Source organism: Spirilliplanes yamanashiensis (assembly GCF_016863475.1).
GTDB classification, from domain to species: Bacteria; Actinomycetota; Actinomycetes; order Mycobacteriales; family Micromonosporaceae; genus Spirilliplanes; species Spirilliplanes yamanashiensis.
In genome coordinates this window covers 56903-112464 of record NZ_BOOY01000014.1, presented here as the reverse complement: position 1 = coordinate 112464, position 55562 = coordinate 56903, and the positions used below count along the sequence as shown (strand labels likewise).

53 protein-coding genes and 1 tRNA gene (2 of these 54 running past the window's edge) are annotated in these 55562 nt (G+C 74.6%); 30 read left to right on the top strand and 24 right to left on the bottom strand.

The annotated features are described in order from the left end of the window. Together clpB and Sya03_RS10455 are read right to left on the bottom strand one after the other, a co-directional pair. A protein-coding gene (clpB, locus tag Sya03_RS10460; protein WP_203938028.1) for an ATP-dependent chaperone ClpB crosses the window boundary here: on the bottom strand, positions 1 to 576 show its beginning. Its footprint begins 2010 nt before the window's first position; only the first 576 of its 2586 coding nucleotides appear in the window; its start codon is at positions 574 to 576; its stop codon lies off the left edge, out of view. 82 nt (positions 577 to 658) lie between these two features. Then, positions 659 to 1819, bottom strand: coding sequence for a beta propeller repeat protein (locus Sya03_RS10455; protein WP_203938027.1), 1161 nt, complete (start codon positions 1817 to 1819; stop codon positions 659 to 661). Between the two features lie 70 nt (positions 1820 to 1889). Here Sya03_RS10455 and Sya03_RS10450 point away from each other — a divergent pair, with 70 nt between their 5' ends. The 5 genes from Sya03_RS10450 (at position 1890) to Sya03_RS10430 (ending at position 5291) form a co-directional block, all read left to right on the top strand. After that, positions 1890 to 2354 carry a hypothetical protein gene (locus Sya03_RS10450; RefSeq protein WP_203938026.1) on the top strand — a complete coding sequence of 155 codons (465 nt, stop codon included), beginning with the start codon at positions 1890 to 1892 and terminating at the stop codon, positions 2352 to 2354. Positions 2355 to 2382: 28 nt separating this feature from the next. Further along, on the top strand, positions 2383 to 2880 hold the full coding sequence (locus Sya03_RS10445; protein ID WP_203938025.1) for a cation:proton antiporter regulatory subunit: 498 nt from the start codon (positions 2383 to 2385) through the stop codon (positions 2878 to 2880). 64 nt (positions 2881 to 2944) lie between these two features. Further along, a complete protein-coding gene (locus Sya03_RS10440) occupies positions 2945 to 4102 on the top strand; it encodes a cation:proton antiporter (protein ID WP_370872137.1) in 1158 nt (385 codons plus the stop codon). 121 nt (positions 4103 to 4223) lie between these two features. Further along, positions 4224 to 4679, top strand: a complete 456-nt coding sequence (locus Sya03_RS10435) for a hypothetical protein (protein ID WP_203938023.1) — start codon at positions 4224 to 4226, stop codon at positions 4677 to 4679. 75 nt (positions 4680 to 4754) lie between these two features. After that, positions 4755 to 5291 (top strand): snapalysin family zinc-dependent metalloprotease, encoded by a 537-nt coding sequence (locus Sya03_RS10430; RefSeq protein ID WP_203938022.1) that lies wholly within the window; start codon positions 4755 to 4757, stop codon positions 5289 to 5291. Positions 5292 to 5305: 14 nt separating this feature from the next. Here the strand turns inward: Sya03_RS10430 and Sya03_RS10425 are convergent, their stop codons facing one another. The 4 genes from Sya03_RS10425 to dnaK form a co-directional block, all read right to left on the bottom strand. Next, positions 5306 to 5746, bottom strand: coding sequence for a heat shock protein transcriptional repressor HspR (locus Sya03_RS10425; RefSeq protein WP_203938021.1), 441 nt, complete (start codon positions 5744 to 5746; stop codon positions 5306 to 5308). 21 nt (positions 5747 to 5767) lie between these two features. Continuing rightward, complete coding sequence (gene dnaJ / locus Sya03_RS10420; RefSeq protein WP_203938020.1) at positions 5768 to 6967, bottom strand: molecular chaperone DnaJ; 1200 nt, start codon at positions 6965 to 6967, stop codon at positions 5768 to 5770. A 67-nt stretch (positions 6968 to 7034) separates the two neighbouring features. Beyond that, positions 7035 to 7661, bottom strand: coding sequence for a nucleotide exchange factor GrpE (grpE, locus tag Sya03_RS10415; protein ID WP_203938019.1), 627 nt, complete (start codon positions 7659 to 7661; stop codon positions 7035 to 7037). A gap of 42 nt (positions 7662 to 7703) precedes the next feature. Next, entirely contained in the window at positions 7704 to 9581 is a 1878-nt protein-coding gene (dnaK, locus tag Sya03_RS10410; RefSeq protein ID WP_203938018.1) for a molecular chaperone DnaK, read from the bottom strand. Between the two features lie 913 nt (positions 9582 to 10494). Between dnaK and Sya03_RS10405 the strand changes: the two genes are divergently transcribed. The 3 genes from Sya03_RS10405 to Sya03_RS10395 all read left to right on the top strand — a co-directional run bounded on the left by Sya03_RS10405 (position 10495) and on the right by Sya03_RS10395 (position 15047). Next, positions 10495 to 12126, top strand: coding sequence for a GTPase family protein (locus Sya03_RS10405; protein WP_239107316.1), 1632 nt, complete (start codon positions 10495 to 10497; stop codon positions 12124 to 12126). Further along, positions 12123 to 13775 (top strand): GTPase family protein, encoded by a 1653-nt coding sequence (locus Sya03_RS10400; RefSeq protein ID WP_203938017.1) that lies wholly within the window; start codon positions 12123 to 12125, stop codon positions 13773 to 13775. The genes Sya03_RS10405 and Sya03_RS10400 overlap by 4 nt, the downstream gene beginning before the upstream one ends. Positions 13776 to 13838: 63 nt before the next feature. Further along, positions 13839 to 15047 (top strand): hypothetical protein, encoded by a 1209-nt coding sequence (locus Sya03_RS10395; protein ID WP_203938016.1) that lies wholly within the window; start codon positions 13839 to 13841, stop codon positions 15045 to 15047. Here Sya03_RS10395 and Sya03_RS10390 read toward each other — a convergent pair. Together Sya03_RS10390 and Sya03_RS10385 are read right to left on the bottom strand one after the other, a co-directional pair. Further along, positions 15034 to 16437, bottom strand: coding sequence for a M20/M25/M40 family metallo-hydrolase (locus Sya03_RS10390; protein ID WP_203938015.1), 1404 nt, complete (start codon positions 16435 to 16437; stop codon positions 15034 to 15036). The two genes, Sya03_RS10395 and Sya03_RS10390, sit on opposite strands and share 14 nt — an antisense overlap. Before the next feature lie 67 nt (positions 16438 to 16504). Then, positions 16505 to 16924 carry a hypothetical protein gene (locus Sya03_RS10385; protein WP_203938014.1) on the bottom strand — a complete coding sequence of 140 codons (420 nt, stop codon included), beginning with the start codon at positions 16922 to 16924 and terminating at the stop codon, positions 16505 to 16507. A 1996-nt stretch (positions 16925 to 18920) separates the two neighbouring features. Here Sya03_RS10385 and pdhA point away from each other — a divergent pair. From pdhA to Sya03_RS10355, 6 genes are all read left to right on the top strand, one after another. Continuing rightward, entirely contained in the window at positions 18921 to 20063 is a 1143-nt protein-coding gene (gene pdhA, locus Sya03_RS10380) for a pyruvate dehydrogenase (acetyl-transferring) E1 component subunit alpha (RefSeq protein WP_203938013.1), read from the top strand. Continuing rightward, entirely contained in the window at positions 20063 to 21034 is a 972-nt protein-coding gene (locus tag Sya03_RS10375) for an alpha-ketoacid dehydrogenase subunit beta (RefSeq protein WP_370871929.1), read from the top strand. The genes pdhA and Sya03_RS10375 overlap by 1 nt, the downstream gene beginning before the upstream one ends. A 5-nt stretch (positions 21035 to 21039) precedes the next feature. Continuing rightward, the gene (locus tag Sya03_RS10370) at positions 21040 to 22467 is read left to right on the top strand and encodes a dihydrolipoamide acetyltransferase family protein (protein WP_203938012.1); all 1428 of its coding nucleotides are present in this window, start codon (positions 21040 to 21042) and stop codon (positions 22465 to 22467) included. 159 nt (positions 22468 to 22626) lie between these two features. Continuing rightward, positions 22627 to 22764 carry a hypothetical protein gene (locus Sya03_RS10365; RefSeq protein WP_203938011.1) on the top strand — a complete coding sequence of 46 codons (138 nt, stop codon included), beginning with the start codon at positions 22627 to 22629 and terminating at the stop codon, positions 22762 to 22764. 244 nt (positions 22765 to 23008) lie between these two features. Next, positions 23009 to 26827, top strand: a complete 3819-nt coding sequence (locus Sya03_RS10360) for an LppU/SCO3897 family protein (protein WP_203938010.1) — start codon at positions 23009 to 23011, stop codon at positions 26825 to 26827. A gap of 73 nt (positions 26828 to 26900) precedes the next feature. Further along, positions 26901 to 28715 (top strand): NHL domain-containing thioredoxin family protein, encoded by a 1815-nt coding sequence (locus Sya03_RS10355; protein WP_203938009.1) that lies wholly within the window; start codon positions 26901 to 26903, stop codon positions 28713 to 28715. Between the two features lie 35 nt (positions 28716 to 28750). Here Sya03_RS10355 and Sya03_RS10350 read toward each other — a convergent pair whose 3' ends face one another. The 3 genes from Sya03_RS10350 to Sya03_RS10340 are packed head-to-tail and all read right to left on the bottom strand — an operon-like array spanning position 28751 to position 30901. Further along, entirely contained in the window at positions 28751 to 29500 is a 750-nt protein-coding gene (locus Sya03_RS10350; protein ID WP_203938008.1) for a LamB/YcsF family protein, read from the bottom strand. Then, positions 29484 to 30308 carry a 5-oxoprolinase subunit C family protein gene (locus Sya03_RS10345; RefSeq protein ID WP_203938007.1) on the bottom strand — a complete coding sequence of 275 codons (825 nt, stop codon included), beginning with the start codon at positions 30306 to 30308 and terminating at the stop codon, positions 29484 to 29486. Before Sya03_RS10345 ends, Sya03_RS10350 begins: the two co-directional genes overlap by 17 nt. Next, positions 30305 to 30901 (bottom strand): 5-oxoprolinase subunit B family protein, encoded by a 597-nt coding sequence (locus Sya03_RS10340; RefSeq protein WP_203938006.1) that lies wholly within the window; start codon positions 30899 to 30901, stop codon positions 30305 to 30307. Before Sya03_RS10340 ends, Sya03_RS10345 begins: the two co-directional genes overlap by 4 nt. 133 nt (positions 30902 to 31034) lie before the next feature. Between Sya03_RS10340 and trhA the strand changes: the two genes are divergently transcribed. Then, a complete protein-coding gene (gene trhA, locus Sya03_RS10335; RefSeq protein WP_370872136.1) occupies positions 31035 to 31658 on the top strand; it encodes a PAQR family membrane homeostasis protein TrhA in 624 nt (207 codons plus the stop codon). 64 nt (positions 31659 to 31722) lie between these two features. On the opposite strand, the gene Sya03_RS10330 is transcribed toward trhA, so the two are convergent. Beyond that, positions 31723 to 31968: a DUF6458 family protein gene (locus Sya03_RS10330; protein WP_203938004.1), complete on the bottom strand. Its 246-nt coding sequence runs from the start codon at positions 31966 to 31968 to the stop codon at positions 31723 to 31725. A 77-nt stretch (positions 31969 to 32045) separates the two neighbouring features. Between Sya03_RS10330 and Sya03_RS10325 the strand changes: the two genes are divergently transcribed. Beyond that, positions 32046 to 32558, top strand: coding sequence for a SixA phosphatase family protein (locus Sya03_RS10325; protein ID WP_203938003.1), 513 nt, complete (start codon positions 32046 to 32048; stop codon positions 32556 to 32558). Positions 32559 to 32620: 62 nt separating this feature from the next. Here Sya03_RS10325 and Sya03_RS10320 read toward each other — a convergent pair whose 3' ends face one another. Next, positions 32621 to 34474 carry an acyl-CoA dehydrogenase gene (locus Sya03_RS10320; protein WP_203938002.1) on the bottom strand — a complete coding sequence of 618 codons (1854 nt, stop codon included), beginning with the start codon at positions 34472 to 34474 and terminating at the stop codon, positions 32621 to 32623. A gap of 277 nt (positions 34475 to 34751) precedes the next feature. Here Sya03_RS10320 and Sya03_RS10315 point away from each other — a divergent pair, with 277 nt between their 5' ends. Then, complete coding sequence (locus Sya03_RS10315; RefSeq protein WP_203938001.1) at positions 34752 to 34922, top strand: hypothetical protein; 171 nt, start codon at positions 34752 to 34754, stop codon at positions 34920 to 34922. Here the strand turns inward: Sya03_RS10315 and Sya03_RS10310 are convergent. Beyond that, positions 34919 to 36046, bottom strand: a complete 1128-nt coding sequence (locus Sya03_RS10310) for a PP2C family protein-serine/threonine phosphatase (protein ID WP_203938000.1) — start codon at positions 36044 to 36046, stop codon at positions 34919 to 34921. The two genes, Sya03_RS10315 and Sya03_RS10310, sit on opposite strands and share 4 nt — an antisense overlap. A gap of 134 nt (positions 36047 to 36180) precedes the next feature. Between Sya03_RS10310 and Sya03_RS10305 the strand changes: the two genes are divergently transcribed. Together Sya03_RS10305 and Sya03_RS10300 are read left to right on the top strand one after the other, a co-directional pair. Beyond that, positions 36181 to 36717: a phosphoribosyltransferase family protein gene (locus Sya03_RS10305; protein ID WP_203937999.1), complete on the top strand. Its 537-nt coding sequence runs from the start codon at positions 36181 to 36183 to the stop codon at positions 36715 to 36717. 44 nt (positions 36718 to 36761) lie between these two features. Then, positions 36762 to 37094, top strand: coding sequence for an SCO4225 family membrane protein (locus Sya03_RS10300; protein WP_203937998.1), 333 nt, complete (start codon positions 36762 to 36764; stop codon positions 37092 to 37094). Positions 37095 to 37103: 9 nt separating this feature from the next. On the opposite strand, the gene Sya03_RS10295 is transcribed toward Sya03_RS10300, so the two are convergent. Next, the gene (locus Sya03_RS10295) at positions 37104 to 38675 is read right to left on the bottom strand and encodes an alpha/beta hydrolase fold domain-containing protein (RefSeq protein ID WP_203937997.1); all 1572 of its coding nucleotides are present in this window, start codon (positions 38673 to 38675) and stop codon (positions 37104 to 37106) included. A gap of 87 nt (positions 38676 to 38762) precedes the next feature. Between Sya03_RS10295 and Sya03_RS10290 the strand changes: the two genes are divergently transcribed. From Sya03_RS10290 to Sya03_RS10275, 4 genes are all read left to right on the top strand, one after another. Beyond that, entirely contained in the window at positions 38763 to 39101 is a 339-nt protein-coding gene (locus tag Sya03_RS10290) for a VOC family protein (protein WP_203937996.1), read from the top strand. 19 nt (positions 39102 to 39120) lie between these two features. Continuing rightward, on the top strand, positions 39121 to 40353 hold the full coding sequence (locus Sya03_RS10285) for a saccharopine dehydrogenase family protein (RefSeq protein ID WP_203937995.1): 1233 nt from the start codon (positions 39121 to 39123) through the stop codon (positions 40351 to 40353). A gap of 90 nt (positions 40354 to 40443) precedes the next feature. Further along, positions 40444 to 42135 (top strand): FG-GAP repeat protein, encoded by a 1692-nt coding sequence (locus Sya03_RS10280; RefSeq protein WP_203937994.1) that lies wholly within the window; start codon positions 40444 to 40446, stop codon positions 42133 to 42135. A gap of 16 nt (positions 42136 to 42151) precedes the next feature. Beyond that, on the top strand, positions 42152 to 43636 hold the full coding sequence (locus Sya03_RS10275; protein WP_203937993.1) for a calcium-binding protein: 1485 nt from the start codon (positions 42152 to 42154) through the stop codon (positions 43634 to 43636). Positions 43637 to 43726: 90 nt separating this feature from the next. Here Sya03_RS10275 and Sya03_RS10270 read toward each other — a convergent pair whose 3' ends face one another. Continuing rightward, a complete protein-coding gene (locus tag Sya03_RS10270) occupies positions 43727 to 44020 on the bottom strand; it encodes a hypothetical protein (protein ID WP_203937992.1) in 294 nt (97 codons plus the stop codon). A 353-nt stretch (positions 44021 to 44373) separates the two neighbouring features. Then, positions 44374 to 45069 (bottom strand): hypothetical protein, encoded by a 696-nt coding sequence (locus Sya03_RS10265; protein ID WP_203937991.1) that lies wholly within the window; start codon positions 45067 to 45069, stop codon positions 44374 to 44376. A gap of 235 nt (positions 45070 to 45304) precedes the next feature. Here Sya03_RS10265 and Sya03_RS10260 point away from each other — a divergent pair, with 235 nt between their 5' ends. Next, positions 45305 to 45700, top strand: coding sequence for a hypothetical protein (locus Sya03_RS10260; RefSeq protein WP_203937990.1), 396 nt, complete (start codon positions 45305 to 45307; stop codon positions 45698 to 45700). On the opposite strand, the gene Sya03_RS30935 is transcribed toward Sya03_RS10260, so the two are convergent. Next, complete coding sequence (locus Sya03_RS30935) at positions 45693 to 46313, bottom strand: hypothetical protein (protein WP_239107303.1); 621 nt, start codon at positions 46311 to 46313, stop codon at positions 45693 to 45695. The two genes, Sya03_RS10260 and Sya03_RS30935, sit on opposite strands and share 8 nt — an antisense overlap. 108 nt (positions 46314 to 46421) lie before the next feature. On the opposite strand from Sya03_RS30935, the gene Sya03_RS30930 reads away from it, so the two are divergent. The 3 genes from Sya03_RS30930 to Sya03_RS30920 are packed head-to-tail and all read left to right on the top strand — an operon-like array spanning position 46422 to position 47667. After that, the gene (locus Sya03_RS30930) at positions 46422 to 47012 is read left to right on the top strand and encodes a GNAT family N-acetyltransferase (protein WP_239107301.1); all 591 of its coding nucleotides are present in this window, start codon (positions 46422 to 46424) and stop codon (positions 47010 to 47012) included. Then, positions 47009 to 47389, top strand: coding sequence for a VOC family protein (locus Sya03_RS30925; RefSeq protein ID WP_239107300.1), 381 nt, complete (start codon positions 47009 to 47011; stop codon positions 47387 to 47389). Before Sya03_RS30930 ends, Sya03_RS30925 begins: the two co-directional genes overlap by 4 nt. Next, on the top strand, positions 47386 to 47667 hold the full coding sequence (locus tag Sya03_RS30920; protein WP_239107298.1) for a VOC family protein: 282 nt from the start codon (positions 47386 to 47388) through the stop codon (positions 47665 to 47667). Before Sya03_RS30925 ends, Sya03_RS30920 begins: the two co-directional genes overlap by 4 nt. A 28-nt stretch (positions 47668 to 47695) precedes the next feature. Here Sya03_RS30920 and Sya03_RS10245 read toward each other — a convergent pair whose 3' ends face one another. Further along, positions 47696 to 48958 carry a TolB family protein gene (locus Sya03_RS10245; RefSeq protein WP_203937988.1) on the bottom strand — a complete coding sequence of 421 codons (1263 nt, stop codon included), beginning with the start codon at positions 48956 to 48958 and terminating at the stop codon, positions 47696 to 47698. A gap of 210 nt (positions 48959 to 49168) precedes the next feature. Between Sya03_RS10245 and Sya03_RS10240 the strand changes: the two genes are divergently transcribed. The 3 genes from Sya03_RS10240 to Sya03_RS10230 all read left to right on the top strand — a co-directional run bounded on the left by Sya03_RS10240 (position 49169) and on the right by Sya03_RS10230 (position 51827). Then, positions 49169 to 50143, top strand: coding sequence for a hypothetical protein (locus Sya03_RS10240; RefSeq protein ID WP_203937987.1), 975 nt, complete (start codon positions 49169 to 49171; stop codon positions 50141 to 50143). 336 nt (positions 50144 to 50479) lie between these two features. Then, the gene (locus Sya03_RS10235) at positions 50480 to 51028 is read left to right on the top strand and encodes a hypothetical protein (protein WP_203937986.1); all 549 of its coding nucleotides are present in this window, start codon (positions 50480 to 50482) and stop codon (positions 51026 to 51028) included. 271 nt (positions 51029 to 51299) lie between these two features. Next, complete coding sequence (locus tag Sya03_RS10230) at positions 51300 to 51827, top strand: hypothetical protein (protein WP_203937985.1); 528 nt, start codon at positions 51300 to 51302, stop codon at positions 51825 to 51827. 448 nt (positions 51828 to 52275) lie between these two features. Here Sya03_RS10230 and Sya03_RS10225 read toward each other — a convergent pair. The 5 genes from Sya03_RS10225 to Sya03_RS10205 form a co-directional block, all read right to left on the bottom strand. Further along, a tRNA-Gly gene (locus Sya03_RS10225) sits at positions 52276 to 52349 on the bottom strand. 82 nt (positions 52350 to 52431) lie between these two features. Next, positions 52432 to 52935, bottom strand: a complete 504-nt coding sequence (locus Sya03_RS10220; protein WP_203937984.1) for a pyridoxamine 5'-phosphate oxidase family protein — start codon at positions 52933 to 52935, stop codon at positions 52432 to 52434. 59 nt (positions 52936 to 52994) lie between these two features. Continuing rightward, positions 52995 to 53810: a LamG domain-containing protein gene (locus Sya03_RS10215; RefSeq protein ID WP_239107296.1), complete on the bottom strand. Its 816-nt coding sequence runs from the start codon at positions 53808 to 53810 to the stop codon at positions 52995 to 52997. 102 nt (positions 53811 to 53912) lie between these two features. Continuing rightward, complete coding sequence (locus Sya03_RS10210) at positions 53913 to 54923, bottom strand: hemolysin family protein (RefSeq protein WP_203937982.1); 1011 nt, start codon at positions 54921 to 54923, stop codon at positions 53913 to 53915. Continuing rightward, positions 54920 to 55562, bottom strand: partial view of a hemolysin family protein gene (locus tag Sya03_RS10205; protein WP_203937981.1) — the end only. 653 nt of this gene lie beyond the right edge of the window; 643 of the gene's 1296 nt are visible here — the last part of the coding sequence; the start codon falls outside the window, past its right edge; its stop codon occupies positions 54920 to 54922. The genes Sya03_RS10210 and Sya03_RS10205 overlap by 4 nt, the downstream gene beginning before the upstream one ends.

Sequence of the window (55562 nt, the reverse complement as noted above, 5' to 3'; positions counted from 1 at the left end):
GACGCGGCGGATCTCGCTGTCCCGGCCGATGACCGGGTCGATCTTGCCGTCGCGGGCGCTGTCGGTGAGGTCGATGCCGTACTTGGCGAGCGCCTGGTAGGTCTGCTCCGGGTCCTGGCTGGTGACGCGGCGCTCGCCGCCGCGCACGGCGGGGAACGCGGCGACCAGGCCGTCCTCGGTCGCGCCGAGTTCGGAGAGGGTACGCGCGACGGCGCCGCCGCCCCGGGCGAGCCCGGCGAGGAGGTGCTCGGTGGAGACGAACTCGTCGCCGAGCGGGCGGGCGATCTGCTCGGCCTCGCCGATGGCGTTGACGAACTCGCGGCTCAGGCTGGGCTCGGCCACGCTGACCCCGCGCGCGGACGGGAGGGACTCCACCGCCCGCACGGCGGTGCGCCGCACGTCGGCCGGGTTGGCGCCGACGGCGCGCAGCAGCGGCGCGGCGGTGGAGCCGCCGGTGTCGAGGAGGGCGAGCAGCAGGTGCCACGGCTCGACGGTGGCGTGCCCGCGGGTGCCCGCGTCGGCGGCGGCGGCGGTGATGACTTCGCGGCTCTTGGTGGTGAGGCGTTCGGCGTTCAAGGGGCCACCCGTTCCTTCAGACTTGAGCGTGCTGCACTCAACTCTAACGCGCGGACGCTCGTGCGGCTTCCCCTTCGGGCGGTCACCGGAGCACCAGTTGCGCCCAGCGCCGGTCGACGCCGTCCCCGGCGCCCAGCCAGACACTGCCGTCCCGCGAGTCCGCCACCTCCAGCGTGCCGTCCGGCAGCAGGCGGATCCACCCGTTCGCCGGCCAGTCCGTCGGCGTCCAGCGCTCGCCCGCCAGGCCCCCGCCGCCCGGGCCGGTGACCGCGAGCAGGCCGTCGCCGATCGCCACCGCCGACAGGTAGCCGTCCGGGTGGCCGTTCGCCAGCAGCTGCCGCCAGCCCGCCCCCTCCCACCGCCACACCGTCGGGAAGCGGGTGCGGTCCTCGCGCTCGCCCAGCAGCCACACGTCGGCGCCGTTCGCCGAGACGAGCAGCCGCAGCCGGACCAGGCCGCCCGCCGCCCCCGGCAGCGCCGTGCCGGTCCAGGTGCGGCCCTGGTCGCGGGACACCGCCGCGCCGGGCGAGCCGGCGTCCAGCGCGGCCGCCCACAGCTCGGCGGCGCCGGGCCGCGCGGCCACCGCGCCGACCCGGCCCGGCAGCGGCGGGGCGGCGGGGACCGGCTGCGCGCCGCCGCCGCCCGGGTACCGCACGATCCGCGGGCGCTCGTCGCCGTCGCAGCACACCTGGTACTCGCCGAGCAGCCGCCGGTACTCCACGGGCGGCCCGGCCGGGTCGTACGGGATCCGCCGGAACGTGCGGCCCGCGTCGCCCGACAGGAACCACGCCACCGGCTCGGCCAGCAGCAGCACCGCGCCGCCCGCGCCCACGTGCAGCTGCTGGTTGTCCGCCTGCGGCAGCGGGTGGTCCCGTTCCTGCCAGGTGCGGCCGCCGTCGGCGGTGACCAGCAGCCGGGCCGCGCACCCGGCCGGGCGGCACCGGGTGAACAGGGCGGCCCCGCGCGCCGCGTCGGCGAACTCGACGGTCTGCTGCGCGAAGTCGGCGGGGACCCGCACCCCGCCGCGGCGCACGTCCACCGAGCCGGGCCGGCGCTCGACCACCCAGGCGTTGGACGTGGAGCCGGGCGTCGCGCCCTCCGCGGCGGGCCGGGGCGTCGGCGGGGCCGGCTCGCGGCGCACGTCGCCGAGCACGGAACACCCGGTGAGCAGCGCCGTGACCGCCGCGCACGCGGCCGTGCGGCCCGCCGCGCGAGCGGGCCTGACCGGGCCGGACACGGTCATGGCGTACCTCCGCGGCCAGTATGCGCCGCCGGGCGGAACCGCGGGCCCGTCTCGAGGCGTCCGAACCGGCGTGCGCAGAATCCTCGCCGCGGGCCTCATCGCCGTCCTCGCCGGCTGCACCCCGCCGACCGCCCAGTCGATCATCGATTACCCGTACTACGCCGACACCGCCGCGCTGGAGAAGGCGGCCCCGCTGATCGTCCGGGCGCGGGTCGACGAGACCGGCGAGCAGGACCGCCACGGACTGCGCACCACCCTCGGCACGGCGACGGTGACCGCGGTGGCCAAGGGCGACGTCGCGCCGGGCGACACGGTCGACATCGCCTTCTACGGGCCCGCGGCCGACGCCACCCCGTCGACCGACCTGGCCGGCGCCGAGTGGGTGCTGCTGCTGGAGACGTTCCCCGCCGACCCCGCCGTGCTGATCAGCGGCACCCAGGGCGCGTACGCGGTCCGCGACGGCCGGGCCGTCCGCGGCGGCGACAATCCCGTCGAGTTGAGCCCCGCCACCCTGCGGGCACTCGGCCTGCGGTGACGATCCGGCGCAGGCTACCGTTGGCCGGGTGCGAGTACGGGTAGAACAGACCGCCCTGCCGGGCATCGGCGTCCGCCACGACCTGGTCACCTCGGCCGGTCGCACCGTCGGCGTGGTGTCGCACCGCAATGGGCGGCGCGACCTCGTCGTCTACGACGTGGACGACCCGGACTCGTGCGTGGCGGCGATCCCGCTGACCGACGACGAGGCCGAGGCGCTCGCCGACGTGCTCGGCGCGTCGCTGATGCTGGGCCAGCTGTCGGGGCTGCGCGAGCAGGCCGCCGGCCTCTACACCGAGCAGGTCTCCATCCCGGCCGGTTCCCCGTACGTGGGCCGCCAGCTCGGCGACACCCGCACCCGCACCCTGACCGGCGCGTCCATCGTCGCGGTGCTGCGCGACCGCCAGGTCATCGCCTCGCCCGGGCCGTCGTTCGTGTTCCAGTCCGGCGACGTCGTGGTCGTCGTCGGCACCCGCGCGGGCATCGACGGCGTGACCTCCATCCTCGCCAACGGCGAACCGGCCTGACCGCCGCGTGAACCACACCACTGTGCTCCTGACGGAGCTCGGCGCGCTGTTGTTCGCCCTCGGCATGCTCGGCCGCCTCGGCCGCCGCTTCGGGCTCTCCCCCATCCCGCTCTACCTGCTGGCCGGGCTCGCGTTCGGGCACGGCGGGCTGATCCCGCTGTCGGCCAGCGAGGAGTTCATCGAGGTCGGCTCCGAGATCGGCGTCATCCTGCTGCTGGTCATGCTGGGCCTGGAGTACTCGGCGAGCGAGCTGGTGGGCAACCTGCGGGCGGCGGCGCCCGCGGGCGTGCTGGACGCGGTGCTCAACGCGCTGCCCGGGGCGGCGTTCGCGCTGATGCTCGGCTGGGACTGGGTGGCGGCGCTGGTGCTGGCCGGCATCACCTGGGTGTCGTCGTCGGGCGTCATCGCCAAGGTGCTCGCCGACCTGGGCCGGCTCGGTAACCGCGAGACACCCGTCATCCTGTCGGTGCTGGTCATCGAAGACCTGGCGATGGCCTTCTACCTGCCGCTCATCACGGCGGTGCTGGCCGGCGCGGGCCTGCTCGGCGGCGCCAAGGCGCTCGCGGTGGCCGTGCTGACCGTGCTGGCCGTGCTCGTGGTGGCGATCCGGTTCGGCCGGCAGATCAGCAACTTCATGTCGGTGAAGGACCCGGAGGCGCTGCTGCTCAGCGTCCTGGGCCTGACCCTGTTCGTCGCGGGCGTGGCGGCGGGCCTGCAGGTGTCGGCGGCGGTCGGCGCGTTCCTGGTCGGCATCGCGCTGTCCGGGCCGGTCGCCCACCACGCCACCGAGATGCTGTCGCCACTGCGCGACCTGTTCTCGGCCATCTTCTTCGTGTTCTTCGGCCTGGCCACCGACCCGCGGGACATGCCGCCGGTGCTGCTGCCCGCGCTGGGCCTGGCGGTCGTGACGATGGCGACGAAGGTGCTGACCGGCTACTTCGCGGCGAAGCGGATCGGCATCGCGCTGCCCGGCCGGTGGCGCGCCGGCCTGGGGTTGATGCCGCGCGGCGAGTTCTCCATCGTCATCGCCGGCCTCGCGCTGGCTGCGGGCGTCGAGCCGGAGCTGGCGCCGCTGGCGACCGCGTACGTGCTCATCACGGTCGTCACCGGGCCCATGCTGGCGCGCCTGCCCGATTACCAGTGGTTCAAGAACTATGTCCGTCGTAGAACCGCTCCCAAGGCCGCGCCACATTTCGAGTTACCAACGAGTACCGGAAAGTGATGGTCAGCGGCTTCCGCAACGGCCTTTCAGCGCGCTACGGTTTCGCCGCGACGCACTGAGTGATGAAGAAAGTTCGCCGGCTCGCTTCCACCGGGCCGCGGACCGGTGAAGGGCCACAGGGATGACGTTGCAGGAAGCCAGTTTCCGGGGTTTTGCCAACCCCGTGGACCCCACGGCGGACGAGCTGCGCGCGTGGGCCTACCACCCGAACGCCGTGCCGCTCGAGCAGATGCCGCCCGACTGGGACCTGCTGCTGTCCACCGACGACCTGGTCGGCACGCTGTTCGACCTCGCCATGGACCGCTCCTGCCCGGCCCGCCGGTTCGCCCAGCACTGCCTCTACATCTACGCCGCCGACGGCGTCCGGCAGAACGCCACCGGCCACCGCAAGCGCAAGCTGCGCAAGCTGGTCGAGCGCGCCGACCAGTGGGGCGACGAGACGATGCACATCTGGGCGCACAACTGCCGGGTCCTCATGTCGCGGCCCGAGCTGCTGGACTACGAGGAGTGGTGCGAGGGCGGCCTGGTCCGGCACCCGCGCCGCATCGGCCTGTTCCAGCCCCGCCGCCACGACTGACGCCGCCATCCCGGACGGGTCATAGCGCCGCGCATTCCATTGATGCGCCTCTATGCCCGGTGCCATGCTCGACGCATGTCGAAGCTACGTCTCGTCGTCGCCGCCCTGGTCGCCGCCACCGCGGCCCTCCTCGCGCCGACCGCCCCCGCGTCCGCCGCCGCCGCGCCCCGCGTCCTCTACTACGACACGAGCCGCGCCGCCGAGTTCGTCGCCGCCGTCCACCAGGGCGCCGCGAACTGGAACAGCAGCGTCACCAGCGTCCGCCTCGAACCCGTCACCGCCGGCCGCCGCGCCGACATCACCGTCAGCGCCGGCAACGGCTGGCCGTACGCGTCCGTCCGCTCCCTCGGCCGCGGCTCCATCGTCATGGGCCGCCAGGCCGTAACCATCGGCCACCACCCGCCGCGCATCGCCGCCCACGAGTTCGGCCACATCCTCGGCCTGCCCGACCTGCGCACCGGCCTGTGCACCGACCTCATGTCGGGCAGCAGCGCACCGGCGTCCTGCCGCAACGCCTTCCCGACCAGCACCGAGGCCGCCCGCGTGCAGGCGAACTTCGCCACGTCCCGGCAGATCCCGGCCGCCGTCTACGCCGAGTCCGCCCCGCGCTAGGGGCGCGGCGGCGGCTACCGGTCGCGGCGGGGGCGCCACACCACGAGCGCCGTCGAGTTGCGATTCGCCGGGATCAGGTCGCGGCTCGGGTACGGGCTCACCGACTCCAGCTCGGCGATGCGCCGGTACGCCGCCGTCAGCTCCGCCTCCAGCTCGCCCAGGCGCTGCTGCAGGTCGCCGACGAGCTGCTCCAGGCCGATGATGCGCTTGATGCCGGCCAGGTTGACGCCGTCCTCCTGGCTGAGCCGCTGCACCTCGCGCAGCAGCGCCACGTCGCGCTCGCTGTACCGGCGGCCGCCGCCGCCCGCCCGGCCGGCCTGGACCAGGCCGAGGCGGTCGTACTGGCGCAGGGTCTGCGGGTGCATGCCGGCGAGGCGGGCCGCCACGGAGATGATCAGCACCTTCGCGTCGGACGCGGCTTCCACCGAGACCGCGATCGAGATGTCGTCGTCCATTCCGGTCACCTCCGTGCGGATCTACCCGAACCTACGCACGCGCGCGTCCAGATGTTCCCGGGGAGCCGCCGGCGTGCGGGTGGCGAACTCCTTCAGGGCCTGCCGGGCCTCCTCCGACAGTTGCGCCGGCACCACGACGTCCAGCGTCACGATCAGGTCGCCCGCCTCGCCGTCCTTGCGGGTCACGCCCTTGCCGCGGGCGCGCAGCTTGCGCCCGCTCGGGGTGCCCGGCGGCACCCGCAGCGTGACGGCGCCGTCGAGGGTCGGCACCCGCAGGTCGGTGCCGAGCACCGCCTCCGGGTACGTGATCGGCACCGTCAGCGTCAGGTCGTCGCCGTCGCGGCCGAACAGGTCGTCCGACCGGACCTTGACCAGCACGTACAGGTCGCCGGGGGCGCCGCCGCGCTCGCCGGGCTCGCCGCGGCCCGCCAGGCGGATGCGCTTGCCGTCGGCGATGCCGGGCGGGAACCGGACCGTGATGGTGCGGTTCTTTGTGACGCCGCCGGTGCCGCGGCACTCCGGGCACTTGTCGACGACGATCGTGCCGACGCCCTGGCACTCGCGGCACGGCTCGCTGAAGCTGAACGAGCCCTGGTTGCGGGTGGTCAGCCCCGAGCCGCGGCAGACCGGGCAGGTCTTCGGCTGGGTGCCCGGCCGGGCGCCGGAACCGTGGCAGTTGTCGCAGACGCCCGGCGAGCGCAGCGTCAGCGGCAGCGTGGTGCCCTGCACGGCGTGCCGGAAGTCCAGCGTCACCTCGGCCTCGACGTCGCGGCCGCGCTGCGGGCCCCGGCGCGCGCCCGCGCCGCCGCCCGAGAAGATCGAGCTGAAGATGTCGGAGAACCCGGCGCCGCCGAACCGGCGGTCACCCGGGTCACCGGCGCCGCGCGGCGGGGTGGGCGCACCGCCGAAGCCGCCGCCGAACAGGTCGGTCGGGTCGAACCCGGCCGGCCCACCGGTGCGGGCGCCGCGGCGGAACGCGCCGGAGCCGAACAGGGAGCGCATCTCGTCGTACTCTTTGCGCTTCCGGTCGTCCGACAGCACGTCGTACGCCTCGGACGCGGCCTTGAACCGGTCCTCGGCGTCCTTGTTGCCCGGGTTGCGGTCGGGGTGGTTCTCCCGCGCCAGCTTGCGGTACGCCTTCTTGATGTCGTCGGCGGCGGCGGACTTGGTCACCCCGAGTACGGCGTAGAAGTCCTTCTCCAGCCAGTCCTTCGAACTCATCCGTCCACCTCCTCCTTGGCGGACCGGGCCGCCCTGCCCGCGGGCAGGACGGCCGGGAACGTACCGCTCACTCCGGGTCGGCCACCGCGACCATGGCCGGGCGCAGCAGGCGCTCGCCCAGCAGGTAGCCGCGCCGCATCACGTCGATGCAGGTGGGCTCCTTCACGTCGGCCGACGTCAGGTGCGCGACGGCCTCGTGGCGGGTCGGGTCGAACGGGTCGCCCTTCTCGCCGAACCCGGTCAGCCCGAACTTGGCCGTGGCCGCCGCCAGCTGCTCGGCGACCGTGGCGAACGGGCCGACCAGGTCGCCGTGCTCGCGCGCCCGGTCGAGGTCGTCGAGCACCGGCAGCAGCGCGGACAGCACCGCGCCGGTGGTCTGCTCGGCGGCCACGCCGCGGTCGCGGTCGACGCGCTTGCGGTAGTTGGCGTACTCGGCGGTGACGCGCTGCAGGTCGCGGGTGCGCTCCTCCAGCTCGGTCCGCAGTGCCGCCAGCTCCGCCCCGAGGGCGGGCGCCGTGGACGCCCCGGTCTCGGAGTCGGCGGCCCGGTGGGCGCCTGCCTTGCCGTTCGCGTCCACGTCACCTTCCTCGGGTTCCGGTGCGCGACGCTTGCCGCCGCCCCCGGTCGGGTCGATCTTGCGCCGATCGCGGATCACGACACGCTCCGCGTCGCCCTCCTTGGGCTTGTCCGTCATGCGATCACCTCACCGCTGACGTACGGGCGGATTCGGACCGGATCACTTCTTGTCGTCCTCGACGATCTCGGCGTCGACCACGTCGTCCGGGCCGCCGGCCTTCGGCGCCTCGGAGGCCGGGCCGTCGCCCGCCGCACCGGCCGCGCCGCCCGGGGCGTCACCCGGGGCGCCGCCCTCGGGGGCCTGCTGCTGCGCGTACAGCAGCGAACCGGCCTGCTGGGACACCTGGGCGAGCTTCTCGTGCGCCGACTTGATCTTCTCGATGTCGGTGCCACCGAGCGCGCCGCGCAGGTCGCCGAGCGCCTCGTTGATCTGGTTCCGGTTGTCCTCGGGCAGCTTGTCGCCGCTCTCGGCCAGGAACTTCTCCGTCTGCCACTGCAGCTGCTCGGCGAGGTTGCGGGCCTCCGCGTCCTCCTTGCGCTTCTTGTCCTCGTCGGCGTGGTCCTGGGCGTCGCGCATCATGCGCTCGATGTCGTCCTTCGGCAGCGCGGAGCCGCCGGTGATCGTCATCTTCTGCTCCTTGCCGGTGCCGAGGTCCTTCGCGCCGACGTGCACGATGCCGTTCGCGTCGATGTCGAAGGTGACCTCGACCTGCGGGACGCCGCGGGGCGCCGGCGGCAGGCCGGTCAGCTCGAAGGTGCCGAGCTTCTTGTTGTACGCGGCGATCTCGCGCTCGCCCTGGAAGACCTGGATCAGCACGGACGGCTGGTTGTCGTCGGCCGTCGTGAAGACCTCGGAGCGCTTCGTCGGGATCGTGGTGTTGCGCTCGATCAGCTTGGTGAAGATGCCGCCCTTGGTCTCGATGCCCAGGCTCAGCGGGGTCACGTCGAGCAGCAGGACGTCCTTGACCTCGCCCTTGAGCACGCCGGCCTGCAGGGCGGCGCCGACGGCGACGACCTCGTCCGGGTTGACGCCCTTGTTCGGGTCGCGGCCGATGAGCTGCTGCACCAGGTCGCTCACGGCGGGCATACGGGTCGAGCCGCCGACCAGGATGACGTGGTCGACGTCGGCGACCTTGATGCCGGCGTCCTTGATGGCCTGCTCGAACGGCGCCTTGCAGCGGTCCAGCAGGTCCTGCGTCATGCGCTGGAACTCGGCCCGGGTCAGGGTCATGTCCAGGTGGAGCGGGCCCGCCGGGCCGGCCGTGATGTACGGCAGGTTGATGCTGGTGGTCGTGGCGGCCGACAGCTCGATCTTCGCCTTCTCGGCGGCCTCGCGCAGACGCTGCAGGGCCATCTTGTCCTGCGACAGGTCGATGCCGTTCTCGCCGCGGAACGTCTTCACCAGGTGGTCGATGATGCGCTGGTCCCAGTCGTCGCCGCCGAGGTGGTTGTCACCGGAGGTCGACTTGACCTCGATGACGCCCTCGCCCAGCTCCAGCAGGGACACGTCGAACGTGCCACCACCGAGGTCGAAGACCAGGACGGTCTGCTCCTTGGAGCCCTTGTCCAGGCCGTACGCCAGCGCGGCCGCGGTGGGCTCGTTGACGATGCGCAGCACGTTGAAGCCCGCGATCTCGCCGGCCTCCTTGGTGGCCTGGCGCTGCGCGTCGTTGAAGTAGGCCGGGACGGTGATGACCGCGTCCGTGACCTGCTCGCCCAGGTAGGCCTCCGAGTCGCGCTTGAGCTTCATCAGCACGCGCGCGGAGATCTCCTGCGGGGTGTACTTCTTGCCGTCGATGTCGACGGACCAGTTCGTGCCGACCTCCCGCTTGACCGACCGGATGGTCCGGTCCGGGTTGGTCACCGCCTGACGCTTCGCCACCTCGCCGACGAGGACCTCGCCGTTGCGCGCGAACGCGACGATCGAGGGGGTGGTGCGCGACCCCTCCGCGTTCGCGATCACGGTGGGCTCGCCGCCCTCCAGAACGCTGACGCAGGAGTTCGTCGTACCGAGGTCGATGCCGACCGCACGTGCCATGTTCGATTCCTCGCTTCGTGCAAGTTGAGTGGACCGGACTCAATAGTGCCACGGCCTGGCAAATCGTCAAACCGAAAGTTGAGTGTGGCAGGCGCAACTTTGCGCGCCACGCGCGAGACGCACGTGGTCCCTGTTGTCTGCGATGCGGAGATCAGGCAGGCTTTACCCCGTGACTTCGCCCGGTGACCGCACGCCCGCCTCGGTGGCGGAGAAGCTCGCGGGCACCCCCGGGTCCGCCGAACCCCGTAACCCCGGAAAACCCTCCTCCGATACGCCCGCCGGCGTCCCGGAGACGGCCGCGCCGGGCGAGGCCACAGCGCCGCCCCCGGCCCCCGCCGACGCATCCGCCCCCGCGACGGATGGTCCACCCGACGACAGCGCCCCGGCCGGGCGCGACATTCCCCCGGCCGCGGGCTCGCCGGCCGGCGACGGGACGACGGCCGGGGCGACCGCAGCGGGGTCCGCCGTGGACGAACCCGCCACCGGCACTGCCGCCGCCACCGCGGACGAGGAAGCTGCGGGCCGCACCGCGGGCGAGGACTCCGCGACCGAGGCCGAAGCCGCCGCCGTGCCCGCGGTGGAGGAGCCGGTCACCGAGTCCACCTCCCCGGCCACCGAGGCCGCGGCCAGCGAGCCGGTCACCGAGCCCGTCACCCCGGCCACCGAGCCCACCGACTCAGAACCGGCCACCGAGCCCGCCACCGAGCCGCTCACCCCCGAGCCCGACACCATGGCCGTCGTCGACGAGCCCGGCGACGAGCCTGACGAGCCCGTCGGTGCGGTCGACGGTCGGGAGGACGGGCCGTTGCTGCGCGAGGTCCCCGAGCTGCCCGCCGAGGGCACCACCCGGACCCTCGTCACGGCGCTGACCCGGCTGCGGTCCGAGATCGGCGCGACCCCGTACCCCCTGGTCATGCCGACCGCCGAGGAGGCGCGGCGGGTCGGCGGGGCGCTCGTGGCGCAGCTCGACGACTACCTGCTGCCGCGGCTGGCGCGGCTCGACGCGCCGCTGCTCGTCGTGGTGGGCGGGTCGACCGGTGCGGGCAAGTCGACGCTGGTCAACAGCCTGGTGCGGGCGCCCGTCAGCGCGTCCGGGGTGCTGCGGCCCACGACGCGGTCGCCGGTGCTGGTGTGCCACCCCAACGACATGTCGTGGTTCCGGTCCGGGGAGCTGCTGCCGGGGCTGACCCGTACCCCCGAGGTGAGCGCGGACCCGAACAGCCTGCACCTGGTCGCGGCGCCCGCCCTCGGCGAGGGTCTGGCGTTCCTCGACGCACCCGACATCGACTCGGTGGTGGACCGGAACCGGGAGCTGGCGGCGCAGCTGCTGGCGGCGGCCGACCTGTGGCTGTTCGTGACGACCGCGGCGCGGTACGCGGACGCGGTGCCGTGGGAGCTGCTGCACACGGCGCGGCAGCGCGGCACGGTGACGGCGCTGGTGCTGGACCGGGTGCCGCCGGAGGCGGCGGGCGAGGTGGCGGCGCACCTGAGCGAGATGCTCGCGGCGAACGACCTGGCGGCGGCGCCGCTGTTCGTGCTGCCGGAGTCCGACCTGGACGGTTCGGGGCTGCTGCCGGAGGAGGTGTCGGGGCCGCTGCGGGACTGGTTCGCGCACCTGGCCGGCGACGCGTCGGCGCGGGCGGCCGTGGTCCGGCAGACGCTCGACGGGGCGCTGGCGGCGCTGCGCCCGTCGGTGACGGGGCTGGCCGCGGCGGCCGACGACCAGGCCGTGGCGGCGGCGGGGCTGACCGAGCGGGTGGACGCGGCGTACCGGAACGCGCGGCGCACGGTGGAGCAGGGCCTGCAGGACGGGCGGCTGCTGCGCGGCGAGGTGCTGGCGCGCTGGCAGGAGTTCGTGGGCACGGGCGAGTTCCTGCGCAGCCTGGAGTCGCGGATCGGCCGGCTGCGCGACCGGATCACCGCCGCCGTGACCGGCCGGCCGGCGCCCGGGCGCAACCTGCAGGTGGCGCTGGAGTCGCAGCTGGCGACCCTGTTCCGCGGGGTGGCGGCGGACGCGGCGGAGCAGGCGTACACGGGCTGGCAGGCGCACCCGGCGGGCGCGGCGCTGCTGACGCCGGCGCTGGGCCGCCCCTCGGCGGACCTGCCGGAGCGCGCGGAGGCGCTGATCCGCGACTGGCAGCGCTCGGTGCTGGACCTGGTCCGCGAGGAGGCGGGCGACAAGCGGTTCGTGGCCCGCAGCGCCTCGTACGCGGTCAACGCGACCGGCCTGGCGGTGATGATCGCGGTGTTCACGTCGACGGCGTTCATCCCGACGGGGGCCGAGGTGGCGGTGGGCGCGGGCACGACGGTGGCGGCGCAGAAGGTGCTGGAGGCCGTGTTCGGCGACCAGGCGATCCGGGCGCTGGCCGCGCGGGCGCGCGCGGACCTGCTGCGCCGGGTGGACGAGCTGCTGGCCGGGGAGGCGGTCCGGTTCACCGGCCTGCTCGCCCCGGCGCTGGAGACCTCGGGCGACGGGCTGCGCGCGGCCGGCGCCGAGGTGGAACGGGCCCGCGCCGACCTGCAACTGATCGGACCGCTGCGGTGAGCGTCGTCGACCGGGTGAAGGACAAGCTGACCGGCGGGCGCCGCATCGACGCGGACGCGCTGCTGCACCGGCTGGACGCGCTGTCGCGGTTCCTGCGCGCCGTCGACGGCCGGTTGCCGGAGGCCGACCTGGTCGGCGCGCGCACGGTGGTGGAGCGGGCGGGCGCCCGGCTGGCGCTGTCGCGCGACCACACCGTCGTCGCCCTGGCCGGCAGCACCGGCAGCGGCAAGTCGTCGCTGTTCAACGCGCTCGCCCGGCTCACCCTGTCGCAGGTGGGGGTGCGCCGGCCCACCACCGGCGTCGCGCACGCCTGCGTGTGGGGGCCGCTGGAGGACGCCAACAAGCTGCTCGACTGGGTCGGGGTGCTGCCCCGGCACCGGTACATCCGGGAGAGCGCCCTCGACGGCGACGACGAGGCGGCCCTGCGCGGGCTCGTCCTGCTGGACCTGCCCGACTTCGACTCCGTCGAGCAGGCGCACCGGCTGGAGGTCGACCGGCTGCTGGGCCTGGTCGACCTGATCGTCTGGGTGGTGGACCCGCAGAAGTACGCCGACCGGTCGCTGCACGCCGGTTACCTGCGCCAGTTCGGCCGGCACCGCGACGTCACCGTGGTCGTGCTCAACCAGGCGGACCGGCTGCGGCCCGCCGACGCCGAGAAGGTCGTCGCCGACCTGCGCCGGCTGCTCGTCGAGGACGGGCTGGAGGGCGTGCCGTCGTTCGCCACGTCCGCCCGCGAACCGGCGCTGCAGGTCGAGCTGCGGGAGCTGCTGGAGAAGACGATCGCCAAGCGGGAGGCCGCGCTGCGCCGCCTCGCGGGCGACGTCGACACGGTCGCCGGGCGGCTCACCGAGCTCGTCGGCCGGCCCGCCGACTCCGACCGGGTCGACCGGGCCACCGTGCGGCAGCTCACCGACGCCCTCGCCGCGTCCGCCGGGGTGCCGGCCGTGGCCGCGGCGACCGGCCAGGCGTACCGGCACCGCGCCGCCGCGTACACCGGGTGGCCGCTGTCGCGCGGGCTGCGGCGGCTGCGTCCCGACCCGCTGCGCCGCCTGCACCTGGACGCCCCGTCGCCGGTCGCGATCACCTCGCTGCCGCCCGCCGACGCCGCCCAGAAGTCGGCCGTCGGCATGAGCGTGCGCGCCGTCGCCGACCGCGCCGCCGAGAGCCTGCCCGCCGCCTGGCACCCGGCGCTGACCACGGCCGCCCGGTCGCGCCTCGACGGCCTGCCCGACGCCCTCGACCGGGCGGTCGCCACCACCGACCTGGGGGTCACGAAGCCGGCGCTGTGGTGGCGGGCCGTCGGCGTGCTCCAGTGGGCGCTCACCCTCGCCGCCCTGGTCGGCCTCGGCTGGCTCGTCGGCGGGTACGCGATCCGCGCCATCGGCCTGCCCGCCCTCGACTACCCGATGGTCGGCGACGTGCCGCTGCCGACGCTGCTGCTGCTCGGCGGCCTCGCCGCGGGACTGCTGCTCGCCCTGCTGGTGCGCCCGCTGCTGCGCCTCGGCGCGCGCCGGGCCGTCCGGCGGGCGGAGAACCGGCTCCGGGCCGCCGTGACCGACGTCGGCCGCGAGTACGTGGTGGCGCCCGTACGGGAGGTGCTCGGCTCGTACGCGACCGCCCGCGAGGCGTTCGACGAGGTCCGCGGCTGACATTCCGCCAACCCGCCGACATCGACCGGGTACGGAACCGTTCCCGCCGAGTAGGCTCGGCGGATGGCGGCTCCTGAGACCCCGTACGAGGCGGTTCTGCACGCGGCGCGGGACGTCGACAAGCTGGACTGCGCCCTCGACGCCGAGATGCTCGGCGCCGCCCTGCTCGGCAGCGTCTACGCCGTCGCCGACCAGGACCGCGCCACGGCCGTCCGCGAGTTCGTCGGCCGGTTCCTGTCCGCGACGGACCGGCGGCACACCCCGGCCGCCAGCACCATCCGCGAGGTCTTCGCCGCGCTCGTGCCCGAGGCCCCCGGCGCCGGCGACGTGCGTCACGGCGACCAGGACCCGGGCTGGGTCAGCCAGCTCGGCCGGGTCCGGCTCACCGGCAGCTGGGCCTACGGCGACGTGTACGGCGACCAGACCTCCTACCTGGCCACCTTCGCCTACGACGACGCGGAGGCCGGCGGCCCCGAGCACGCCGTCGTGGCCCTCGTCGACCACAACATCGGCATCACCAAGGACGTGTTCGTCGGCCCCGCCCAGGGGGTGGTCGAGCGGGTCCGCGAGATGTGCGCCGACGACGAGCTGACCTGGTTCCGCGACGAGGACCCGGGCCGGCTGCGCGAGGCCGTCAGCCGCCACCTGGAGGTCACCGACGACCTCACCGAGCTGCCCGCCGAGAGTTCCGTCGCCACCGACCGCGCCCTCGTCGGCGCCCGCCTCGCCGTGCTGCCCGCGCCCGACCCGCTGGTGCCCGTCGCCGACCAGGCCGAGCCGACCGCTGCCGAGCTGGACACCCTGTTGCGCGACTTCCTCGCCTCGCCCGAGGCCCGCGACGCCGGCCTCGACACCCCCGACGACGCCTCGCTGCGGTTCTGCCTCAGCCTGGTGGTCGACCACGCGGCGAGCCTGCCCGACCCCGACCCGCTGCGGTTCAGCCCCGCCGTCGCCGAGTTCTTCCTGCTCGACTGGGTGCACCGCCGCGCCGTCCTCGACATGGACGACGCCGCCATGCTGCCCCGCGTCACCCGCGCCTGGGCGGCGTACGCGGCCCGCCGCCGCGACCTGCCGCCGGCCGCCGCGGCGATGACGGACCGCACGATCGAGGCGATGATCCCGCGCTTCGTCGAGCTGTACACCAGCGGCGAGAAGCGCAGCCCCGCCACCGCCGCCGTCGCGCAGCTCATCGCGGAGGGCGTCGACCCCAACGACACCGACGCCATCAACGCCTGGCTCGACGCCAACCGCGACCGCCTCAACGACGACTGACGGCCGCCACCTCCGGCGCCGCCACGGCGCTCGCGTCCTGCGCGTACACGGCGACGGCGTGCGCCAGCGCGTCCGCCATCTCGTCCAGGGCGCGCATGTTCACGTTGGCCAGGCCGTCGCACGCCCGGTGGTAGCACGGGTCGAACGGCGCGCCCGCCGTGCCGCCGTACTGCACCGCCTGCGCCGCCGACTTGATCCCCTCCGCGCCCGTGAACAGGCCACCCGCCGGGATGCCCGCCGCCGTGAACGGGCCGTAGTCGCTGCGCCCGTCCATGGCCGACTCGCCCGCCGCCAGCCCCTCGGCCGCGAAGTGGTCCCGGAACAACCGCTCGATCGCCGCCGACCCCGCCGGCGCCGCACCCGGGTACGCCGAGCCGTCGCCGTCGTACACGAACCGGCCGAAGTTCGGCGAGCCGATCATGTCGACGTTCAGGTACAGCGCGACCCGGCGCCGCTCCGCGTCCGGCAGCCCCGCCACGTAGTGCTCCGCCCCCAGCAGCCCCGACTCCTCGGCGCCCCACAGCGCGAACCGCACCGTGTTGCGCGGCACCTGCCGGGCCAGCGCCGCCGCGATCTCCAGCACCGCCGCCACCCCGGTCGCGTTGTCGTTGACGCCGGGCCCCTCCGCCACCGAGTCCAGGTGCGCGCCCACCATCACCACCGTGCCCGGGTCGCCGCCGCGCGTCTCGGCCAGCAGGTTCGCGGACGTGGCCCGCCCGCGCTCGGCGTTCACCACCACCCGCAGCACGGTGCCTGCCGCCACCTGCGCCGCGTCCCCCGCCACCCCGACGACCGGGATGCCGCCGGTGAAGCCGGTGCCCAGCGTGCCGGTCAGCGCGCCCGCGCCGTCGTTGCGCACGACCACGGCGGCGGCCCCGGCCAGCTCGGCGCGCGTCGCCTTGTCCGCGAACGAGCACCCGCCCCGGTCCAGGATCACCACGGTCGCGGCGTTCGCCGGCCCGAAGTCCGCCGCCGCGCACCCCCGGCCGTCACCGACCGGCACGGTCGCGGCCGCCTCGGCGTCCCCACTGCCCGAGTACGCGAGGACGCTGTGCTCCACCGCCCCGTCCGGCCCGGTCACGGCGCTGGGCCCGAGCGGCAGGAACGTCGCCACCTCGAAGTCCTGGCGCGTCACCCGGTACCCGGACTGCTCCAGCACCCCGGCCGCGTACGCGACGGACGCCTCGTACCCCGGCCGCCCGGCCACCCGCGACCCACCGTGCCGGTCGGCGATGCCCTGCAACGCGACCAGGTGCCGCGTCATCCCGGCCGGCGTGACCGCATCGCGCAGCCCGGCCGACGTCACCGGCTCGGCGCGCCCCGGCGCGGCCGTGACCGCCCCGGCCAGCACGACCACCGCGACCCCGGCCACCCTGCGCCACGCGCCCACGCCGCCTCCACCCCGCCCGGCCGGACCGCCGACCATAGCGAGACATCAATGCCCACAAAGGGCGGCGTCAACGCCCCCAGCGCCCCGACATGTTGCCCCGATCGGCCTGCCGGTGCCGCCCGCCCGCGTCGCGGCCGGCATCGTGGTGGTCACCGCGGTTCACGCCGTGCCCCCGGTTGGCCTCGCCGTGCCGGTTGTCGTCGTGCGCCCGGTGCGCGGCCCCGGGGTCCTGCCGGTCGCGCGCCTCCTTGCGCTCGCCGGCCTCCGCGCCGCGCTCGGCGCGCTGCTCACGGGCGCCGCCGTTGCGGTCCTGCGCCCGGCGATCGCGGCGGTCGGAGTTGCGCGGGTCCGCGCCGTGGTGGTTCCGGTCCTGCCGGTCCCAGCCCTCACGGCGGTCCCCCGCGTCGCGGTCGTGGTTGATGTCCTGGCGGTCGTCGCGGCCCTCGTCGTTCCGGTCCTCGTCGTCCCGGTCGCTGTGGCGGTTCATGCTGTGCAGGTCCTTGCTGTGACGGTCCGTACGGTGACGGTCGATGCTGTGACGTTCCACGCGCCGCTGCCCGGCGCGCTCCTGACCCGGCTGCGGGCCACGGTTCCGGCCCTCCGCGGGCCCCTCCGGCGCGCGGTACCGGCCGTCCGGCCCACCACGCGCAACCACCCCGGCGGCCGCGCGACGGCCGGCGGCATGCTTGCCGGCCCGGTGCCGGCCCGCGTTCTCCCGGTGCCCGTCGGCGTTCCGGCCGGTCCGTGACATCAGCACGCGCTTACGCTCCTTCGCCGCCACGGCCCGGACCCGCTCGCGGACATGGTTGTCGACCACGTGCCGCACATGCCGGGCCAGCCGCTCGTCGTGGGTCTCGTGGGGCAGGGGACGGTCGTGGCACTCGATCGGCTGCGGCCTGTCGAGGTTGGGACGGCAGTGGCGGCGCTCGAAGCACCAGCCCCAGCCGGGCTTACCGGGGTCGTGCGGCTTACCGGGATGACCGGGGTGTTCGGGGTGGCCGGGGTGGCCGGGCTTCCCGGGGTGACCGGGATGGCTCGGCTGTCCGGGGTGACCGGGCCAACCGGGGTGACCGGGCCAACCGGGGTGACTCGGGTGACCAGGCTGCTCCGGGTGGCCGGGCTCGCCGGGCGGACCGGGCTGACCGGGCTGACCCGGCTCGCCGGGCTGACCCGGGTGACCAGGCTCCCCAGGCTGACCGGGCTCGCCGGGCTGACCGGGCTCACCCGGCTCGCCGGGCTGACCCGGGTGACCAGGCTCCCCAGGCTGACCCGGATGGCCAGGAGCACCGGGCCACCCCGGAATGCCCGGGTGGCCGGGGAGGCCCGGAACCCCGGGCCCACTCGGCGGCTGACCAGGCACCCCAGGCCCACCCGGCGGCTGCCCCGGAACCCCAGGAACTCCCGGACCGCCGGGAACCCCCGGACCGGGAACCCCCGGACCGGGAACCCCCGGACCGGGAACCCCTGGACCGCCCGGAACCCCGGGCCCGGGCGCCCCCGGCCCACCGGGCTCACCCGGCTCCTCGACGGGAGGCAGCGGCTTGGTCGGCCGGTCCGGGTCCGGCTCCGGGTCGTGGGGGCGCGGGTGAGACCCGTACCCCGGCCGGTTCTCTTCACGGTCGGCGGCAGGGACGCCGCTGTCCCCCGTACCCCCGGACGGTGGCCGGACCGGTGACGGCCCGGCGGCGGCCGGCGGGCGCGACGTCGGCGGCGCCGATGCCGGCGGGGGTGAGGAAGGCGGCAGCGTCGGGACGATGACCGGGCCGTCGGACGGGGCCGGGAGGAACGGCGGGGCGGCGGGTTCGGCGTTGGTGTCGAGGGCTTCCGGGCCTGCGGTGATGGCTGCCAGGGTGGGCAGCGAGGCGAGCACGACGAGGAGGCCGACGACGAGGATGTAGCGGCGGGTGGGGCCGGCGACGGTGTCGGCGCGGTAGACGCCGTTGAGGCGGCGGCGCATGACCTTGAGTGGGGGGACGAGGCCGTCGGCGGGTGGTTCGTGGTCGTTGTGGGCACCCGGCACGGCTGCTGTCCTCCCCAGGATCCGTGCGGGCCGTGAACATTCATGCCCGCACATGCGTCGCTCGAAGGGGGAAACGACGCGCGGTCCGGGAGGCAGCGGATCGGCGGGGCGTGAAAAAAGGTCGGCGTGGATGAATCGCCACGAATTCGGACAGACCGGTACGGGCAAATCACGAACAAAATTCCGGACTGTGATCAGGCTGACCTGTGGGCGGGGTCACCACAGGTGCGAGGATGACAACCAGACGGCACCGCCGCCGTCGCCTCCACGCACCGGGCGCCACACGCGCCGGATGCGGGCGGGCGCACCGGGGCGGAGCCGTTGCTCCCCCGGGCGCGGTCGACCCCCGACCTCGCCGCACCGCCGCGCGAGGCCACACCCCGGCCGGGCACGGCGTCTTGACAGCGCGCCGCGCGGACGGGACACCCCCGCCGCGGGGTCACAGACGAACAGGGAGACACGGATGGCGAAGGGCGACCTCGAGACGGTCGGCGCTGACGCGCCCGCCGGTGGTTACGTCCAGCTGCTCACCCCGGACGGGGACCGCGTCGAGCGGGTCACCGGCCCGGACGGCACGGAGTACTCCGTCGACTTCACGGACGCCGAGTACCGCACGCTCTACCGCGACCTGGTCACGGTGCGGCGGCTCGACGCGGAGGCGACCGCCCTGCAGCGGCAGGGCGAGCTGGGCATCTGGGCGAGCCTGCTCGGGCAGGAGGCCGCTCAGGTCGGCGCCGGCCGGGCGATGCGGCCGCAGGACATGGCGTTCCCCACCTACCGCGAGCACGGCGTGCTCTACACCAGGGGCATCGACCCGATCATGCCGTTCGGGCTGTTCCGCGGCGTGAACCAGGGCGGGTGGGACCCGCAGGAGTACAAGTTCAACCAGTACACGATCGTCATCGGGGCGCAGACCCTGCACGCCACCGGCTACGCCATGGGCATCACCATGGACGGCAAGACCGGCTCCGCCGACGGCGAGGCCGTGATCGCGTTCTTCGGCGACGGCGCTACCAGCCAGGGCGACGTCAACGAGGCGTTCGTGTGGTCCGGCGTCTACCACGCGCCCATCGTGTTCTTCTGCCAGAACAACCAGTACGCGATCAGTGAGCCCCTGGAGCGGCAGACCCGCATCCCGCTGTACCGGCGCTCGTCGGGCTTCGGCTTCCCCGGCGTGCGGGTGGACGGCAACGACGTGCTGGCCACGTTCGCGGTGACCCGGGCGGCGCTGGACAACGCGCGGCAGGGCCAGGGCCCGACGCTGATCGAGGCGTACACGTACCGGATGGGCGCGCACACCAGCTCCGACGACCCGACCCGCTACCGCATCGCCAGCGAGGTCGAGTCGTGGAAGGTGAAGGACCCGATCTCGCGGCTGAAGGCGTTCCTGGAGAAGCAGCAGGTCGGCGACGCGGCGTTCTTCGCGGAGGTCGACGAGCAGGCCAAGGCGGAGGCCATCGCGCTGCGCGAGCGCGTCCTGGAGCTGCAGGACCCGGACCCGGTGACCATGTTCGACCACGTCTACCCGCACGGGTCGCCCGAGGTCGACGCCCAGCGCGAGGCGTTCCAGCGGTACCAGGCCACGTTCGAGGGGAGCGCGCACTGATGGCCGAGATGATGACTCTGGGCAAGGCGCTCAACGCCGGGCTGCGCAAGGCGCTGGAGGACGACCCGAAGGTCGTCATCATGGGCGAGGACGTCGGCAAGCTGGGCGGCGTCTTCCGCATCACCGACGGGCTGCAGAAGGACTTCGGCGAGGACCGGGTGATGGACACCCCGCTCGCCGAGTCGGGCATCGTGGGCACCGCGGTCGGCCTGGCCATCCGCGGGTACCGGCCGGTGTGCGAGATCCAGTTCGACGGGTTCGTGTTCCCCGCGTACAACCAGATCGTCACGCAGGTGGCGAAGATGCACTACCGGTCGCTGGGGCGGCTGCGGCTGCCGATCGTCATCCGGATCCCGTACGGCGGCGGCATCGGCGCGGTGGAGCACCACTCGGAGTCGCCCGAGGCGTACTTCTCGCACACCCCCGGCCTGAAGGTCGTGACGTGTTCGAACCCGTCGGACGCCTACACGATGATCCAGCAGGCGATCCGCTCCGACGACCCGGTCGTGTTCTTCGAGCCGAAGCGCCGGTACTGGGAGAAGGGTGAGGTCGAGTTCTCCGACTTCCCGCTGCACGCCAGCCGGGTGGTGCGCGAGGGCACGGACGCGACGGTGCTGGCGTACGGCCCGATGGTGAAGGTCGCCACGGACGCCGCCTCGGCCGCCGCCGAGGACGGCCGCTCGCTGGAGGTCATCGACCTGCGCACGCTGTCGCCGCTGGACCTCGGCCCGGTGTACGCGTCGGTGCGCAAAACCGGCCGCTGCGTCGTCGTGCACGAGGCGCCGGGCAACCTGGGGCTGGGCGCGGAGATCGCCGCCCGCGTCACCGAGGAGTGCTTCTACTCCCTGGAGGCGCCGGTGCTGCGGGTCGCCGGCTACGACATCCCGTACCCGGCCGCCCGGGTCGAGGAGGAGTACCTGCCGGACCTGGACCGGGTCCTGGACGCCGTCGACCGCGCGTTCGGCTGGTGACGCCGATGTCGCGGATCAAGGAGTTCACGCTGCCCGACCTGGGCGAGGGCCTCACCGAGGGCGAGATCCTGGCCTGGCTGGTGAAGGTGGGCGACACCGTCGAGCTGAACCAGCCCATCGTCGAGGTCGAGACCGCGAAGGCGGCCGTCGAGATCCCCGCGAAGTGGGCGGGGCAGATCACCCGGATCTTCCACGAGGCCGGCACGGTGGTGGAGGTCGGCGCGCCGATCGTCGCCATCGACACCGACCCGTCGGCGGGGCCGGTCGAGCCGGCGCCGTCGGCCGCGTCGCTCGCGGCGGTCGAGGTCGCGCCCGCCGAGGGCATGGTCGAGCCCGGCATGATCGGCGGCCCGGCCCCCGGGGGCCGGACCGCGGTGCTGGTGGGTTACGGCCCGCGGACCACCACGGCCAAGCGCCGCCCCCGCCGCACAGACGGGGGTACGCCGCCGGCGAGCGCCCCGCCTGCGGCGGCTGCCGCAGCACCGCCCGTGGCCCCCAGTGCACCGCCCGCGCCCGTGCCGGCCCCGCCGGCGACCAACGGGGACGGGCCGGTGCTCGCCAAGCCGCCGGTGCGCAAGCTCGCCCGGGACCTGGGCGTCGACCTGGCCACCCTGACCGGGTCCGGGCCGCACGGCTCGATCACCCGGGCGGACGTGGAGCGGGCGGTGGCCGTACCCGAACCGGTGGCGGCGGCCCCCGCGGCCGCGACCGTCGCGGCCCCGATCTTCGACGCCTCCCGCGAGCAGCGCGTGCCGGTGAAGGGCGTGCGGAAGCTGACGGCGCAGAACATGTCGGCGTCGGCGTTCACGGCCCCGCACGTCACGGAGTTCGTTACCGTCGACGTGACCCGCGGCATGAAGGTGCTCGACAAGCTGCGCGAGCACCGCGAGTGGCGCGACGTGAAGGTCTCGCCGCTGCTGCTGGCGGCGCGCGCGGTCGTCCTGGCCGTGACGCGGCACCCGATGGTCAACTCGACGTGGGCGGGCGACGAGATCGTCGTCAAGGAGTACGTGAACCTGGGCATCGCCGCGGCGACCCAGCGCGGCCTCATCGTCCCCAACATCAAGGACGCGGGGCGGCTGTCGCTGCGCGAGCTGGCGGAGGCGCTGAACGCGCTCGTGGCCACCGCCAGGTCGGGCAAGACGCCCCCGGCCGACATGTCCGGCGGGACGCTGTCCATCACGAATGTCGGTGTGTTCGGCATCGACACCGGCACGCCGATCCTGCCGCCCGGCGAGACGGCGATCCTGTGCCTCGGCGCGATCCGCCCGACCCCGTGGGTCCACAAGGGGAAGATCAGGATCCGGCAGGTGACGACGCTCGGGCTGTCGTTCGACCACCGCATCGTGGACGGGGAGCTCGGCTCGCGCTTCCTGGCCGACGTGGCGGCGTTCATGGCCGATCCGGAGGGCTGCGCGCTCACCTGGGGATAGTTTCGTTCAGTCAGTCAAATCGGTTCCCAGCCTTCGATCCTTAGGCTGGTGCGGCAGATCACCTCATAAAGCGGTACCGGAGACGGGTCCTGCGCGGTTTACTGGAGTAGTAGTCAACCGCGCAGGACAACCGAATATGTCCGGAAAGTGAGCCCCACCATGAGCATCATCGCCAAGCTCCGCACCAGCGCCCGCAACGCCCGCAACGCCCGCGCGATCGACCGGGCCCTCCGCTCGGCCCCGACCCAGGCGATGCGCGACGAGATCCTCCTGATCTCGCAGCGCAACAGCGGCTGATAGGCCACCATCGACGTCCCGTCCGGCTCACCGGGCGGGACGTTCCCGTACCCGGGCGGCGTACACCGGGATTCCTCCACGCCGGACCGCCCGGTACGGTTGGGCACGGTCATCGTGCCGTCTCCCCTCCCCCGGGAGCCCCGGCAGAATGGCCGGGAGCCGCCCCGGTGGCCCCGCACGGCCGGCGTTCCCCGTGGTCCGGACGGGACACCGGCACGGCTGAGAGGACATCGAGGAGGCGCGCATGACGTCCGAGGGGCAGCACGCCGGCCGGCAGCCGGCCGAGGCCACGTCGGGCGAGGGCGGAGCACGAGGGTTCGGCTCGGAGGGATTCCCACCCGAGGCCGACGACCGCCCCGGCTCCTGGGCGCCCGGCGCCCCGCACGCCTACGGCCCGCCGCCGTACCCCGAGCCCGAGTCCGGCTCGCCGTTCGTGGTCCCCGCGGTCCCCAGCCCGCCCGCCACACCCCCGCAACCCACCTTCGCCCCCAACGGCGGCGCCCTGCCCCGCCGCGGCGCCCGCGCCGGCCAGTCCCTGGCCCAGCCCGAACCGTGGGCCGCCGCCGAGGCGTTCACCCCGCAGTCCGAACGCGGCCGCGCCCCCGAACCCCCGCCGCAGCCCACACCCCCGCCGCCCGCCACCCCGGACCCGGCCTCCCGCGCCCAGAACCTCGGCGCCCTGCACACCCGCGGCGGCCGCGACTCCGGCGGCTACCCCGCCGTCCAGCCCCCCACCGAGGCCCCCTCGGCTGTTCCCCCGCAGCCCGCCGCCGGGCGCGCGTCGGCCGGCCGCGCCTCCGTCCCGGTCCCGGGCGCCCAACGCCCCGACGACGCCCCCGCAGTCCCGGCCCCGGCGTTGCCCGCCTTCCCGCCGCCGACGAGCATCCCGCCCGGCCCCATGTCCGCCGGGCCGCGCAAGCCCGCCGACGGCATCTCCGTCTTCGGCGGCCAGCGCGTCCGCGTCCCCGGCGCCAGCCTCACCGGCCTGCCCGACGCCCCCCGGCCGGCGGAGCCCTTCAGCTCCGGTGCGCCCTCCTCGGGTGCGCCGGCCTCCGGGTTGGGACTGCCCGGGTCGCGGGTGCCTGCCTCCGGGCCGCCCGCCTCTGCGCCGCCGGTTCCTGGGTCTCCGGGGCTGCCCGGCCGGAGCGGTGACCTCGCCGGTCGCGGCGGCGGCGCCGCTGACCTCAGCGGTGGCGGCTTCCCCGCCCGCGGCTCGGGCGACATCGGCGGCCGTGACGATCTTGCCGGCAGCGACCTGCCGGGCCGTGGTTCCGGCGATCTCGCCGGGCGGGGTCCTGCTGACCTTTCCGGTCGCGGCTCCACCGACCTCCCGGTCCGCGGCTCCGGCGACCTGGGCGGCCGCGGCTCTGCCGACCTTCCGGTCCGCGGCTCTGCCGACCTTCCGGTCCGCGGCTCTGGCGACCTGGGCGGCCGCGGCTCCACCGACCTCCCGGTCCGCGGCTCCACCGACCTTGGCGGCCGCGGTTCCGCCGACCTTGCGGGTCGCAGTTCCGCCGACATTGCGGGTCGCAGTTCCGCCGACATTGCGGGTCGCGGTTCTTCGGACTTTGCCGGGCACGGCCCTGACGACTCGGCCCGGCGCGGGTCTGCCGACGCCACCGGGTACGACACCCCCGACCTGGCGGGTCGCGGTTCCGCCGGCTTCGCCGGGCACGGTCCCACCGACTCCGCCGGTCGCGGCTCTGCCAACCTTCCGGTCCGGGGCTCCGCGGACCTCGACCCGGCGGGCCGCGGCTCCGCCAACCTTCCGGTGCGCGGCTCCGCCGACGCTGCCGGCCGCGGCTCCGCCGACCTGGCCGGTCGCGGCCCCGCCGACCTCCCCGTTCGCGGCGGTGGCGAGTTCGCGCAGGCCGAGCGGCGCGACGAGCCCGCCCAGGGTGTGCCGCAGCCGCGCGTCCCCGAGCCGCAGGCCCGGGCCGCGTCGGCGAGCGCCTCCGTCCCCGTCCCGAACCGCATGACGCCCCCGCCGAACCCCGACGACCAGCCCACCGGCTCGGCCCCCACCACGCCGAAGCCCCGCGTCTACGGCCGCCCCGCCGAGCCCGCCCCGGACGCCGCCGGCCACGACGGCCCGGCCCCGTGGGCGCCGCCGTCCGACCAGGACGAGCGCTCGGGCGGTTGGCAGCCCCCCGCCCAGGGCGCGGCCAGGGCGTCGGCGGGTGTCCCCCGCCCGACGAGCCCGTCCCCCGACGAGCGCCCGCACGCCGACCGGCCCGCCTCTGGCGGCTGGCACGCAGACCCCGCCCGCCCGGTCAGCGGTGACGGCCCCGCCTCCGCCGGCTGGCACGCAGACCCCGCCCGCCCGGTGAGCGGCGACGGCCCGGCCTCCGGTGGTTGGCAGGCCCGTGACGCGTCCGCCGACGAGCCGGCCTCGGGTGGTTGGCAGCCGGCGTCCCGCCCGGACCAGGGTGTGGTGCGGGCCGCGGCGTCGGTGAGTGCGCCGTCCGCCGACGAGTCCGCGCCGGCCGACGGCTGGCCCGGCACCCCCGATCAGCAGCACGCCGTTGGCGCGTGGCCACCCCCGGACCGCCCGCACACCGCGGGCAGCACTGCCGCGGAAAGCTGGCCGGGCGCCGACGACCGCGACGCCGCCGCGCGCCCCGAGCCGGGCAGCTGGGCCGCACCCGAGGCACGCCGGCAGCCCGGCGCCGCCCCGTCGTGGGCGGGCCCGGACGCACGCCCGCCCGCCGCCGAGCCGACGTCGCCTTCCTGGCCGGCCCCGGACGACGCGGCCAACCACCAGCCCGGCGGCTGGCCCACCCCGGACCAGGACCGCCCCGAGACGAGCAGGCCGGACCAGGACCGTCCCGCGCCGGCCGGTTGGCCGGCCCCCGACGGCGAGGCCCGCCCCCAGAGCGGCGGCTGGCCGACCCCGGACGCCGACGCCCGCCACCAGAGCGGCGGCTGGCAGGCCCCCGACGGCGACGCCCGCCCCCAGCAGGGTGCGTGGCCGGTGCCGGGCGGCCAGGACAGGCCGCACGGCGGCCACCCCGGGCCCGACGGCCCGGCGGCGCGGCCCAGCAGCGGTGGTGCCGGCGGGTGGCCCGCGCCGGAGGACCGCGGCAGCGGCGGAGAGCAGCGCCCCGCCGGCTGGGCCGCCGCGTCCGGCGCCCACGACCAGCCGGTGGCCCGCGCGGCCGCCCCGGTCAGCGGGCCGCGGCAGGACAGTGGTCCCGGCGGCTCGGAGTTCGGCCGCCCGCCGTTCGGTGCGGGGCCGCAGAACGGGCAGGTCGACGGCGGCGCTCCCGACGGTCCGGAGGGGCCGCGCGGTGACGCCGCCGGTCGGCCCGTGGTGGCGCGGGCGACGGCCAGTGCGCGTGTGTCGCCGCCGCAGTTCGACGGGCCCGCCGGGCCGCCGCCGGTGAGTGGTGGGCCGGGCGGGTTCGGGTTCGACGACCCGTTCCGGGCGCCGGCGCCCGGGTCGCCGGTGGTGAACGGGCAGCACCCGTACAGCGAGCACACCGTGGACGTGTCCGGGCGGCGGGACGCGCCGCCGGCGGACGGGCAGCGGCCGCCGTTCGGGGAGCAGACGAGCGACCTCGCGGGCCGTGGGCGGGCGACCGCCGACCCGACGCAGGTGCAGGCGCCCGTGCAGGGTGCCCCGGCGCGGCCGACGGTGACGCCGCCGGGGCCGAACGAGACGTCGAGCTGGCCGACGGCCGATCCCGAGCAGGGGCGGTTCGACCAGTTCAAGGCGGCGACGGCGGCGGAGAAGCCGGCCGAGGCGCCGCCGAAGCCGGTCCGCAAGATCCTCGTGGTGCTGGCGGTGCTGGCGGCGGCGGTGCTGCTGGTGGCGGTGCCGATGTCGATCGTGTGGCTGATGGCGCGGCCGTCGGACAACGCGTTCACCGTCAACCCGGGCGAGTGCGTCAAGCAGCAGGGCGAGCGGGCGGTGCGGGCCGGGTGCTCGGACGCGGGCGCGTTCCAGGTGGCGTCGATCGTGGACACCAAGGAGCAGTGTGCCGACCCGGGCATGCCGTGGGTGGTCAACCCGACGGGCGGCGGCCGTACCCAGGTGCTCTGCCTGAAGCCGGCCGGCTGAGGGCCGGCGGACCGGGGCGGGACGTGACCAACGTCCCGCCCGCCGGGACGCCCCGACCGGGCAGACTGGCGCCATGACCGCACGCGTGAGGGCGCCGGAACTCCGGGGCCGTGGCTGGCTGAACACCGGCGGCCGGGACGTCACCCTGGCCGACCTGCGCGGCAAGATCGTCCTGCTGGACTTCTGGACGTTCTGCTGCATCAACTGCCTGCACGTGCTGGACGAGCTGCGCCCGCTGGAGGAGAAGTACGGCGACGTGCTGGTCGTCGTCGGCGTGCACTCGCCGAAGTTCGAGCACGAGCGCGACCCGGACGCGCTGGCCGCCGCGGTGGAGCGCTACGGCGTGACGCACCCGGTGCTGGACGACCCGGAGCTGCTGATGTGGCAGCAGTACGCGGCGAAGGCGTGGCCGACCCTGGCGGTGGTGGACCCGGCCGGTTACCTGGTGGCGTCGATGGCGGGCGAGGGCCACGCGGAGGGCCTGGCGCGCCTGATCGACGAGCTGATCGCCACGCACGACGCCACGGGCGCCCTGCACCGGGGCGACGGCCCGTACGTGCCGCCGGCGGAGCCGGAGACGGCGCTGCGCTTCCCGGGCAAGGCCGTGGCGCTGCCGGGTGGCGGGTTGCTGGTGTCGGACTCGGCGCACCACTCGCTGGTGGAGCTGGCCGCGGACGGCGAGACCGTCGTGCGCCGCATCGGCACCGGGCGGCGGGGCCGCGCGGACGGCCCGGCGGGGGCGGCGACGTTCTCCGAGCCGCAGGGCCTGTGCCTGCTGCCGCGGCACGAGGCGGAGGTCGCCGGGTACGACGTGGTCGTCGCCGACACGGTCAACCACCTGCTGCGCGGGGTACGCCTGGCGTCCGGCGAGGTGGTGACGGTGGCGGGTTCGGGGCGGCCGTGGCGTTCAGGGGTGGACGACCGCCCGCACGACGCGCTGGCGGCGGACCTGTCGTCGCCGTGGGACGTGGCGTGGTTCGACGGCCGGGTGGTCGTGGCGATGGCGGGCATCCACCAGCTGTGGTGGTTCGACCCGATCAAGCGCACGACCGGCGTGTACGCGGGCACCACGGTGGAGGCGCTGCGCGACGGCGACCTGCCGGACGTGTGGCTGGCGCAGCCGTCGGGCCTGTCGGCGGGCGGGGACCGGTTGTGGCTGGCGGACGCGGAGACGTCCGCGGTGCGCTGGGTGTCCGGCGGCGCCCTGCACACGGCGGTGGGCCAGGGCCTGTTCGACTTCGGGCACGTGGACGGCCCGGCCGGGCAGGCGCTGCTGCAGCACCCGCTGGGGGTGTGCGCGCTGCCGGACGGTTCGGTGCTGGTGGCGGACACGTACAACGGCGCGGTCCGCCGGTTCGATCCGGCGACGGACGCGGTGTCGACGGTGGCGACGGGCCTGGCCGAGCCGAGCGACGTGGTGCTGGCGGCGGACGGGGCGGTGTTCGTGGTGGAGTCGGCGGCGCACCGGCTGACCCGCCTGGCGCCGGGCGCGCTGGCGGCCGCGGGTGTGGTCGACGGCGGCCGGCGCCGCACGGAACGCCCGCCGTCGCCGCTGGCGCCGGGCGCGGTCACGCTCGACGTGATCTTCACGCCGGCGCCGGGGCAGAAGCTGGACACGACGTACGGGCCGTCGACGCGGCTGGAGGTGTCGGCGTCGCCGCCGGAGCTGCTGGTGGAGGGCGCGGGCGTCACGACGGACCTGTCGCGCCGCCTGGTGCTGGCGGAGGGGGCGGGGGTGCTGCAGGTGGTCGCGCAGGCCGCCACCTGCGACGTCGACGACGAGCACGCCGCCTGCCACCTCACCCGCCAGGACTGGGGGGTGCCGATCCGGGTGGAGCCGGGCGCCCCGGACCGGCTGCCGCTGGTCCTGCGCGGCCTGGACGCCTGAGCAGCCGGAGCCGCCGGACGCCGCCTCACGCGGCGTCACCGGAAGGGCGCCACCGTGAGCCCCGCGCCGGTGAGGGCGTCCCGCACCCGGCGGGCCAGCTCCACCGCCCCTAGGGTGTCGCCGTGCACGCAGATGGAGGCCACCGGGCACGGCACGCTGGCGCCGTCGGCGATGCGGACCCGCTGCTCGGTGGCCATCAGGACGGCCTGCGCCACGACGGCGGCGGGGTCGTGCAGGACGGCGCCGGGCTGCGAGCGGGGTACGAGGGTGCCGTCGGGGGCGTACGCGCGGTCGGCGAAGCCCTCGGCCACCACGGTCAGCCCGGCGTCGGCGGCGGCGCGGGCGAGCGCGGACCCGGGCTGGCACAGCACCGGTAGTGCCGGGTCGTACTCGGCGACGGCGGCGGCGACCGCCCCGGCCTGGACCGGGTCGACGGCGGCGGTGTTGTAGAGGGCGCCGTGCGGCTTCAGGTAGCGCACCCGGGTGCCGGCGACCCTGGCGAAGCCGTCGAGGGCGGCGAGCTGGTAGAGCACGTCGTCGCGCAGCTCGCCGGGGTCGTAGTCGATGCGGCGGCGGCCGAACCCGGCGAGGTCGCGGTAGCCGGCCTGGGCCCCGATCGCCACGCCCCGCCGGGCGGCGCCCGCGCAGACGCGGCGCATGGTGGACGGGTCGCCGGCGTGGAAGCCGCAGGCGACGTTCGCCGAGGTGACGACGCCGAGCAGGGCGTCGTCGTCGCCGAGGCGCCAGGCGCCGAAGCCCTCGCCGAGGTCAGCGTTGAGGTCCATGGAACCTCACCGTAGTGCCGGGCCGGGCCTGGGCGAGCGGGGTGACGTCGGCGACGACGCCGATGACGGGGTAGCCGCCGGTGGTGGGGTGGTCGGCGAGGAACACGAGCGGCCGGCCGTCGGCGGGGACCTGGACGGCGCCGAGGACGACGCCCTCGCTGGGCAGCTCGCGCTGCTCGGCGCGGCGCAGCGGGGGGCCGCTCAGCCGCAGGCCGACCCGGTTGCTGAGCGGGCTGACCGTCCAGTCGGTGGTGAACAGGGCGTCGGGGTCGGCGAACCAGTCGTCGCGCGGCCCGAGGGTGACGACCAGCTCGCCGGGCTCGGCGAGGTCGGGGGCTGCCGGGGCGGCGCCGGGGGTGCCGAGGGGCAGGGTCATGCCGTCGGCGAGCGGCGGCGGGCCGAGGCCGGACAGTGTGTCGGTGGACCGGCTGCCCAGCACCGGCTCGACGGCGACGCCGCCCGCGAACGCCACGTACGACCGCACGCCGGCGCGCGCCGGGCCGACGTCGAGGACCGCGCCGGCGGGCACCGGGACGGCCGCCCCGAACGCCACCTCGGCCCGGTCGACCCGCACCCGGGCGCGGGCGCCGGTCACCGCGACGACCGTGTCGCGCCGCACCCGCACGGCGCAGCCGCCGACGGTGGTCTCCAGGGCGGCGGCGCCGCCGGGGTTGCCGGCGAGCCGGTTGGCGCGGCGCAGGGCGGGCTGGTCGAGGGCGCCGGAGCGGGGCACGCCGAGGTGGGCGAAGCCGGGGCGGCCGAGGTCCTGCACGGTGGTGAGCGGGCCGGCCCGGACCACCTCGATCACGCGGCCACCAGCCGGACGCGGGTGCCGGGCGCGAGCAGCGCGGGCGGCTCGCGGCGCGGGTCGAACAGCGTGACCGCGGTGCGGCCGACGAGCCGCCAGCCGCCGGGCGACGCCGCCGGGTAGATGCCGGTGTACTCGCCGGCCAGGGCGACGGCGCCCGCGGGCACCCGCGGCCGCGGCGCGGGCAGCCGCGGCACGTCGCCGGGCAGGCCGGTCATGTACGCGAACCCGGGCGCGAACCCGCAGAACGCCACCCGCAGCTCGGTGCCGGTGAGCCGGGCGACGGCCGCATCGGTGCCGACGCCCCAGTGGCCGGCGACGAACCCGAGGTCCTCGCCGTCGAAGACGGCGGGGACCTCGACGAGCGGGCCGGGGGCCGGGGCCGTGGCGGGGCCGGGCGCCCAGCCGGGCAGCAGCCGCGCGGTCGCGGTGGGGTCGGCGAGCCCGTCGAGCAGGACGGTGCCGGCCCCGGGGACGATCTCGGTGACGGTCAGCTCGCCCCGCTCGCGGCGGCGCCACAGCTCCGCGCGCCACGCCTCGACGTCCGCGCACTCCACGAGCAGTGCGGACGCCCCCACCCGCCGTATCCTCATGGGGGTCATCCTGCCGGATGGCTGTGACATCACCCGCAGGCTACTTGCTGGTAACCTACGCTGCCGTAACCTGGAAGCCGTGACCACGACCGTCCCGTCCAGCAGGAATCCCGCCGACCTCGGCAAGCCGAGGATGCGCGGGTGGTTGCACGCGTACGCCTTTTTCGTCGCGCTCGTCGGCGGCATCGTCCTGTGCTCGCTGGCGGCCACCCGCCCCGGCGTCGCACCGGTCGTCAGCTGCGCGATCTACAGCCTGACGGTGTGCGGCCTGTTCGGCACGAGCGCGCTCTACCACCGCCGGGTCTGGTCCGAACGCGGCTACCAGATCATGCGGCGCATGGACCACTCGATGATCTTCATCTTCATCGCGGGCACCTACACGCCGTTCTGCGTCCTGCTGCTCAGCGAGAGCAAGGCCACGGTCATGCTGGCGCTGGTCTGGGGCGGGGCGCTCGGCGGCGTGGCCCTCAAGGTCGTCTGGCCGCACCTGCCCCGCTGGGTCGGCGCCCCGCTCTACCTGGCCCTGGGCTGGGTGGCGGTGGCGATCCTGCCCGACATCCTGCACGCCGGCGGGGTCACGACGCTGGTGCTGATGCTGGTGGGCGGCGCGACGTACAGCGCGGGAGCGGTCTTCTACGCCCTGCGCCGGCCGAACCCGTGGCCGACGGTGTTCGGCCACCACGAGTTCTTCCACGCGTGCACGCTGGTCGCCGCGGCCTGCCACCACGTCGGCATCTGGTTCGCCCTCTACGCCTGACGCGGACGACGAGCGGGCCCGTCCCCGTAGCGGAGGACGAGCCCGTGACGCGTGAGGGGGCCGATCAGACCGGCGGGCCGGGGCGGCGCACCTCGCGGTACTCCTCGACGACCTCACCCTGGGTCGTCGGGCGCACCACGGTCTGGCGGCGGCTGCGCCAGTAGAACATGGTCAGGATGAGCCCGACCAGGCCGGCGAGCATGAGGACCCAGCCGACGACGTACAGGTCGAGGAAGCCGATGCTTGCGTCGACGGCGAACGCGAGGATCGCGCCGAGCGCGATGAGGAAGATGCTGCCACCGATACCCACTGTGTCCTCCAGGATTCAGCCGTGTGCCGGTGGACATACCCATCGGGGTGAAAAACCAATCGGGCAAGCTGTAGGGCATGACCGCGCGCACCCTCGTCCTGCTCCGCCACGCCAAGGCGGACGACCCGCCGGGTTTGAAGGACATCGACCGGCCGCTGGTGATGCGGGGCCGGCTGGACGCGAAGGCGGCGGGGGCCTGGCTGGCCACTCGCGGGCTACTGCCCGACCTGGTTCTCTGCTCGGCGGCCCGGCGCACCCGGGAGACGTGGCACGGCGTGGCGCTGGGGCTGGCGGAGGCGGGCGCCGAGAGCGGCCCGGAGGTCCGCTACGAGCGGCAGCTGTACTCCGGTGACGTGGACGACCTGCTGGACGTGGTGCGGGTCGCCGACGAGGACGCCGCCACGATCCTGGTGATCGGCCACAACCCGACGGTGTCGGACGCGTCGGTGCGGCTGGCTCCGGACGAGGCGGCCGAGGCGTTCACCGGCCTGCAGACGGCGGCCCTGGCGGTGCACCGCTGCACCGGCCCGTGGACGACCCTGGGCCCGGCGACGGCGGAGCTGGTGGAGCGGCACACCGCGCGGCACTGACCGGCGGACACAACGACGGCCGGCGGGATTTGAACCCGCCGGCCGCCGGAGCACCGGATGCGTCAGAACGCCTCTTCGGGCAGCTCCATCGCGTCGAGGGTGGCGTTCTCGATGATCCGCCGGTCGGCGCCGATGCGCGGCAGCACCTCGCGGGTGAAGAACCGGGCCGCCGCCACCTTGCCGGTGTAGAAGTGCCGGTCCTTCTCGCCGACCTCGCCGCCGAGGGCCCGCAGCGCCACCTCGGCCTGGCGCAGCAGCAGCCAGGAGAGCACGACGTCGCCGAGGGCGAGCAGCACGCGGCGGCTGTGCAGGCCGACCTTGTACAGCTCGCGGGTCTCGCCGCCCTGCGCGGCCTGCAGCCAGGTCATCATCGTGCCGAGGACGGTCTGCAGCTCGCCGAGCGCCTTGCCGAGGGCGAGCCGCTCCTCCTTGAGCTGGCCGTTGCCGGCCTCGCTGTCGATGAACGTCTGGATCTCCAGGGCGAGCGCGCCGAGCCCGCGGCCCTGGTCCTTGACGATCTTGCGGAAGATCAGGTCGAGGCTCTGGATCGCCGTGGTGCCCTCGTACAGCGTGTCGATCTTGGCGTCGCGGACGTACTGCTCGAGCGGGTAGTCCTGCAGGAAGCCGGAGCCGCCGAAGGTCTGCAGCGACTCGTGGCCGAGCAGCTCGTACGCCCGCTCGGAGCCGACGCCCTTGACCAGCGGCAGCAGCAGGTCGTTGATGCGCTTGGCCTTCGTGGCGGTCTTCTCGTCGCCGGCGGCCTCGGCCATGTAGATGGTGTCCTGCCAGCCCGCGGTGTAGCAGACGAGCGCGCGCAGGCCCTCGACGTACGACTTCTGCAGCAGCAGCGAGCGGCGCACGTCGGGGTGGTGGGTGATGGTGACGCGGGGGGCGGCCTTGTTGGTGCTCTGCACCAGGTCGGCGCCCTGCACCCGGCTCTTGGCGTAGTCGAGCGCGTTGAGGTAGCCGCTGGACAGGGTGGCGATCGCCTTCGTGCCGACCATCATCCGGGCGTACTCGATGATCATGAACATCTGGCGGATGCCGTCGTGGATGTCGCCGAGCAGCCAGCCCTTGGCCGGGGTGCCGTGCTCGCCGAACGTCATCTCGCAGGTGTTGCTGACCTTGAGGCCCATCTTGTGCTCGACGTTCGTGGCGTAGACGCCGTTGCGCTCGCCCAGCTCGCCGTCGGCGTCGAAGTGGAACTTCGGCACGATGAACAGCGACAGGCCCTTGGTGCCGGGGCCGCCCGCGCCCTCGACGCCGACCGGACGCGCCAGCACGTAGTGGATGATGTTGTCGCTCAGGTCGTGCTCGCCCGAGGTGATGAAGCGCTTGACGCCCTCGATGTGCCACGAGCCGTCGGGCTGCGGGACCGCCCGGGTGCGGCCGGCGCCGACGTCGGAGCCGGCGTCGGGCTCGGTGAGCACCATCGTCGAGCCCCACTGCTTGTCGATGAACAGCTGCGCCCAGTTCTTCTGCTCGTCGGTGCCCTCGACCTTCAGGACGTGCGCGAACGACGGGCCCGACGCGTACATCCAGATGGGGGCGTTGGCGCCGAGAACCAGCTCGGCGATCGACCACCAGAGGGCGCGCGGCGCGGTGGTGCCGCCGAGCGAGGCGGGCAGGTCGAGGCGCCAGAACTCGGCGTCCATGAAGGCGCGGTAGGACTTGTGGAACGACTCCGGCAGCGGCGCGGTGTGCGTGGCCGGGTCGAAGCGGGGAGGATTGCGGTCACCGTCGACGTAACTGGCCGCGAGATCCTCGCGGGCGAGACGGTCCACCTCGGCGAGAATGTCGCGCGCGGTGTCGATGTCGAGCTCGGCGTACGGCGGCTTGCCGAACGCGCGGTCGGCACCGAAGACCTCGAAGAGGTTGAACTCGAGGTCCCGCAGGTTGCTCCTGTAGTGGCTCATGGCGCTGGCCCCGCTTCCCGGACAAGGGGTTACCCGTCAGTAACGATCACTGTATTACCCACGAGTAGCTTTCGACAACCCCTTCGCGGAGGGCGTCACAGCACCGCCGATCGAGAGCCGCCTGTCACCCACATCGGCATCGACGGAGCAACCTTTCGGACATTTGCAAGCCGACGCGCCGCCGGACGTATCGAGCCGGGAAGCGCATCGTTTAACGGACAGAGGGGTCCGTCGTTTCGATGTGTCGATGCGCCGGACATGACCGGGGGAGGTCCCCATGCTGTTCGCCCAGATCCGGAACTTCGTACCCGCTCCGCGACAGCCCGACCAGCCGAAGCGGTACGTCGGCCGGCACCGCGTGCCCGAACCCGTCGAGGCGCCCGCCCCGCAGCCTGCCCCGCAGCCCGCCCCCAGCGGCGAGACCGAACCCGAACCGGTCCAGGTCTAGCTGCCCGCGGCGCCGTACTCCCAGCTCGGCAGCGGCGCCGCCGAGCCGGTGTCGGCGCCCGTGTACTCCAGCAGCACCAGCGCGATGTCGTCGTCCAGCCGGCCGCGCACCCACTCGACGAGGGCGGTCTCCAGCGAGGCGAGGCCGTCCGCGACCGTGCCGTGGCCCAGCAGCCGCCACGCCCGGTCGGCCGTCGGGAAGAACTCGCCGTCCCGGCGCGCCTCGCCGAGCCCGTCGGTGAACAGCAGCAGCCGGTCGCCCGGCTCCAGGCGTTCCACCCGCGGCCGGGCCACCGGCATGAACCCCAGCGGCGGCGCCGGGGCCGGCGGCTCCAGCGCGATGACCTGGCCGCGGCGCAGCAGCAGCGGCGCCGGGTGGCCGCAGTTGACGATCGTCAGCGTGCCGCCGCGCTCCTCCAGCAGGGCCGCCGTCACGAAGTCCTCGTCGCCGACGCTGCGGGCCACGGCCTTGTCCAGGTCCGCCACGATCGCGCGCAGGTCGGCCCGCTCGTACGCGACGTGCCGGTACGAGCCCAGCACGATGCTCGCCAGCCGCACCGCGTCCAGCCCCTTGCCGCGCACGTCGCCGATGATGATCCGCACGCCGTACGGGGTGTCCAGCGCCTCGTACAGGTCGCCGCCGATGTCGGCCGCGGCCGTCGCCGAGATGTAGCGCCCCGCCACCGCGATCGAGCCGACCCGCGGGCCGAGCGGCCGCAGCACGGCCGCCTGGGCGACGGACGCCAGCCGGGACAGCTCGGCGATCTGGTCGAGCTGCCGCTGCCGGATCACGGCCACCCCGGCGGCGATGCCGGTGGCCACGAGGATGCCGACGACGTTGACGATGCCGGCCAGCGTGGGCCGCCCGCCGTACGCGGCGAAGAACCCACCGACCACCGTGGACACCACGCCCACCGCGAGCACGATGCGCCAGCCGGCGAACGCCGCGGCCAGGAACGGCGCCGCCGCGAGCAGCCCCACGTAGTGGGCCTCGCCGCCGTCGGCCAGATCGATCGCCGCGACGAGCGCGAGCAGCACGAGGGCCGCGCCGAGACCGGCGCGGGATCCGGGGCTGAGCGGGCGTCGGCCCGTGGGCGGGAGCGTCATGGGTACGTCCCACAGCATGCCTGATGCACGCCCGCGACTGAACCGGGTTGACCCCTCGTCCGATGCCGAACTGACCGCCCGTCGCGCCCGGGAAGATCGACCCGGTGAGCCGCGATCAGCGGGGCGTGTCGCGCCGGTGACACGATGATCGGATGGAGCCCGACCTGCGCGCGGCACTGCGGCACGCCCTCCGCTGGACCGACCCCGGCCCGGCCGCCACCCACCTGGTCAGCGACCGCTCCGGCTGGTGGCGCGACCCGGCCGTGCTGGGCCGGCTCGGCGCCGCGCTGGGGGCGCTGCACCCGCGCCCCGACGTGGTGGTGGCGCCGGAGAGCACCGGCTTCATCGTCGGCCCGCTGGTGGCCGCGGCCGTGGGCGCGGGGTTCGTGGAGGCGTACCGGCCGCGACCCGTGCCCGAGCCGATGAGCTGGGGCACCGCGTCCGGCGACCACCGGGGCGCCGACGTGACCCTCGGCGTGCGGGCGCACCTCGTCGCGCCCGGCCAGCGAGTGCTCATCGTGGACGACTGGGTGACCACCGGCGCGCAGCTGCGGGCGGTCCGGGCGGCCCTGCCGCACGCCGAGATCGTCGGCGCGGCCGTGATCGTCGACGAGTCCCCGCCGGCGGTGGCCGCCGAGCTGGGTGTCCGGTCGCTGCTGACCGGTACGGACCTGGACGCGGTTGAGTAGCGCTACTCACGAGCCCCGCCCGGCGCCCGCGCAGGATGATCGCCATGACCGCACTCCGCAGGACCGCCGCCCTGGCCGTCGGCAACTGGCTCTCCCGCACCTACCTGATCGGCGTCGCGCTCGTCGTGCTCTGGGTCGTCTGGCTGTCGGCCACCGGCGACGGCAGCGGCGACGCCAACCTCGCCGGCGTCTGGCCCATCCTCGTCACGCTGCCCGGCTCGTACCTCGGGGTGGCGCTGACCGTCGCGGCCGACGGGGCGGGCGCGATGCCGTTCCTCGTCGTCGGCCTGACCTTCGGCGCGCTGCTCAACGCCGTCGTGCTGGGCATGATGGCGCGCACCGTGCGCGAGTACCGCGCCCGGCGGCGCACCGCCTGACCGGCGCCGTCAGCGCACCGCCAGCGGCGACAGCGTCCCGAACGCCCGGCGCAGGTGGGTGGCCGCCTCGTGCTGCGCCCGGTCCGCCTTGTCCAGCACGGCGGACGCCCCGAAGAACTCGTGCATGACGCCGTCGTAGCTGCTCAGCCGCGTCGGCACGCCGGCCGCGTCCAGGTGCCGGGCGAACTCCTCGCCCTGGCTGCGCAGCACGTCGCGCTCGTCGATGATGACCAGCGTCGGCGGCAGCCCCGCCAGCTCGTCCGCCGGGATCGACAGCAGGTCGACGCGCGGGTCGCGGACGGCGCCGGGCACGCCGTCGAACGCGTGCATCGCCATCCACGACAGCAGCGGCCGGGTCAGCGGGCGGGCGTCGGCGGCGTCGGCCATCGACTCGCCGAACTGCTCGCCGGTGGTCAGCGGGTACACCAGCACCTGGGCGACCGGCGTGCGGCCGCCGGTGCGGGCCAGCTCCCAGCTGGTCGCGGCGGCCATCGTGCCGCCGACCGACTCGCCGCCGACCGCCACCCGCTCCGGGTCGCCGCCGAACTCGGCCGCGTGCTGCAGAATCCACCGGTACGCGGCCAGCACGTCGTCGTGCGCGGCGGGGAACACCGCCTCGGGGGCGCGCCGGTACTCCGGCGACACCACGATCGCCCCGGTCTTGTTGACCAGGCCGCGGCAGGAGGCGTCGTACGTGTCGACGTCGTGCAGCACCCACCCGCCGCCGTGCACCCACAGCACCACCGGCAGCGGCTCGACGTACGAGCCGGTCGGGTGGTAGATCCGCACCGGCAGCTCGCCGCCCGGGCCGGGGATGGTGATGTCGCGGACGTCGCCGACCGGCTCCGGGGCGGTGGACCGCCCGTCCTCCTCCAGGATCCGGCGCACCGCGTCCACCGGGGTGGGCTGCTTGCGGGCCTGGGCGGGCTCCAGGATCTCGACCGGCTGCGGGCCGAGCGCCGAGAACGCGTCGAGCAGCCGCTGCGCCTGCGGGTCCAGCGTGCCGGACGGGTCGGTGGCCAGGGTCTTCACCCGCCCGGACGCCAGGTCGCGGACCCGGTCGGCGACGGCCGCCAGCGGGTCGGCGATCCGGTGCCCGAGCGCCGACGACGGCGCGTTCGGGTGCGGGTACGTGGGCGCGGACCGCTTCGCGGCCAGGAACCGCCGGCCCAGCTCGGCCATCGCCGCCGGGCCGGCGTGCTTGCGCAGCCGCGGCAGCAGGACGGTCTCCTCCTCGGCGACGTGGGCGCGCACGAACGCGACGAGCCGGGCCAGCGCTTTCTCGAACTCCGGCTCCCCCGGGTCGGCCGCACCGATCGTGACCAGCAGTTCCTTCATCGCCTGGTGCTCGTCGCGGGTGTGCCGCGCCTGCTCCGGGCCGACCGCCTGCGCCAGCGCCGGGTAGAGCACCCGCTCCTCGGCGTCCGCGTGCAGGGACAGCTCGAACGCGACCTGGTTGGCCAGCACGCGGCGGTCGCCGCGACCCGCCTCCAGGTGCTGGAACTGGCGTTCGACCATGGCGTGGTCGTCGGCGACGAGGTGGTCGACGTCGCCGGGCAGCGTCTCGTATGACAGCGGCATGACCTGCAGATACCCTGCCGGAACGGTGCTTATCCGCGCGAAGGGGTCCGCGATTACGGAGCCGTCCCGCTGGGCACGTTGGTCATCATGCGGATCACCACCGTCCTGGCCGTGCTCACCGTGCGGGACCTCGGCGGCGCCCTGAGCTGGTACGAACGCCTGCTGGGCCGCCCCGCCGACCTGCGTCCCATGGACGGCCTCGCCGAGTGGCACCTCACCGACGGCGGCGCCCTGCAGGTGGCCGAGGACCCGGCGACGGCCGGGCGGGCCTACCTGACCCTGGCCGTCGACAACCTCGACGCCACCATCAGCGACCTCAACTCCCGCGACCTGCACGTCGGCGAGGTCGTCGAGGGCGCCGTCGCGAAGCTCGCCACGCTGCACGACCCCGACGGCAACGCGGTCACGTTCGCCGAACCGCTCTGAGCACGCCATGCTGGGGCGGATGTACAACAGAGACTTCGATGTCGTGGTGTACGGCGCCACGGGCTTCGTGGGCGAGCTGACCGCCGGCCACCTGGCCGCCCACGCCCCCGCGGGCACCCGCATCGCCCTGGCCGGCCGCTCGGCGGAGAAGCTGGCCGCCGTCCGCGAGCGCCTCGGCGTCGACTGGCCGCTGGTCGTCGCCGACGCGGCCGACGAGCCTGCCCTGGCCCGGCTGGCGGCCTCCACCACGGTCGTGGCGACCACCGTCGGCCCGTACGGCAAGTACGGCCACGCCCTGGCCCGCGCCTGCGCCGCCGCCGGCACCCACTACGCCGACCTGACCGGCGAGGTGGTCTTCGTCCGCCGCAGCATCGACGAGAACCACGAGACCGCCCGGTCCACCGGCGCCCGGATCGTGCACTCCTGCGGCTTCGACTCCGTGCCGTCCGACATCGGCGTGCACGCCCTGTTCGACGCCGTCCGCGCCGACGGCGCCGGCGAGCTGACCGACACGACGATGGTCGTGACCAGCATGCGCGGCGGCATCAGCGGCGGCACCATCGACACCCTGCGCCACCAGCTCGACGAGCTGCGCGGCGACCGCGACCTGCGCCGGATGGCCGCCAGCCCGTACTCGCTCACCCCGTCGCGCGCCGACGAGCCCGACGTCGGCCGGCAGGAGGACCTGGTCACCGTGCCCGGCGCCGAGGTCCACCCGCGGCTGCGCGGCACGCTCGGCCCGTTCGTGATGGCCGGCCACAACACCCGGATCGTGCGCCGCAGCAACGCGCTGCGCGGCTGGGCGTACGGCCGCCGCTTCCGCTACCGCGAGACGGTGAGCACCGGCGCGTCGCCGCTGTCCGGCCTGGTCGCGCGGGGCACGAAGGCGGGCGTCGTCGCCTTCTACGCCGGCATGACGTTCCCGCCCACCCGGTTCGTCCTCGACCGCGTGCTGCCCAAGCCCGGCGAGGGGCCCGACGAGAAGACCCGCCGGAACGGCCACTTCACCGTGGACATCTTCACCACCACCGGCACCGGCGCCCGGTACCGGTCGCGCTTCAAGGCCACCGGCGATCCCGGGTACGCCGCGACGGCGGTCATGCTCGGCGAGGCGGCCCTGGCCCTGGCGCTCGACGGCGACGCCCTGCCGCCCTCGGAGGGCGGGGTGCTCACCCCGGCCACCGGCATCGGCGACGCGCTCGTGGCGCGGCTGCGCTCCGCCGGGGTGGAGATCACCGCCGGCCCCGCCTGATCGGCTCGTCCTGAGTGGACGGCGACGGGATTGTGGGTGTCGTACCGCGGACCTACACTGCGGCGGCACTACTTCACGGGGGATTCACACATGCGCATCAGGCACTCCATCTCTGCCGTCCTGACCACCACGTTCATCGCGCTGCTCACGACCGCCACCGCGGCCGCCGCCGCGCCCGTCGCGCCGTCGTTCGACGGTGACGACCTGCGCCGCGTCGAGGGCGGCGCCCGGGCCGCGGCCGCGTCGCTGCCCGGCTACGACGAGATCGTCCGCGACGGCGTCACGCTGCTGCACCGCCGCGAGCCGGTCGCCGCCACGCCGCGGACCGGCACGGGCGTCACCCGCTCCGACCTCGACGGCGACGGCCTCGACGACATCGCGGCGTTCGCCGACACCGGCGTGGTCGTGCGCTACTCGTCCGCGGCGCACCGCGACTACCTCATCACCGAGATCCCGGGCGGCACCGGCTGCGTCTGCTTCGGCACCGAGATCGTCGCGGGCAACTTCGACGGCGACCGCTACGACGACCTCGCGGTCGCCGACATGGACGAGGTCGACCTCAAGGCGCTCGGCTACCACGCCGGCGCGGTCTGGATCTTCCCCGGCGGGCCGGGCGGCCTCCAGGTCGACCGGGTGCAGCACGTCAACCTGAGCAGCGCGGGCGTGCCCGGCGCCTCGGCCGACGGCGACTGGTTCGGCGCGGCCCTGTCCAGCGGGGACATCACCGGCGACGGCCGCGACGAGCTGGCGATCGGCATCCCGGGCAAGCAGATCGGCTCGGCGCGCGGCGCCGGCGCCGTCGTCGTCCTCAAGGGCAGCGCCACCGGCATCGTCACCACCGGCGCCCAGTGGACCTCGCAGAACTCGGGCGGCGTGCCGGGCAGCGCGGAGACCAACGACGCGTTCGGCTCGGCGGTCGCCATCGGCAAGGTCAACAAGGACAAGCACGCCGAGCTGATCGTCGGCGCGTTCACCGAGAACGAGGGCGACCTCAACAACGGCAGCGGCACCGTCGTCCAGTTCTGGGGCGCCGCCGGCGGCTTCGCCACCTCGAAGGTCACCTCGGTCAGCGGCGAGGCGGCGACGGCCGCGTTCAACCGCGAGGGCACGTACCTCTGGATGTTCGGCATGAGCCTGGGCGTCACCGACACGAACAGGGACGGCTACGGCGAGGTCGTCGTCGGCGTGCCCGGCGCCCAGGTCGGCAGCGGCTGGGACCTCCAGCCCGGCGCGGTCGTGACCCTCAAGGGCAACGCCACCGGCCTCACCGCCAAGGGCCTGCGGGTCGCGTCGCAGGACACCCTCGGCGTCGGCGACTCGACCGAGAACGAGGACTGGTTCGGCGACTCCGTGTCCGTCGGCGACGTCACCAACGACGGCTACGGCGACATCCTGGTCGGCGTGCCCGGCGAGGACGTCGGCAAGGTCGCGGACGCCGGCGCGGTCGTGCTGCTCAAGGGCTCGAAGGACGGCATGGTCGGCGCCGGGTCGCAGACCATCGGCCAGAACACCGCCGGCGCGCCCGACGGCGCGGAGAGCGGCGACCGGTTCGGCGCGGCCGTCAGCCTGCTGAACCTCAACGGCGTCGGCGGGTTCGACGCCGTGATCGGCACCCCGGAGGAGACCCGCGACACCGCGGACCGCGACTTCACGGTCGGCAGCGTCACCACCTTCGGCGGCGGCCCGGGCGGCTTCAGCACCGGCTACGTCAAGTACGGCACCGACGTCGGCCACGAGGGCCTGCTGGTCAGCCGGTACGGCTTCTTCGTCAACGGCCTGTAGCGATCCGGGGGAATCGATGTCTCGTCCACTCCGCGCCGCGGCGCTGACCGCCGCCGCGGTGACCACCGCCTGCGTCGGTCTCGCCGGCCCGGCGCAGGCCGCCGCCACCGGCAAGGCCTCCGTCTACGACACCACCAAGGTCACCTTCAACGCCGCCGCGGGCAAGACCAACTCCGTGGTCATCACCCGCTCCGGCAACACCATCACCGTCGACGACCGGGTGGCGGTGACCGCGGGCACCGGGTGCCGGGCCGTCAGCGGCGACTCCACCAAGGTCCGGTGCACCACGCGCACGGCCCCGACCTGGATCAACGTCAACGTCTCCGACCTCAACGACACCGTCGTCAACAACGCCGACGTGGGCATCTCCGTGCGCGCCGGATCGGGCGACGACACGGTCACCGGCGGCCCCAAGCGCGACCTGCTGTACGCCGACTCCGGCCACGACAAGCTCTACGCCCGCGGCGGCAACGACTACGTCTACGCCGACGACGGCAACGACTACGTCGAGGGCGGCGACGGCGAGGACGACCTGCGCGGCGGCTGGGGCAACGACCGGCTGTTCGGCCAGGGGGCGTTCGACCGGCTCGACGGCAACGAGGGCAACGACACCGTCTACGGCGGCGACGGCGACGACTACCTGGAGGAGAGCCCGGGCCGCGACACCCTGCACGGGCAGAACGGCAACGACGAGTTCTTCCAGAACCACGACACCCCAGCGCCGCAGGACATGCGCGGCGGCCCCGGCTGGGACCGGGTGAACTACGGGTTCCGCACGCACGTCATCTACGCCGACCTCGACGGCCAGGTGGGCGACGACGGCCGCAAGGGCGAGGGCGACACCATCGCGCTCGACATCGAGGGCCTCGACGGCGGCTCGGCCAGCGACACCCTCGGCGGCAACGCGCTGAACAACTGGATCAGCGGCGGCGAGGGCAACGACCGCCTGTACGGCCGCGACGGCGACGACTCACTGCAGGCCGGCCCGGGCAACGACCGCATCGAGGGCGGCAACGGCGCCGACTGGCTCAGCGGCGAGTTCGGCGCGGACACCATGCTCGGCGGCTCCGGCGCCGACACCGTCAGCTACGGCGAGCGCCTGGTGACCGTGATCGCCGACCTCGACGGCGCAACCGGCGACGACGGCTCGGCGGGCGAGAAGGACACCATCGGCGCGGACGTCGAGAAGCTGTACGGCGGCTGGGGCGACGACACCCTCACCGGCAACGCGGGCGCCAACCTCATCCACGGCGACCACGGCGCCGACGTGGTCCGCGGTGGCGGCGGCGACGACGAGCTGGAGTCCGGCGAGGGCAGCCGCACCGGCACCGACCGGGTCTACGGCGAGGCGGGCGACGACGTCCTGCGCGGCGGCGGCTACGACGAGCGCGACCGCTACGTCCTCGACGGCGGCCCGGACGGCACCGAGCGGGGCGACACCTGCATCCCGGACTACCCGGGCGTCGGCGAGCTCGTGAACTGCGAGCGCCAGGAGAGTTGACCCGCACGACGACCGGCGGCCCCGGCCCGGCACCACGCCGGACCGGGGCCGCGGCGCGTCAGCCCACGCTCAGCCGACAGCCACGCCGCGTCAGCCGGCGCTCAGCCGCAGCCACGCCGGCGCCCGGTCGTGCACGAGCCGGTCGAACGGTGACAGCAGCGCCGTGCGCCCGGTGTACGGCCGCCCGACCGCGCCCGGGTCCACCCGCCACACCCCGGGCAGCCCCTCGACGACGACCTGCTCGCCGGAGTCGCCGACGGCACCGGGCTCGGCGCCGGTGCCGGGCACGTTCTCCCGCGCGATGCCCTGCGACCGCAGCCGGCGCGCCTCGCGCTCCCGCCGCGCCTCGTCGCGCGGCACCACCGGCAGGCCGGCCGGGTACACGCGGTCCGCCAGGCCCCAGTACCGCTGCCGGTCGCAGCCGCCCGGACGCCGCCAGCCGCGCCAGCACGTCCGCGGCGAACCGCTCGTTCGCGTCCAGCCACTGCCGGTGCTGCTCGCGCCACGGGAACACCGCCATGTCGGCCAGGTACAGCCGCAGGTCCTCGGTCGGCCGGATCATCGCGTTCAGCTCGGCCAGCGTCCGGTCCTGCTCCAGCGCCGCGGTCAGCTCCCCGGGCCGGTACGCCGACCCGAGCCGGCTCCACAGCACCAGGTCGGCGTCGGGCGCCGCGCCTCCTGCCGGTCGATGGTCCGCACGGCGCGAGACCAGCCGCCCGGGCGGGATGCGCGGGCCGTCAGACGCGCTGGAAGACGGTGCCCGCGTAGACGTTGACCCACCACGAGCAGTCCATCCAGGTGCTGACCTCGAAGTAGCCGCCGCGCGCGCCGTAGTGCCCGTTCAGCGTGAGGGTGCCGGTGGCCTGCGACGAGCTGACGACCTCGAAGCCGTACTGCTGGCCGTGCCACCGCAGGTGCATGAACCCGCCGGACGGGTCGGTGCACCGGTACGCGACGTACGCACGGTAGTCGGCGGTGGGGATGCGCAGCGTGGGCGACGACCAGGACGACGTGGTGCCGCTGTACGAGGCGATCCGGCGCGGCACGCGGCGCACGACGTCGACCGCGTCGAGGCGCTCGGCGGCCTGCCGGGCGGCGGTGGCCGGGCGGACGGCCTTCCACGTGCCGCTGAAGCGCGCGGTGGCCGTCCGGGTGAACTGGCCGCGGTCGTTGGCGACGGCGCGGCCCACGTAGGTCCAGGTGGGGGTGCCGGAGCGCCGGAAGTAGAACAGCACCGGCTGGCGGTTGCCGGTCGCCTTGGTCCAGACCCGGCCCGCGAGGGTGATGGTGCGGCCCTGCAGGAGCGGCTCGGGGGCCGCGTTGAACGTCATGTTGACGGGCGCGGGCGCCGCCTGGACGGCCGCCGGCGCGACGCCGAGCAGGGTGCCCGCGGCGAGCAGCAGGGTGACGGACCGGACGATGAAGCGACGCATGCGGCTCGTGCCTTTCGTTGTGGCTGTGCCCGTCCACTGTGCGCCGCGCCTGCCCGATTTGCACTAGTACGGTTAGTTAACCACCGGTCCAGGATCGCCCGTCCGGCCCGGCGGAGCCGCCGATCGGCGCCGTCCCGCCGCCGGCCCATCCGGCGCGCGCGGCGAGGTTGCGTCGATTCGCGGTCGGCACCGCGCGGGCCGCCTGATTCGCCCGGCCCGGTGGGAGGATCAGCCGGTGACCGTGTTCGCCTGCCGCGCCTGCGGCGCCGCGCTGACCCGCGGCCTGTCCCGGGTGCCCCTGGCAGCCCTGGGCGAACCGCTCGCCCCCTTCGAGGTGCCACCCGGCGAGGACTGCCCGCCGTGGATCATGCCCGGCGCGTACGCGGTCGACCCGGAGCCGGACGACCCGCCGGTCAGCCCGGCGCCACGCCTCGGCACGGTCCTCATCAACGCCGCCGACCTGCTCGACCGCCGCCTGCACCCCGACCCCCGCCGGCTCGTCGGCTGCTGCGGCCTCGACGGCTGCGACGGCCCCAACCTGGTCTGCGCGTGCGGCGCCGAGATCGCCACCGAACGCTCCGACTGCTGGACGCCCCAGGTGGTCCTGCTGGAACCCGACGCCGTCAGCTGACCCGCTCGCCACCCGTCCGGTACGGGTACGCCCGCATCCGCCCGGCGGTCAGATCATGGAACGCCCGCAGCAGCCGGTCCCCCGGCAACCCCGCCAGGCGGTACTCGACCCGGCCGCCGTGCGCGAAGCGCACCGTGACCGACGCCAGGTCCGCGAGATAGCCGCCCTGCACGTCGGCGAGGGTCGCCACGTGCACGCGCACCGGCGCCCCCACGTTTTCGGGGACCGTCTCCAGGGCCCGCCGCCGCGTGCCGGGCAGCGCCAGCCACGGAAAGCACAGCGCCCACGTCGCCGCCCAGGGCACGCCGATCTCCACCTCGAGGACGAACCTCTCGACGGCGCACAGCACGGCCAGCCCGGCGTACACGAACGCGGCGATCAGGATCACCCGCCCGGCCGTCTCGAACGGCGTCAGCATCACGATCATCGCCACCGACCACAGCACCGCCGCCACGATCCCGCCCGCCACCAGGCCGCGCCACACGACGTAGTCGTAGTCGGCCAGCCGCGACCGCGTGTACCACCGGACGTGCTGCACGTCGAACCCGTCCTTGCGGAACCGCAGCTCGACCTCGCCGCCCGGCTCCGCCATCACTCCACTGATCCGCGCCACGGGCCCGAGGCTAGGAAGGGCACCGGGCCCGGCACCCGCCCTTTCGTGCGGCGGCCGGGTCATGCGCGGCGCACGCCCGGGCCGCCCGTCCGCCTGCGAGGATGGGCGGTGCCCTCGGACCTGACGACGCCGCCCGCCATCGCCGCCGGCGCCCTCGCCGCCACCGCTCAACCCACCCTCACCGCCGCCGGCGGCCTGCTGCTGCGCCCCTGGGCCGACACCGACGTGCCGGTCTTCCTCGCCGCCTACGACGACCCGGACATCCGCCGCTGGCACACCCGCCGGCCCGCGTCCGAGGATCGCGTCCGCGCCTGGTTCGCCGGCTACGGCCGCGACTGGGCCGCCGAACACGGTGCACATTGGGCGGTGACCGGCGACGACGGCCGGGTGGCCGGCCGCATCGCGCTGCGCGGCATGGACCTCGCCGACGGCACCGCCGTGTGCGCATACTGGGTGCTGCCGCCGTTCCGGGGCGCCGGGGTGGCGACGCGGGCCCTGCAAGTTGTGAGCGCCTGGGCGCTCGGCGACGCCGGCTTCCACCGCCTGGAACTCGACCACTCCACCCGCAATGAGGCCTCGTGCCGGGTCGCCCTCCGCGCCGGCTTCCTCCCGGAGGGCACGAAACGCAGCGCCGCCGTCCACGCCGACGGCCGCCACGACATGCACCTGCACGCCCGCACCCGGGAGGACAGCCGATGATCGGCACGCTGCGCGCGGTGGTGCTCGACGCCGCCGACATCCGCCGCCTCGCCACCTTCTACGCCACCCTGGGCGGCTGGACCGAGCTGTACACCGAGGACGACTGGATCGCCCTGGACACCGGGGACGGGTGGCGGTTCGCCGTCCAGTACAGCCCCGACCACGTGCCACCCCGCTGGCCCGACCCGGCGTACCCCCAGCAGGGCCACCTCGACCTGCACGCCCCCGACCTCGACGCCGGCACGGCCCGGGCGGTCTCGCTGGGCGCCCGCCTGCTGCGCCGGACCGGCACCCGCTGCACGCTGGCCGACCCGGCCGGGCACCCGTTCGACCTGTGCCTGTCCCGTCGACGCCGCGCCTCACCGTCGCCGGCGTGACGATCGACTGCCCCGACGCGGGGGCGCTGAGCGCGTTCTGGGCGGCAGTGGTCGGCGGTGACCGGCTCCGGTTCCGGCAGGTCGGCGACTACCGGCCGCCCCGCTGGCCCGACCCGGCCCACCCGCAGCAGCTCCACCTCGACGTCACGGTCGCCGACCCGGACGCGGCGGAGGCGGCGGTGCTCGGCCTCGGCGCCACGTCACTGGGGGCGCGTGGGACGAACTGGCGGGTGTACGCCGACCCGGCCGGCAAGCCGTTCTGCCTCTGCTGGGACTGACAGAACGACCCGCCGGCGAGGCCCGGGATCAGCGCAGGCGGTGCAGGTGGATGTCGCTGAGGTTGTTCGTGTCACCGTCCACCAGGGCGCCGTCGGTGCTGAACACCACGGCACCTCCGTCCGCCGAGATCGCCGGGAAGTACGAGCCCCGGGTGCTCGGCACCGCACCGGCGCTGACGCGGGTGGTCGTGCCGTCCACCGTGTCCCGGACGAAGATGTCGCGGGCCTCGTTGGCGTCGTCGGCCACCAGGTTGCGCGCCTCGCTGTCGAACGCCACGTACCTGCCGTCGGCCGACATCGGGGCGCCGGTGACCGTCAGCCCGCTGGCCCGGTCCGCCTGCACGCCGTCCGCACCCACGCTGACCCGGACCACCGCGCCGGTCGCCAGCTCCACCCGGTACACGTCGGTGACCCGGTTGTCGTCGCCCTCGACCATGACGCCGTCGGTGAGGATCGACGCGTACCGGCCGTCCGCGGACACCGTCACCGGCACGTGCGGCTTCGGGATCGCGTAGCCGAGGCTCGACAGCGGCGTGTTGTTGATCCGCACCGTCGTGCCGGCCTGCACGTCCCGCACGTACGCGCTCAGGTGCACGGACCGCGCCGCGGGAACGATCCGCCAGTCGTACGACAGGAAGGCGACGTACCGGCCGTCGGCGGAGATCGTCGGCAGCTGGCTGTCGGCGGTGCCCGATGTGCCGTCGGGCCGCACGCTGACCTCGGTGGTGGCGCCGGTCTCCCGGTCGTGCAGCAGCACCTTGGACTTCGGGCCCACCGCGCCCGGCGCCAGATTCGTCGCCGTCGTGCCGAACGTGACCCACCGGCCGTCGGCCGACACCTGCGGCGCCGTGCTGGGCCCGTTGCCCTCCGTGCCGTCCGTCGCCACACTCACCCGGGTAGTGGCGCCGGTCTCCCGGTCGTGGACGAAGATGTCGGCGACCTTGTTGGTGTCGCCCGGCACCAGGTCCGACGCCGCCGACTGGAAGACCACGACCCGGCCGTCGTACGACAGCGCGACACTGCTGCTGCTCCCGCGCGACGGAACGCCAGCCGACGACACGCTGACTCGGCTGCTGACCCCGGTGGCCAGGTCGCGCACGAAGACGTCAGAGTTCCGGGTCAGGTCCCCCCGCACGATGTTGAGCGCATTCGACTGGAATGCGACCACCCGGCCGTCGCCGGAGATCGCGGAGAACGTGCTCGAGCCGTTGGCCTCCTCGCCGTCATAACCGATCGTGACCCGCGACGTGCCCGCCGGCTCGTCCGCCCACGCACTCGGTGCGGCACCCACCACAGTGGTCCCGACGGCGGCAGCGGCCGCCCCCCACAACACGATGCGACGCATCGCACCCCTTCCCCCGTATCGACAACCGTTCCCGGCCGGAGCCGGGAGGGGGCCGAGGGTAGCAAGGATGACCGCCGCCCGGGGGGCACACCGGTCACGGTCCGTCACGCCGCGACCGGCCGAAAACGGTTCGACGGATGCCGGAGAATTCCGGCGATGACGACGCATGCGGACCGCGACCGGAGAAGCCTGCACCGGCGGTCCGAGAACCTCGGACTGCCGGTCGTGCCGCTGCGACGGCACGGCTGGGTGCGGCCGTCCGACCGGGCGCTCGTGACCTCCGAACCTCAGGCGGTCGGAGTCGGACCCGGCGGCACCGCCCTCGCCGTCTGGACCCACCGGCGGACCCCCCGCCGCAAGCAGGTGACCGTTCACGACGGCGGCGAGCTCGCCGGCGCCATCGACGTCGAGACGGACCTGGCCGTGTCGTTCGTGCAGCCGCTGCCCGGCGAACGGGTCCTGCTGGCCGCGGCCCGCGCCCGTCCCGGTGAGACGAACGCCGAGGTGTGGACCGACGGTGGCGTCCTGGAACGGCGAGGCTCCCTCGGCGACGCGATCGAGGAGCTCCTGACGACCCCGTCCGGGAGGATCTGGGTCGGCTACTTCGACGAGGCGATGGGTGGCAGCGGCCCCGAGGGTCACGGGCTCGCCCGCTTCACCGCCGACCTCGCCGCCGACTGGCTCTTCCCGCTCGACACGGGACTCCCGGCCATCGCGGACTGCTACGCCCTCAACGTGGACGGAGACACCGCGCACGTCTGTCCCTACACCGACTTCCACCTGCTGTCCGCCTCGGCCGGCGGGGTGACCGACCGGGGGCCGTCGCCGTACCGGTCGGCCCGGAACCTGCTGGTCCGCGGAGACGACTGGGTGCTCGTGGGCGGGTGGGGCCCCGACTACGACCTCGTGACGCCGCTGCATGCCGGGCCGGACGGCGTGCGCCGAGCCGGCGACCAGCGCCGCATCGTCCTGCCCGACGGCCTGGAGGCGCACAGCCTGCGCTACACCTGCCGCGGCGCCGACCTGCACGCCCTCACTCGGACCGGAGCCTGGTACCGCACGGGCCTGGATGCGCTGACCGCGGTCGCTGATCCGCACCGGATGAACGGCGAAGGCCCCGACCGGGACTGACGTCCTGACCAGGGCCTCAAGCGTGGAGCGGGTGACGGGAATCGAACCCGCACTGTCAGCTTGGGAATTGCACAAGATCAGTCCCGCGTGCGGGGTGTTCCCGCTCAGCGCGGTCGCCAGCGGCCTGGCTTACCCCTGAGCCGCACCAGCTTATGGCCCGTCGATGGCCCGGCCAACCATGTGATCAGTAGGAACGGGCACGCGGGTCCGCTGCCTGCTCAGTTGCCGTCGCGGCCAGGATCACTGGTGGTCGCTGAGCGAGCCGTTGCCCGCTGCTGGGGTCAAGGTGGGGTCAGGCGATCCTCGCCATGCAAAGATCGCGCATCCTGTCGGCCGATGCTGATGACAGTCGCTGACCTGCACCGGGTGTCGGCCGTGCCGCTCTCCCCCGGTCGCCGCCGACCGGCTTGGCTGTACCGATGGCTGTACGAGCGGACTGGGTCTGTTCTCGGTGCGATCACCACGAAGGCAAAGTCGTCGGGGATCGGGCTGTGGGAGGCTGCCAAAGTGAGCCGGGAGGTGGAGGAAAGCGGTGAGCTGATGCGAGCGTTCTTCGAAGACCTCGCGTCGGATCGGGACGGCGTGGCGAACACCGTCCGTGAGGCGATCAGCAGCCCGAACCTGCCGATCTGGGTGGACGACACCGAGGCCGTGCTGACACTTCGACGGTGCCTCACTTCGCCGGAGCAGGTGGACGCGCTGGCCCGCTTCGTCCGCGAGATGGTCTGCACGGCTCAGCATTCCGCACTTGTTGCGATCGACGGGGGCTCGGCGAGCGCCGAGGTGGGCCGACTCCAGCTCACTGATGACCACGGCCATCCCCTCGACGGTGCGCTCCATGAGCTGTATATCGGCTACCTGTTCGACACTGGCCGCATGACCTGAGAGCAGCGCCCGCCCGCCTCTGGCGCCCAAGCCTGCATAGCGACTCCGGGATCGCACCCTCACCTTGGAAGAAGATCATGGTGGGGCTGGCAGGGGAGCGCTGTCCCTGCTCGCCCGTCCGTGACTTGTCGACCCGTGTCGTGGTCGGGGTGGGGGCCTTAGCCGTACGGATGGCTGTACATCAGCGCGACCACGCAGGGGCCGAAGAAGCTGACACCATGTGCATGTGGCATCCAAACCAGGGTCCCGATCTCGGCAGACGAGCACCTTCATGCTGCATGCCGACGTCGATGCATTCAGCGACGCGGTAACGCCGCTCATTGACGGCATCACTGGCTGGCGGGCCGGTAGCGCAATGCGGGAGCTGGGCGACCTTATCCACATGTCGCTCAGTGACGCCCTGCACCAAGAACCGTTGCAGGCGTCCCTCCGCTTGATCGGTCAGGACGCTGCCGCGATCGGACCTGCTATCCAATACGTGGGTACCGGCTTCGCCGAAAGCGCCTTCGGGCTGCATGTTCAGGCTGACGCACCGAACGCGGTCATGAGGTCTGGCCGTCTCGCCTTTCAGTGGGTGCCAGCGAACGAAACAGACGCGATACAGGTTCGTTTCAGGGAGCTAGCCCGGCTCGTATGGGAAGCGCTCCACGCCGTCACCACATCGGTCCTGGTGACACCTGCCGGCACACCTGTCCGCAACGTCCGGATCGGCAGCGTCGCGAAGCAGTGGGCCCTTAAACATCCCGGCCAGCTACTCTCAGACTGGGGCCGCCCCGTACAGGTCGACAGCAGAAGCTGACCTCGCGCCGAGCCATCCCGTTCGCCGTCGACCCACACACCGTGGAGTGGGCCTGCCCCAGGGCGACAAGGTGGAGCGCCCTACCGGACGAACGACCTTGGCGCCCTGGGGCAGGTCTGCTCGGCTACGCCTGGGTCGACGGTGGACGGGATGGCAACCTCATCCCGGGGCCCGAGTGCTTCCGCCGGAGGCAGCCTCCAAGTTCAAGAGTCGTCGCAGCAGTCGGCCGGCGCGCCGGCCGATGCCGGCCGGAGGCCGCCAGCAGGCCGAGCGCGGCCGGCCGCGCCGCGCTCGCGCGGCGCCTTGATCTAGTACAGCGCGCGACACTCCGGACGAGGCGGTGGGCGGCGATGCCTAGTGGCCCGTCGATGGCCCGAGCGCCTTTTCGAGTGCCGGAAACGGCGAAGGCCCCGACCGGGAATGACATCCTGACCAGGGGCCTTGAGCGTGGAGCGGGTGACGGGAATCGAACCCGCACTGTCAGCTTGGGAAGCTGATGTTCTGCCATTGAACTACACCCGCGAGCGGCACCACTGTACCCGATCGCCGCGCGCGACGCTCTCACCGGATCCCGTCGGCAGGAGCGTCGCGCGCGGCGCGAACCTCAGGCCGCCACCGCCGCCGGTAACCGCGCGGCCGGGTCCCGCCACGCCCGCGACACCGCCGGCACCACGGGCGTCGGCGTCAACGGCATGGCCCCTGCGGGCCCGTGCCGGCGGACCATCGCCACGTCGATCGAGAACTCGAAGAGGCGCCAGTCGACCCGGGGGGACGCGCGCAGCGCCCCCGCGAGCCGCGCGACGACCACCGGGTCGGTGACGGGGTGGGCGGTGCCGGCGAGGTAGGCCTCGTCGTCGCTGTCCTCCGGCGGGTAGGAGTGGAGGGCGTAGCGGCCGTCGCGTTCGAGGTCGCCGCGTTTCGGGGAGGCGACGACGAAGCAGTAGAGGCCCTCGTCGGTGATGACCGGGGAGATGGGGTGGACCCGGGGACCGCCGTCGGGGCGAACCGTGGCCAGGTAGGCCATGCCGGGGCCGTACTGCTGGAGCAGGGCGCGGACGGCCGAGGCGAGGTGGGGCTCGGCGGCGGCGAAATCGGACCAGGAAGCCATGTCCTCATTCTATCGAACATTTGTTCGATCACGCCAGCAAAACCCCAGCTCACTGCCTGTCACCCGATCGTGACGTAGACGTTGTCGATCTGGCCGGCGTACTGGTCGTTGTTGGGGGCCGTGCCCTTGCCGCCGATGCGCAGGGGCTCGGTGTTGGCGATGGACAGGGTGGTGGGGACGTAGCGGCTGGCGCGCTGGGCGCCGTCGACGTAGAGGGTGAGGCGGTTGCCGATGCGGGTGCAGGCGAGGGCGTGCCAGCGGCCGTCGGCGACGGTGTAGCGGGACTCGGCGCGGTAGATGGTGGTGCGGCTGGCCACGACGCAGGACGGCTTGCCGGCCAGGTGGTCGACCTGGAGCTTGTACTGCGAGGCGCCGCCGACCGAGTAGCCCTTCTGCAGGACGTTCGCGCCGGACGCGGTGTCGTTGCGGGTCATCAGCACGGCCGCGCCGTAGCGCAGGGGGCGGGTGTAGGGGTTGAGCGAGTCGTCGCGCGAGCCCTGCAGGATCACCCGGGGGCAGGTGCTGGCCGCGACGCGGCAGCGGGGCGGGAACTGCAGGGCCCAGCCGCCGGCCCGCGGCACGTGGCGGATCGCGCCGCCCTGGGCGGTCAGCACGCGCAGCGGGTGGGCCGAGGTGCTGTCGAGGACGGGCTGGCGGGCGCCGCCGTCGAAGAAGTAGCGGACGCTGTACGACCCGGCGGCGGCCTGGCCGGGGGCCGGGGCCTCCGGGGAGGACGGGTCCGCCGAGGGCGAGGCGATGGGCGAGGGGGCGGCGGGCGCCGGGGCGGCCGACGACTGCCGGAACGCGGCCTGGCCGGCGAGGGCGAGGCCGGCGGCGAAGGCGACGGCGGCCGTCAGGACGGCGAGGGCACGCACCCGCCGGGGGTTCCGTCGAGAAGACCTTTTGTCAGACATAGCCTGATTGTCGGGTTTGTTGCCCTCCGACACACGTACAACCGCCCGCCCGTCACGGATTTGTCACGCGGATTCGCCGACCACCGCGTGCAGCACGTCGTCCAGGGTCACCACGCCGAGCGGCGTGCGGCCGTCCGTGACGAGCATGATGTGCTGCCGTTCGCGGCGCATCGTCAGCAGCAGGTCGGCCAGGGTGCGGTCGGGCGGCACCACCGCCAGCGGGCGGATGGCGTCCGCCGGGATCGGCGCGGTGCGGGCCGGGCCCACGTACCCCAGGACGTCCTTGACGTGCACGAAGCCCAGCACCCGGCGGGTCGTGCGCTGCACCACCGGGAAGCGGGACCGGCCGGTGCGGGCCGCGAGCACCTCCAGCGTCGCCGGCGACACGTCGTCGGCGATCGTGGTGACGCGGGACCACGGGCGGTGCGCCTCGCTGGCCGTGCGCCGGCGCAGCGCCAGCGCGCCCGCGATGCGCGCGTGCTCCTCGCTGCCGAGCAGGCCCTCCGTGCGCGACTGGGTCACCATGCCGGCCAGCTCCTCCGCCGTGAAGACCGTCTTCACCGCGTCGGTGGCCTCGATGTTCCACAGCGACAGGATCACCTTCGACGCCCACCGCATCGCGGCCAGCAGCGGCTTGAACGCCACGCAGAACGCCAGCATCGGCGGGCCCAGCACCAGCGCCGACTCCTCCGGCCCGGCCAGCGTGATGTTCTTCGGCACCATCTCGCCCAGCACGGTGTGCAGGAAGACCACGACCGCCAGGGCCAGCACGAACGCCACCGGGTGCCGGGCCGCCTCGGGCAGCCCCGCCCACGCGAACGGCGCCTCCAGCAGGTGCGCCAGCGCCGGCTCCGCGATCGCGCCGAGCCCCAGCGAGCAGATCGTGATGCCGAGCTGCGCGCCGGCGATCATCAGCGGGATCTGGCTCGTCGCCGACAGCGCCCACCGCGCCCGCCGGCTGGTCGCCGCGAGCGGTTCCAGCACGGTACGCCGGGACGCGATCAGCGCGAACTCGCTGCCCACGAAGAACGCGTTGCCCGCCAGCAGCAGCACCGTGATGAGCAGGTTGATCATTCGGGGGTCACCACGCGCACCTGCTCGACCCGGTGCCGGTCGACCTCGACCACGGTGAACTCCCAGCCGTCCGCGTCCACCGTCTCCCCCGCGACCGGGATGTGCCCGAGCCGCGACAGCAGGAAGCCGGCCAGCGTCTCGTACGGGCCCGGCGGCAGCCGGAAGCCGGTCTGCTCGGCCAGCTCGTCCTCGCGCAGCAGGCCGTCCACCAGGAACGAGTGCTGGCCCTCCGGCGCGGTCAGGTCCGCGGCCGCGGCGTCGTCCACGTCGTGCTCGTCGGAGATCTCCCCGACCAGCTCCTCCACCAGGTCCTCGACGGTCACGACGCCGTCGGTGCCGCCGTACTCGTCGACCACGATCGCGAGGTCCGCGTCGGCCGCGCGCAGCGCCGCGAGGACGCCGTCGAGGTCGAGGCTCTCCGGCACGTACACCGGCTCGCGGGCCACCGTCGCCACCGTCGTGGTCGCCCTGCGGCCCGGGGGTACGCCGAGCGCCTCGTGCACGCCCGCCACCCCGGTGACCAGGTCGATGCGCTGCTCGTACACGGGGAAGCGGGAGTGGCCCGTCTCCCGGGCGGTGGTCAGCAGCTCGGCGATCGTGGCGGTGGTGCGCAGGCCGACCACGTCCACCCGCGGGGTC

Bases quoted from the DNA above. Each gene is read 5' to 3' on its own strand.
- Sya03_RS10295 (WP_203937997.1), bottom strand. From the start codon at position 38,675: ATGCCGCTGTCATACGAGACGCTGCCCGGCGACGTCGACCACCTCGTC.
- Sya03_RS10455 (WP_203938027.1), bottom strand. From the start codon at position 1,819: ATGACCGTGTCCGGCCCGGTCAGGCCCGCTCGCGCGGCGGGCCGCACG.
- Sya03_RS10440 (WP_370872137.1), top strand. From the start codon at position 2,945: ATGCTCGGCCGCCTCGGCCGCCGCTTCGGGCTCTCCCCCATCCCGCTC.
- Sya03_RS10425 (WP_203938021.1), bottom strand. From the start codon at position 5,746: ATGGACGACGACATCTCGATCGCGGTCTCGGTGGAAGCCGCGTCCGAC.
- Sya03_RS10290 (WP_203937996.1), top strand. From the start codon at position 38,763: ATGCGGATCACCACCGTCCTGGCCGTGCTCACCGTGCGGGACCTCGGC.
- Sya03_RS10265 (WP_203937991.1), bottom strand. From the start codon at position 45,069: ATGCGTCGCTTCATCGTCCGGTCCGTCACCCTGCTGCTCGCCGCGGGC.
- grpE (WP_203938019.1), bottom strand. From the start codon at position 7,661: ATGACGGACAAGCCCAAGGAGGGCGACGCGGAGCGTGTCGTGATCCGC.
- Sya03_RS10310 (WP_203938000.1), bottom strand. From the start codon at position 36,046: ATGCTGTGGGACGTACCCATGACGCTCCCGCCCACGGGCCGACGCCCG.
- dnaJ (WP_203938020.1), bottom strand. From the start codon at position 6,967: ATGAGTTCGAAGGACTGGCTGGAGAAGGACTTCTACGCCGTACTCGGG.
- Sya03_RS10340 (WP_203938006.1), bottom strand. From the start codon at position 30,901: ATGAGGATACGGCGGGTGGGGGCGTCCGCACTGCTCGTGGAGTGCGCG.
- Sya03_RS10210 (WP_203937982.1), bottom strand. From the start codon at position 54,923: ATGATCAACCTGCTCATCACGGTGCTGCTGCTGGCGGGCAACGCGTTC.
- Sya03_RS10240 (WP_203937987.1), top strand. From the start codon at position 49,169: ATGACGACGCATGCGGACCGCGACCGGAGAAGCCTGCACCGGCGGTCC.
- Sya03_RS10305 (WP_203937999.1), top strand. From the start codon at position 36,181: ATGGAGCCCGACCTGCGCGCGGCACTGCGGCACGCCCTCCGCTGGACC.
- Sya03_RS10375 (WP_370871929.1), top strand. From the start codon at position 20,063: ATGGCCGAGATGATGACTCTGGGCAAGGCGCTCAACGCCGGGCTGCGC.
- Sya03_RS10320 (WP_203938002.1), bottom strand. From the start codon at position 34,474: ATGAGCCACTACAGGAGCAACCTGCGGGACCTCGAGTTCAACCTCTTC.
- Sya03_RS10280 (WP_203937994.1), top strand. From the start codon at position 40,444: ATGCGCATCAGGCACTCCATCTCTGCCGTCCTGACCACCACGTTCATC.
- Sya03_RS10385 (WP_203938014.1), bottom strand. From the start codon at position 16,924: ATGAACCGCCACAGCGACCGGGACGACGAGGACCGGAACGACGAGGGC.
- Sya03_RS10230 (WP_203937985.1), top strand. From the start codon at position 51,300: ATGCTGCATGCCGACGTCGATGCATTCAGCGACGCGGTAACGCCGCTC.
- trhA (WP_370872136.1), top strand. From the start codon at position 31,035: ATGCGCGGGTGGTTGCACGCGTACGCCTTTTTCGTCGCGCTCGTCGGC.
- Sya03_RS10275 (WP_203937993.1), top strand. From the start codon at position 42,152: ATGTCTCGTCCACTCCGCGCCGCGGCGCTGACCGCCGCCGCGGTGACC.
- Sya03_RS10315 (WP_203938001.1), top strand. From the start codon at position 34,752: ATGCTGTTCGCCCAGATCCGGAACTTCGTACCCGCTCCGCGACAGCCC.
- dnaK (WP_203938018.1), bottom strand. From the start codon at position 9,581: ATGGCACGTGCGGTCGGCATCGACCTCGGTACGACGAACTCCTGCGTC.
- Sya03_RS30925 (WP_239107300.1), top strand. From the start codon at position 47,009: ATGATCGGCACGCTGCGCGCGGTGGTGCTCGACGCCGCCGACATCCGC.
- Sya03_RS10285 (WP_203937995.1), top strand. From the start codon at position 39,121: ATGTACAACAGAGACTTCGATGTCGTGGTGTACGGCGCCACGGGCTTC.
- Sya03_RS10350 (WP_203938008.1), bottom strand. From the start codon at position 29,500: ATGGACCTCAACGCTGACCTCGGCGAGGGCTTCGGCGCCTGGCGCCTC.
- Sya03_RS10365 (WP_203938011.1), top strand. From the start codon at position 22,627: ATGAGCATCATCGCCAAGCTCCGCACCAGCGCCCGCAACGCCCGCAAC.
- Sya03_RS10435 (WP_203938023.1), top strand. From the start codon at position 4,224: ATGACGTTGCAGGAAGCCAGTTTCCGGGGTTTTGCCAACCCCGTGGAC.
- Sya03_RS10360 (WP_203938010.1), top strand. From the start codon at position 23,009: ATGACGTCCGAGGGGCAGCACGCCGGCCGGCAGCCGGCCGAGGCCACG.
- Sya03_RS10235 (WP_203937986.1), top strand. From the start codon at position 50,480: ATGCTGATGACAGTCGCTGACCTGCACCGGGTGTCGGCCGTGCCGCTC.
- Sya03_RS10300 (WP_203937998.1), top strand. From the start codon at position 36,762: ATGACCGCACTCCGCAGGACCGCCGCCCTGGCCGTCGGCAACTGGCTC.
- pdhA (WP_203938013.1), top strand. From the start codon at position 18,921: ATGGCGAAGGGCGACCTCGAGACGGTCGGCGCTGACGCGCCCGCCGGT.
- Sya03_RS10325 (WP_203938003.1), top strand. From the start codon at position 32,046: ATGACCGCGCGCACCCTCGTCCTGCTCCGCCACGCCAAGGCGGACGAC.
- Sya03_RS10405 (WP_239107316.1), top strand. From the start codon at position 10,495: ATGCCGACCGCCGAGGAGGCGCGGCGGGTCGGCGGGGCGCTCGTGGCG.
- Sya03_RS10220 (WP_203937984.1), bottom strand. From the start codon at position 52,935: ATGGCTTCCTGGTCCGATTTCGCCGCCGCCGAGCCCCACCTCGCCTCG.
- Sya03_RS10395 (WP_203938016.1), top strand. From the start codon at position 13,839: ATGGCGGCTCCTGAGACCCCGTACGAGGCGGTTCTGCACGCGGCGCGG.
- Sya03_RS10355 (WP_203938009.1), top strand. From the start codon at position 26,901: ATGACCGCACGCGTGAGGGCGCCGGAACTCCGGGGCCGTGGCTGGCTG.
- Sya03_RS10430 (WP_203938022.1), top strand. From the start codon at position 4,755: ATGTCGAAGCTACGTCTCGTCGTCGCCGCCCTGGTCGCCGCCACCGCG.
- Sya03_RS10370 (WP_203938012.1), top strand. From the start codon at position 21,040: ATGTCGCGGATCAAGGAGTTCACGCTGCCCGACCTGGGCGAGGGCCTC.